The sequence below is a fragment of the Arcticibacterium sp. SM2516 genome, from assembly GCF_057914865.1.
In genome coordinates this window covers 4,209,037-4,266,707 of record NZ_CP195290.1, presented here as the reverse complement: position 1 = coordinate 4,266,707, position 57,671 = coordinate 4,209,037, and the positions used below count along the sequence as shown (strand labels likewise).

The 57,671-nt window shown below is 35.8% G+C and carries 46 protein-coding genes and 1 pseudogene (2 of these 47 only partly in view); 42 read left to right on the top strand and 5 right to left on the bottom strand.

Annotated elements, in window-relative coordinates; all coding sequences use genetic code 11:
* The 22 genes and pseudogenes from ACSBFT_RS17555 to ACSBFT_RS17450 all read left to right on the top strand — a co-directional run.
* On the top strand, window positions 1-1,687 hold the 3' portion of the coding sequence (locus ACSBFT_RS17555; protein ID WP_463045244.1) for a glycosyltransferase family protein. It extends 170 nt beyond the left edge of the window; the window shows 1,687 of its 1,857 coding nt (coding positions 171-1,857); its start codon lies off the left edge, out of view; the stop codon is at window positions 1,685-1,687.
* A gap of 131 nt (window positions 1,688-1,818) precedes the next feature.
* A complete protein-coding gene (gene plsY / locus ACSBFT_RS17550; protein WP_463045245.1) occupies window positions 1,819-2,415 on the top strand; it encodes a glycerol-3-phosphate 1-O-acyltransferase PlsY in 597 nt (198 codons plus the stop codon).
* A gap of 103 nt (window positions 2,416-2,518) precedes the next feature.
* Window positions 2,519-3,898, top strand: coding sequence for a dipeptidase (locus ACSBFT_RS17545; protein ID WP_489601772.1), 1,380 nt, complete (start codon window positions 2,519-2,521; stop codon window positions 3,896-3,898).
* A gap of 5 nt (window positions 3,899-3,903) precedes the next feature.
* Entirely contained in the window at window positions 3,904-4,722 is an 819-nt protein-coding gene (gene murQ / locus ACSBFT_RS17540; RefSeq protein WP_489601770.1) for an N-acetylmuramic acid 6-phosphate etherase, read from the top strand.
* Window positions 4,723-4,731: 9 nt separating this feature from the next.
* Window positions 4,732-5,721 carry a VWA domain-containing protein gene (locus ACSBFT_RS17535; protein ID WP_489601769.1) on the top strand — a complete coding sequence of 330 codons (990 nt, stop codon included), beginning with the start codon at window positions 4,732-4,734 and terminating at the stop codon, window positions 5,719-5,721.
* A gap of 349 nt (window positions 5,722-6,070) precedes the next feature.
* On the top strand, window positions 6,071-8,371 hold the full coding sequence (locus ACSBFT_RS17530) for an SLBB domain-containing protein (protein ID WP_489601767.1): 2,301 nt from the start codon (window positions 6,071-6,073) through the stop codon (window positions 8,369-8,371).
* A complete protein-coding gene (locus ACSBFT_RS17525; protein ID WP_489601765.1) occupies window positions 8,371-9,414 on the top strand; it encodes a Wzz/FepE/Etk N-terminal domain-containing protein in 1,044 nt (347 codons plus the stop codon). Before ACSBFT_RS17530 ends, ACSBFT_RS17525 begins: the two co-directional genes overlap by 1 nt.
* Complete coding sequence (locus ACSBFT_RS17520; RefSeq protein ID WP_489601763.1) at window positions 9,411-10,667, top strand: nucleotide sugar dehydrogenase; 1,257 nt, start codon at window positions 9,411-9,413, stop codon at window positions 10,665-10,667. The genes ACSBFT_RS17525 and ACSBFT_RS17520 overlap by 4 nt, the downstream gene beginning before the upstream one ends.
* On the top strand, window positions 10,667-11,641 hold the full coding sequence (locus ACSBFT_RS17515; RefSeq protein WP_489601761.1) for an SDR family oxidoreductase: 975 nt from the start codon (window positions 10,667-10,669) through the stop codon (window positions 11,639-11,641). The genes ACSBFT_RS17520 and ACSBFT_RS17515 overlap by 1 nt, the downstream gene beginning before the upstream one ends.
* Window positions 11,638-12,537, top strand: coding sequence for a WaaS/CpsH family glycosyltransferase (locus tag ACSBFT_RS17510; protein WP_489601760.1), 900 nt, complete (start codon window positions 11,638-11,640; stop codon window positions 12,535-12,537). The genes ACSBFT_RS17515 and ACSBFT_RS17510 overlap by 4 nt, the downstream gene beginning before the upstream one ends.
* Window positions 12,527-13,936, top strand: coding sequence for a lipopolysaccharide biosynthesis protein (locus ACSBFT_RS17505; protein WP_489601758.1), 1,410 nt, complete (start codon window positions 12,527-12,529; stop codon window positions 13,934-13,936). The genes ACSBFT_RS17510 and ACSBFT_RS17505 overlap by 11 nt, the downstream gene beginning before the upstream one ends.
* Window positions 13,936-15,108, top strand: a complete 1,173-nt coding sequence (locus ACSBFT_RS17500) for an EpsG family protein (RefSeq protein WP_489601756.1) — start codon at window positions 13,936-13,938, stop codon at window positions 15,106-15,108. The genes ACSBFT_RS17505 and ACSBFT_RS17500 overlap by 1 nt, the downstream gene beginning before the upstream one ends.
* Window positions 15,109-15,126: 18 nt before the next feature.
* The gene (locus ACSBFT_RS17495; protein WP_489601755.1) at window positions 15,127-16,254 is read left to right on the top strand and encodes a glycosyltransferase family 4 protein; all 1,128 of its coding nucleotides are present in this window, start codon (window positions 15,127-15,129) and stop codon (window positions 16,252-16,254) included.
* A gap of 6 nt (window positions 16,255-16,260) precedes the next feature.
* Window positions 16,261-17,274: a polysaccharide biosynthesis protein gene (locus tag ACSBFT_RS17490; protein ID WP_489601753.1), complete on the top strand. Its 1,014-nt coding sequence runs from the start codon at window positions 16,261-16,263 to the stop codon at window positions 17,272-17,274.
* A gap of 37 nt (window positions 17,275-17,311) precedes the next feature.
* Window positions 17,312-18,433: a non-hydrolyzing UDP-N-acetylglucosamine 2-epimerase gene (wecB, locus tag ACSBFT_RS17485; protein ID WP_489601751.1), complete on the top strand. Its 1,122-nt coding sequence runs from the start codon at window positions 17,312-17,314 to the stop codon at window positions 18,431-18,433.
* Complete coding sequence (locus ACSBFT_RS17480) at window positions 18,430-19,287, top strand: dTDP-4-dehydrorhamnose reductase family protein (RefSeq protein ID WP_489601750.1); 858 nt, start codon at window positions 18,430-18,432, stop codon at window positions 19,285-19,287. Before wecB ends, ACSBFT_RS17480 begins: the two co-directional genes overlap by 4 nt.
* A complete protein-coding gene (locus ACSBFT_RS17475) occupies window positions 19,284-20,489 on the top strand; it encodes a glycosyltransferase family 4 protein (protein WP_489601748.1) in 1,206 nt (401 codons plus the stop codon). The genes ACSBFT_RS17480 and ACSBFT_RS17475 overlap by 4 nt, the downstream gene beginning before the upstream one ends.
* A gap of 256 nt (window positions 20,490-20,745) precedes the next feature.
* A pseudogene (locus ACSBFT_RS17470) lies at window positions 20,746-22,113 on the top strand (IS5 family transposase); the annotation flags it as partial.
* Between the two features lie 231 nt (window positions 22,114-22,344).
* The gene (locus ACSBFT_RS17465; protein ID WP_489601746.1) at window positions 22,345-23,652 is read left to right on the top strand and encodes a hypothetical protein; all 1,308 of its coding nucleotides are present in this window, start codon (window positions 22,345-22,347) and stop codon (window positions 23,650-23,652) included.
* A 95-nt stretch (window positions 23,653-23,747) separates the two neighbouring features.
* Window positions 23,748-24,638, top strand: a complete 891-nt coding sequence (locus tag ACSBFT_RS17460; protein ID WP_489601745.1) for an NAD-dependent epimerase/dehydratase family protein — start codon at window positions 23,748-23,750, stop codon at window positions 24,636-24,638.
* A 3-nt stretch (window positions 24,639-24,641) separates the two neighbouring features.
* A complete protein-coding gene (locus tag ACSBFT_RS17455) occupies window positions 24,642-25,598 on the top strand; it encodes an MraY family glycosyltransferase (protein ID WP_489601743.1) in 957 nt (318 codons plus the stop codon).
* 162 nt (window positions 25,599-25,760) lie between these two features.
* Window positions 25,761-27,638 (top strand): polysaccharide biosynthesis protein, encoded by a 1,878-nt coding sequence (locus tag ACSBFT_RS17450; RefSeq protein ID WP_489601742.1) that lies wholly within the window; start codon window positions 25,761-25,763, stop codon window positions 27,636-27,638.
* Here the strand turns inward: ACSBFT_RS17450 and ACSBFT_RS17445 are convergent.
* The 3 genes from ACSBFT_RS17445 to ACSBFT_RS17435 form a co-directional block, all read right to left on the bottom strand.
* Entirely contained in the window at window positions 27,601-29,100 is a 1,500-nt protein-coding gene (locus ACSBFT_RS17445) for a capsule assembly Wzi family protein (protein ID WP_489601740.1), read from the bottom strand. The two genes, ACSBFT_RS17450 and ACSBFT_RS17445, sit on opposite strands and share 38 nt — an antisense overlap.
* Before the next feature lie 4 nt (window positions 29,101-29,104).
* Entirely contained in the window at window positions 29,105-31,162 is a 2,058-nt protein-coding gene (locus tag ACSBFT_RS17440; RefSeq protein ID WP_489601738.1) for a T9SS type B sorting domain-containing protein, read from the bottom strand.
* Window positions 31,163-31,268: 106 nt separating this feature from the next.
* On the bottom strand, window positions 31,269-32,684 hold the full coding sequence (locus ACSBFT_RS17435; RefSeq protein ID WP_489601736.1) for a capsule assembly Wzi family protein: 1,416 nt from the start codon (window positions 32,682-32,684) through the stop codon (window positions 31,269-31,271).
* A 229-nt stretch (window positions 32,685-32,913) separates the two neighbouring features.
* Here ACSBFT_RS17435 and ACSBFT_RS17430 point away from each other — a divergent pair, with 229 nt between their 5' ends.
* From ACSBFT_RS17430 to ACSBFT_RS17365, 14 genes are all read left to right on the top strand, one after another.
* The gene (locus ACSBFT_RS17430; RefSeq protein WP_489601734.1) at window positions 32,914-33,456 is read left to right on the top strand and encodes a hypothetical protein; all 543 of its coding nucleotides are present in this window, start codon (window positions 32,914-32,916) and stop codon (window positions 33,454-33,456) included.
* Window positions 33,457-33,462: 6 nt separating this feature from the next.
* Window positions 33,463-34,560, top strand: a complete 1,098-nt coding sequence (gene gmd / locus ACSBFT_RS17425; protein WP_489601733.1) for a GDP-mannose 4,6-dehydratase — start codon at window positions 33,463-33,465, stop codon at window positions 34,558-34,560.
* A gap of 182 nt (window positions 34,561-34,742) precedes the next feature.
* Window positions 34,743-35,762: a PorP/SprF family type IX secretion system membrane protein gene (locus ACSBFT_RS17420; RefSeq protein ID WP_463045278.1), complete on the top strand. Its 1,020-nt coding sequence runs from the start codon at window positions 34,743-34,745 to the stop codon at window positions 35,760-35,762.
* A gap of 109 nt (window positions 35,763-35,871) precedes the next feature.
* Window positions 35,872-37,338 (top strand): amino acid permease, encoded by a 1,467-nt coding sequence (locus ACSBFT_RS17415; RefSeq protein WP_489601731.1) that lies wholly within the window; start codon window positions 35,872-35,874, stop codon window positions 37,336-37,338.
* A gap of 89 nt (window positions 37,339-37,427) precedes the next feature.
* Entirely contained in the window at window positions 37,428-38,996 is a 1,569-nt protein-coding gene (locus tag ACSBFT_RS17410; RefSeq protein WP_463045280.1) for an alanine/glycine:cation symporter family protein, read from the top strand.
* A gap of 134 nt (window positions 38,997-39,130) precedes the next feature.
* Complete coding sequence (locus ACSBFT_RS17405) at window positions 39,131-40,408, top strand: DUF349 domain-containing protein (protein WP_463045281.1); 1,278 nt, start codon at window positions 39,131-39,133, stop codon at window positions 40,406-40,408.
* Between the two features lie 51 nt (window positions 40,409-40,459).
* A complete protein-coding gene (locus ACSBFT_RS17400; protein WP_489601729.1) occupies window positions 40,460-42,421 on the top strand; it encodes an ArnT family glycosyltransferase in 1,962 nt (653 codons plus the stop codon).
* A gap of 84 nt (window positions 42,422-42,505) precedes the next feature.
* Window positions 42,506-42,736, top strand: a complete 231-nt coding sequence (locus tag ACSBFT_RS17395) for an acyl carrier protein (RefSeq protein ID WP_463045283.1) — start codon at window positions 42,506-42,508, stop codon at window positions 42,734-42,736.
* A 6-nt stretch (window positions 42,737-42,742) separates the two neighbouring features.
* Window positions 42,743-43,795 (top strand): 3-oxoacyl-ACP synthase III family protein, encoded by a 1,053-nt coding sequence (locus ACSBFT_RS17390; RefSeq protein WP_489601728.1) that lies wholly within the window; start codon window positions 42,743-42,745, stop codon window positions 43,793-43,795.
* 6 nt (window positions 43,796-43,801) lie between these two features.
* Window positions 43,802-44,776: a ketoacyl-ACP synthase III gene (locus ACSBFT_RS17385; RefSeq protein WP_489601726.1), complete on the top strand. Its 975-nt coding sequence runs from the start codon at window positions 43,802-43,804 to the stop codon at window positions 44,774-44,776.
* Between the two features lie 12 nt (window positions 44,777-44,788).
* Window positions 44,789-45,421, top strand: coding sequence for a PglD-related sugar-binding protein (locus ACSBFT_RS17380; RefSeq protein WP_489601724.1), 633 nt, complete (start codon window positions 44,789-44,791; stop codon window positions 45,419-45,421).
* 6 nt (window positions 45,422-45,427) lie between these two features.
* Window positions 45,428-46,411 carry a glycosyltransferase family 2 protein gene (locus ACSBFT_RS17375; RefSeq protein ID WP_489601722.1) on the top strand — a complete coding sequence of 328 codons (984 nt, stop codon included), beginning with the start codon at window positions 45,428-45,430 and terminating at the stop codon, window positions 46,409-46,411.
* A gap of 32 nt (window positions 46,412-46,443) precedes the next feature.
* Window positions 46,444-47,556 carry an aromatic ring-hydroxylating oxygenase subunit alpha gene (locus ACSBFT_RS17370; protein WP_489601721.1) on the top strand — a complete coding sequence of 371 codons (1,113 nt, stop codon included), beginning with the start codon at window positions 46,444-46,446 and terminating at the stop codon, window positions 47,554-47,556.
* Window positions 47,557-47,558: 2 nt separating this feature from the next.
* The gene (locus ACSBFT_RS17365) at window positions 47,559-48,905 is read left to right on the top strand and encodes an NAD(P)/FAD-dependent oxidoreductase (protein WP_489601719.1); all 1,347 of its coding nucleotides are present in this window, start codon (window positions 47,559-47,561) and stop codon (window positions 48,903-48,905) included.
* 74 nt (window positions 48,906-48,979) lie between these two features.
* Here ACSBFT_RS17365 and lgt read toward each other — a convergent pair whose 3' ends face one another.
* A complete protein-coding gene (lgt, locus tag ACSBFT_RS17360) occupies window positions 48,980-49,816 on the bottom strand; it encodes a prolipoprotein diacylglyceryl transferase (RefSeq protein ID WP_463045290.1) in 837 nt (278 codons plus the stop codon).
* 217 nt (window positions 49,817-50,033) lie between these two features.
* On the opposite strand from lgt, the gene argC reads away from it, so the two are divergent.
* From argC to ACSBFT_RS17340, 4 genes are all read left to right on the top strand, one after another.
* On the top strand, window positions 50,034-51,002 hold the full coding sequence (gene argC / locus ACSBFT_RS17355; protein WP_489601717.1) for an N-acetyl-gamma-glutamyl-phosphate reductase: 969 nt from the start codon (window positions 50,034-50,036) through the stop codon (window positions 51,000-51,002).
* Window positions 51,003-51,042: 40 nt separating this feature from the next.
* Window positions 51,043-52,173 (top strand): aspartate aminotransferase family protein, encoded by a 1,131-nt coding sequence (locus ACSBFT_RS17350; RefSeq protein WP_463045292.1) that lies wholly within the window; start codon window positions 51,043-51,045, stop codon window positions 52,171-52,173.
* Window positions 52,174-52,359: 186 nt separating this feature from the next.
* Window positions 52,360-54,033: a carboxylesterase/lipase family protein gene (locus ACSBFT_RS17345; RefSeq protein WP_463045293.1), complete on the top strand. Its 1,674-nt coding sequence runs from the start codon at window positions 52,360-52,362 to the stop codon at window positions 54,031-54,033.
* Window positions 54,034-54,044: 11 nt separating this feature from the next.
* Window positions 54,045-54,791 (top strand): MBL fold metallo-hydrolase, encoded by a 747-nt coding sequence (locus ACSBFT_RS17340; protein ID WP_489601715.1) that lies wholly within the window; start codon window positions 54,045-54,047, stop codon window positions 54,789-54,791.
* Here the strand turns inward: ACSBFT_RS17340 and ACSBFT_RS17335 are convergent.
* A complete protein-coding gene (locus tag ACSBFT_RS17335) occupies window positions 54,788-55,702 on the bottom strand; it encodes an EamA family transporter (RefSeq protein ID WP_489601714.1) in 915 nt (304 codons plus the stop codon). The genes ACSBFT_RS17340 and ACSBFT_RS17335 overlap by 4 nt on opposite strands.
* 177 nt (window positions 55,703-55,879) lie before the next feature.
* Here ACSBFT_RS17335 and ACSBFT_RS17330 point away from each other — a divergent pair, with 177 nt between their 5' ends.
* Together ACSBFT_RS17330 and prpB are read left to right on the top strand one after the other, a co-directional pair.
* Complete coding sequence (locus tag ACSBFT_RS17330) at window positions 55,880-57,388, top strand: MmgE/PrpD family protein (protein WP_489601712.1); 1,509 nt, start codon at window positions 55,880-55,882, stop codon at window positions 57,386-57,388.
* Window positions 57,385-57,671: the start of a methylisocitrate lyase gene (gene prpB / locus ACSBFT_RS17325; RefSeq protein ID WP_489601711.1), read on the top strand. Its footprint extends 610 nt past the window's final position; the window shows 287 of its 897 coding nt (coding positions 1-287); it begins with the start codon at window positions 57,385-57,387; its stop codon lies beyond the right edge, outside the window. The genes ACSBFT_RS17330 and prpB overlap by 4 nt, the downstream gene beginning before the upstream one ends.

Sequence of the window (57,671 nt, the reverse complement as noted above, 5' to 3'; positions counted from 1 at the left end):
GGATTATTGTTTGATTGGACCTTATATAGAACAGACAGCCTCCATAGAATTTGAAGAGTACACAGACGACTCCCCATTTTGTAAAGCGGCAGAGGCTCTCCGTTCAAAGGGCATGGATGTATACTATGGTCACTGGCTAGTTACGGGTAGACCAAGGATGATCCTTGTGGATTTTGAGAAAACCTTAGAAAAAGTGGATAGCCTAAAGTTCGACTTATGGGAAAACCATAAAATAAGCACTATCAATGCCGAGCCTCTTGTAAATCAGGTGATCGCTTTTGGACACTGCATTGAAACGTTTTTGACTGAATTTTTACAAAACCATGCTAAAAAATTAAGTGTAATTGCTCATTTCCATGAGTGGATGTCGGCTATTCCTATTTTAGGGCTAACCAGAAAACGGATGGATTTGGCTACGGTATTTACTACGCATGCTACCATGCTAGGAAGATACATAGCAGGAAATGTGGAAGACTTTTATGAACACCTGCCAAGTTATGATTGGGAAGTAGAAGCAAAAAACTACGCCATAGAAGCTCAGGCAGGGATAGAGTATCATGCGGCTCAAAACTGCCATGTTTTAACCACAGTTAGTGACATTACCGCTAAGGAATGTGAGGTTTTCTTTAGAAGAAAATGTGATCTCATTTTACCTAATGGGCTTAATATTACAAGATATGCGGCTACCCACGAGTTTCAAAACTTACACATTAAATTCAAACAGAAGATTAATCAATTTGTGATGGGTCACTTTTTCCAGAGCTATAGCTGGGATCTAGACAACACCCTGTACTTTTTTACTTCTGGAAGGTATGAGTTTAAAAACAAGGGTTACGATTTAACTTTAGAAGCCTTAAAGCGTTTAAACTTCAAATTGGTCAAAAATAATATTGACACCACCGTGGTGATGTTCATTATTACAAGGAACCCCGTTTATTCTATAGATCCTGCAGTATTGCAGTCTAGAGCTGTTATGGAGGAAATAAAGCTTACCTGCGAATCTATTGAAGAGCAGATAGGAGAGCAATTATTTTTCGCGTCAGCGGCAAATGACGACACAACGCTTCCTGACTTAAATGCTTTTGTAGAGGATTATTGGAGGCTGAGATTACGCCGGACTATTCAAACTTGGAAAACCCATACACTTCCAGGAACCACGACGCATTTGCTCAAAGGACCTGATCAAATAACCGAGTTTTTTGATCAGTCTAACATGAAAAACTATAAGGAGGATAGAGTGAAATTTGTCTATCATCCAGACTTTATCTCACCGACCAATCCGCTATTTGGATTAGAATACGGTCAATTTGTGAGGGGCTGCCACTTAGGGGTGTTTCCAAGCTACTATGAGCCATGGGGTTATACACCATTAGAATGTGTTATTCGTGGTATTCCTACGGTCACTTCTGATTTATCTGGTTTTGGTGACTTTATGATTCAAATCATGAAGGACTACGAAAATGTGGGGGTATATGTGGTTAACAGAAAGAAAAGAGATTTTGATCAAGCTGCTGATCAGCTTGCGGAGCAACTTTTCAATTTCGTGACCATGAATAGAAGAGACAGAATAATGCAGCGAAATAGGGTAGAGAATTTTTCTGATATTTTTGACTGGGCTAATCTTCGTTCTTACTATGATACTGCTCACGATTTGGCGATCAAGAAAAAAGGTGTAAAATTAAAATAAGTAAATTTTTGATGTCGGAAAGGTGCAGTTACTATATTGATAATAAGAAACTTGTCGATTATTATATTTAAGAGCATCTTTAAATGATACAATTTATTTATTTTTGCATTTCAAAAAATCTACCTTATTAAATGCTATCAGTGGCTGGCTTTATTTTTCTGGCATATTTACTTGGATCTATACCTACGGCAGTGGTTTATGGAAAGATATTCCATAAAGTTGATGTAAGAGAATTTGGCTCTGGTAATGCAGGTGCCACTAATTCACTTCGTGTTTTAGGCAAGAAGGCTGGTTTGGCTGTCTTGGTGATTGATATGCTAAAGGGATTTTTAGCCATTAAGATTGCCCAGTATTTCTTGGGAGATCTTGATTCCATGCTTATTATCATAGGCTTTGCCTCAGTTATAGGTCACATTCTTCCGGTTTTCGCTGGCTTTAAGGGAGGGAAAGGTATTGCAACATCCTTTGGCGTTATCTTGGCCCTTAATCCTTTAGGTGCTCTTGTTTGCTTAATCGTTTTTGTAATCGTATTGAGCCTGTCTAAATATGTATCTTTAGCGTCATTAATGGGCTCACTTTCTTTTATTCCCTTTAATTTTTGGCTCAACCCAGAAAATTACTTTTTCCAGTTAATGGCGTTTGCCTTATTTCTTCTTCTATTGTTTACCCACCGAGAGAACGTTAAAAGACTTCTGGCGGGAAATGAAAACAAGTACCCTCCGAAATAGATTAATCTAAAATTTACGAGCGTTTAAAAGCTTTTGTCTGACCTTCGTTAAGCGAATTGTTTACTATCGCTATCTTTGCTTTAAATTAAAGTAAGCAATAGGAATGAAATCTTTCATTGACAAAAACAAACAACGATTTTTAGACGAACTTTTTGAGTTTCTAAGAATACCTTCCGTAAGTGCAGATCCTAAATTTAATGCTGATATGCAAACGGCATCTGAGTGGATTAAGAACAAGCTTTTAGACGCTGGAATGGATTCCGCAGAAATTTGCCCAACGGCTGGACATCCCATCGTTTTTTCTGAAAAAATAATTGATAAAGCCTTACCCACTATTTTGGTTTATGGACATTACGATGTGCAACCAGCAGATCCTTATGAACTTTGGGATTCACCTCCTTTTGAACCCGTCATAAAGAAAACTAAAGTACATCCTGATGGTGCCATATTCGCAAGAGGTGCATGTGACGATAAAGGTCAAATTTACATGCACGTCAAGGCCATTGAAGGTATGTTGGAAAACAACGCTTTGGTGTGTAATGTTAAAGTAATGTTTGAAGGAGAGGAAGAAGTAGGCTCAGAAAACCTAGAAACTTTTATCAGAGCGAATAAGGAGAAATTATCAGCAGATATTATTCTTATTTCCGATACTTCTATCATATCAAATGACATACCATCTGTAGAGACTGGCTTAAGAGGATTGGCTTATATGGAAGTAGAAGTTACTGGCCCAAACAGAGATTTGCACTCAGGGGTGTATGGTGGAGCTGTAGCAAATCCAGCAAATGTCTTGGCAAAAATGATAGCCTCTCTTCATGACGAGGATGGCAAAATTTTAGTAGAAGGTTTCTACGATAAAGTCTTAGAGCTAAATGCTGAGGAAAGAGATGCTTTAGAATCGGCACCATTTAATGAGGAAGAATATAAAGAAGATTTGGGTATCGCAGAAGTTAGCGGAGAAAAGGGCTATAGTACTAGAGAGCGGGCTGCCATCAGACCAACATTGGATGTAAATGGTATTTGGAGTGGATATACCGGAGAGGGCTCCAAGACAGTTCTTCCGTCAAAGGCTAATGCTAAAATCTCTATGAGATTAGTGCCAGACCAAGATTGGATAGAAATTTCGAGCTTATTTGAAAAACACTTTAAATCTATAGCTCCTGATACCGTAAAAGTAAAAGTTTCAAGACATCATGGAGGTCAGCCTTATGTAACGCCAACAGATTCGATAGGGTATCAGGCGGCATTTAATGCCATGCAAGAGTCTTTCGGAAAAATACCAGTTCCTACAAGAGGAGGGGGAAGCATTCCGATTGTGGCTCTGTTTGAAGAGGTGTTGGGTCTTAAGTCTATTTTGTTCGGTTTTGGTTTAGACTCCGATGCATTACATTCTCCAAATGAAAATTACGGTGTATTTAACTTCTTTAAAGGCATTGAAGCTATTCCTCTTTTTTATAAACACTTTGCAAAACTCAACAAATAATATTAATGGAAGATTTGCTTCAATTGTCAACAGAATCGAGTTCCAATCATCAAGATTTGGAAAAGAAGTCTGTAATGGAACTTTTGGTAGGAATAAATGAGGAGGATCAATCGGTACCTTTATCGGTCAAAAAAGTATTGCCGCAGATAGAAGTCCTGATTTCTGAGATCGTGAAAAGAATGAAAGAGGGTGGTAGGTTGTTTTATATTGGAGCAGGTACCAGCGGTAGATTGGGCGTTGTAGATGCTTCTGAATGCCCTCCTACTTTTGGAGTGTCGCATGAAATGGTAGTGGGAATCATTGCAGGAGGAGATTCCGCCATAAGAAAGGCAGTGGAGTTTGCAGAAGATGATGAAAATCAGGCATGGAAAGATTTGAAAGCCTATAATATTAACAGTCAAGATAGCTTGGTAGGCATAGCCGCTAGTGGAAGGACTCCATATGTCATTGGAGGATTAAAAAACGCTAATGAAGCAGGTGTTTTAACAGGATGTATTGTTTGTAATAGTGGAAGTGCGGTGGCAAAGGAAGCCACATTTCCAGTGGAGGTGGTGGTAGGTCCAGAGTATATTACTGGAAGTACAAGGTTGAAATCAGGCACTGCCCAAAAGCTTGTACTCAACATGATTTCCACAGCGGTCATGATACAACTAGGAAAGGTGAAAGGAAATAAAATGGTGGATATGCAGCTCTCTAATGATAAGCTGGTGGAAAGAGGAACCAGAATGGTAATGAATGAGTTGGAAATTGATCATGAAACGGCATTGGGTTTATTAATGAAATTTGGTAGCGTTAGAAAGGCCGTGGAAAATTATAGTAAATAATTATTCACTATGCCAGATTGGATATCCACAGATTGGTTTTTGCTTTCTACTTTACGAGATTTCGTTTGGGCAAATCCCTTTTATTTATATCTAATCCTTGGTGTACCTTTTGTCTTTGTTTTACGATGGTTTTTCGCGAGTAACAAAGGGCAAAATTTAAGTTTGTCTTTAAACCAAAGCAATGGAAGATATGCTTGGTTGACCTCATTAAGATTTGTTAATCCCTTACTATTTTTGCTAGGTTTGGTCTTGTTGCTTATTGCTTTGGCTCGCCCGCAAAGAGCCCTGAGATCGGAAGACGCCATAGGCGAAGGAATAAGTATTATCCTAGCTATTGATGTGTCTGAATCCATGAAAAGCACGGATTTGGTGCCTAATAGATTGGAAGCGGCGAAACAGGTGGCAAGCGACTTTCTTAGGAAAAGGTCGAATGATAAAGTTGGTTTGGTGGTTTTTGCTGGTGAATCCGTAACGGTATGTCCTTTAACATCCGATTATGGTTTACTAAACGATTATTTAAATAAGGTTTCGTGGGACATGATAAACAGCTCTGGAACTGCCATAGGTAATGCCATAGCCACTTCTGTGAATCGACTGAGGGATTCTCCCGGGAAAAGTAAAGCCATTATATTGTTGAGCGATGGTGATAACACAGCAGGGAATCTTTCCCCTTATTCCGCCTCTGATTTAGCGAAATCTTTCGGAATAAGAATTTATACTATCGCAGTCGGTAAAAGCAATGCTACAGAAATAGTAAATACAAAAATATTAAATGATGTAGCGGCTAATAGTAACGGGGAATTTTACTCAGCTATATCTAGGGAGTCGCTGATGGATATTTTTAGAAATATTGACGAAATTGAAAAGACCAGATTTAATGAGATAATTTTTAATGAAGTCACGGATTACTATTATGTTTATCTGAATTGGGCCTTATTAATTTTTTTAATTGTTTTTATGCTAAAAAATACCTTTTTGAGCAATGCCTTGGAAGATTAATTCCAATTTGAAAAAACAATACAAATGAAAACATGTCTTCTAGTTGACCATAATATTTTAATTACTAATTAAATGTTCTAGATTCAATAATGTTAAAGCTTTAGATTTGGAGGAAGAACCTTTTAGTGACGAGGGTATAGAGATATTTAGATTTGCCGAATTTAGACGGTAATATGGGAGTAACTGTTGCGGTAAATTATAAAGAATTTAAATTGTCAGGTTACTAAAGATACTCATTATTAAGGCTAGAGTAGCTCAATTAAATTTCCGAATAATAAGAAAATAGTTTGAAATTGTGCGAGGCTAATTAATTTCCTTTTATTTGTGAAAAAATCCAAAAGACCTCTAAATGAAGAAACGACATAACGTTTATTTTTTACTCTTCATATTTCTTTCGCTTTCCATTGAAACTTTCTCACAAAGTCCTGGTAATGTTGACGAGGTGACCGATGCTCAGGTGGAACAATTCATGAAGGAAATGCAACAGCGTGGATTGTCCGACATGGAGATAGAAGCAGCCGCTTTAGCAAACGGTTATACGCAGGAGGATGTTGCAAAACTCAGGGAAAGGATTAATAGACTTAAGACGGGAACGAATAAGGTGTCTCAGTCTGACAACAAGTCTACGCGTGATCAAATGGGGGAGCTGGCTGAAAGAACCCCGATTCAGGTGAATGAAAAAACTGAAGTCACCAAGAAAAAAGAAGTATTTGGAAGAGAAATTTTCAATAACAAAAATCTTTCTTTCGAGCCGAATTTAAGATTACCAACGCCTAAGGACTATATCTTGGGAACAGACGATCAGTTGAAAATTGATATTTCTGGTTACGCTTTTCAGCATTATGATGTAACTGTTTCACCAGAGGGAACTATCAAACTGGAAAGCCTCTCTCCAATTTATGTCAATGGCCTGACCATTGATGCGGCAAAAACTAAAATTATAGAACGTCTAAAGTTATTATTTGGTGGCTTAAGAAATGGCACATTAAATGCGGATGTAACATTGGGGAATGTAAGAAGTATTAAAGTTACCTTGGTGGGGGAAGTTGAAAACCCCGGAACTTATACTATTTCGGCGTTTGCTTCAGTCTTCAACGCACTTTATTTGGCCGGTGGTCCGAGTGCAAAAGGCTCCTTTAGAAGTATCAAACTTCTGAGAGGCAATAAAGAAAAGTCTCAAATAGATTTATATCCATTTCTAACAAAGGGCGAATTTGTAGGTAATGAAAGACTTCTAGATCAAGATGTAATCTTTGTTCCAATGGCGGAATCAAAGGTGGAATTAGAAGGTAAAGTAAAAAGAGAAGGGGTTTATGAATTAAAAGTAAATGAGACCTTAGAAGATGCTTTGTTTTTTGCTGGCGGGCCTTCTGATCAAGCATATTTGGAGAGTATAAACATCACTAGAAACACAAAAAAGGAAAGAAAGCTTTTGACTGTAGATGGTGATAAGTTGGGTATGTATGCCCTTCAGAATGGCGATAAGATTTATATAGGAGCGATTTTAGATAGGTATGAGAATAAAGTAGAAGTTTCTGGGGCTGTTTTTAGACCAGGGGAATATTCTTTAAGTGAATCTTTAAGTACAGTTAAAGAACTTATAAAGGCTTCAGAGGGGTTAAGAGAAGATGCGTTTTTGGAGCGAGTATTAATTATTAGGGAGCGAGAAAACTTGGATCCTGAAATTATCTCCATCAATCTAAAGGAAATACTGAATGGTACGGTAGGTGATTTGAAATTAAAAAAGAATGACCAATTAATCGTAAAGTCAGTTACGGAATTGAGAGAATTAAGAAGAGTAGAAATTAAAGGTTCGGTTAATCAACCTGGGCAATTTGATTTTGCAGAGGGTATGTCCGTGGAGGATTTGATTCTGCTGGCAGGAGGCTTTAAAGAGGGGGCATCAGAGAAGAGGATAGAAGTTGCTAAAAGGTTATATAATGACGAAAGCTCTAATGAGACCGTGGAGATTGTGGTAGTACAAAGCGACGACCTTTTTGTGAAAGAAAGGAAAGTGCTTTTAAGTCCATTTGATAAGGTTTTTGTGAGAGATCTTCCAAATTATGAAGAACAGAAACTGGTTAATATTTCTGGAGAGGTGAATTACCCAGGCTTATATACGATACTAAAAAGAGAGGAAAGAATTTCTGATTTGATAGAAAGAGCCGGTGGCTTGAGAATCGAAGCTTATTCAGAGGGAGCAAGGTTTTTTAGAAATGGTAGCTTAGTGGCATTAGATTTAAAAAGAGCTTTAGGAAATAATCAAGATTTGGGCAATTTGATTTTGTCGAAAGGTGACAGTTTGATGATTCCTAAAATTCAGGAGGTCGTCAAATTGAGCGGACAAGTCTTGAACCCGACTACAGTCGCTTATCAACCCGAATTGAGATTTTCTGATTATATTGCTCAAGCTGGTGGAGTAACAGACTCTGCTTTTGTAAGAAAAGCTTATGTTAGGTATGCCAATGGCCTAACAGACAGAACAAGATCATTTATGGGAATTAAAAACTATCCGGAAGTACAAAGAGGTATGGAGGTGATCATACCAACAAGAAATAAGTATAGATGGACACCTGCTGAAAGAATAGCAGTGAGTTCGGCATTTGTCTCTATTGCGACAATTTTAGTGACGATTATAAGGATATTATAATGGAAAACAGTTATCAAGATAATGAAGCAGTGACCATTGATTTCTTTGCTTTATTCAAAGTCCTTTGGAGCGGGAAATGGCTGATTATAGGAATAACCGCCTTGTTTATTCTTGGTGGATTGTGGTATGCCTTTACTTCAAGAGAGGAGTTTGTTTCGGAAGGTAAGATAATGCCTGAAATAAGTGGAAGTGGAGGAAACTCTTTGGGCGGTTTAGCTAATTTGGTAGGTATTGGAGGATTTGAGTTGGGCTTAAAAAACAATACGGATGCTATAAGACCAGATTTATATCCAGATGTACTCAGTAGTACGCCTTTTTTCCTAAATCTTTTTCAAGAAAGTTTTATTAATAAAAATGGTGATAGTTTGCGTTTTGAAGACTTTTATCATTTTGAAATTGAAGATAATAAAATTTTTAAGGAGGAGTATTTAAGTACTTTTAAAGGAAAACCAAAAGGTGTCCTTGTACTAAATAGATTGACTGAGGAAAGGATAAAGGATCTAAAGCAAAGAATTAATGGTTCTATAGATAAGAAAACTGGAGTTATTAGCATTTCTGTAAAAATGCCTGACCCTGTGGTTGCTGCAGGAATTGCGGCTTTTGCGATGAAGTATTTAACTATTTATGTTAGCGATTATAGAACCGAAAAAATTAAACAGGACGTGGATTTTTTGGGTAGAAAGGTTGCGGCCGCTAAAGGAGAGTTTTATCGGGATCAATATAAGAAGGCTTCATATGCTGATCGATTTGCCGCTCCAACAATTCGTTTGCAATCCGCAGATGTTCAAAGAGAACGATTGGAGTCTGAATATAAACTATCATCAACGGTTTATAATGAGCTTTTAAAAAAATATGAAGAAGCAAAGATTAAATTGCAGCAAGAAACACCAATTTTTCAGGTTTTGGAACCACCAGTAGTGCCAACATTAAAAAGTGAGCCGAAGAGGGCAATTATAATAATTCTCTCTTTCATTTTAGGTCTTCTAGTGGCTATTAGCTGTATATTGGTTATACGAAAGAACTATAAAGTTATATTTCATTGAAAGAAAAAGAAATCATAGTGATTGGTCTTGGGTATGTTGGATTACCTCTAGCAATAGAATTTGGTAAAAAGTACTCAACGATTGGTTTTGACATTAATTCTGGTCGTATCTCAGAGTTAAAGAATTATATTGATACTACTAAGGAAGTAAGTCCAGATGATTTTAAAAGTGCCAATCTGTTAACTTTTACTTCTGATTCTACTCAATTAAATTCTGAACGGCAGACAATATTTATTATTACAGTTCCAACTCCTATAGATAAATTCAAAAAACCAGATCTTAAACCGCTGATTTCTGCTAGTAAAACAGTAGGAAAAATAATAAAGAAGGGTGATGTGGTTATTTATGAATCAACGGTCTATCCGGGTTGTACCGAGGAAGATTGTGTACCTGTCTTGGAAAGAGAAAGTGGTTTAATATTTAATCAAGATTTTTTCTGTGGGTATTCACCTGAAAGGATAAATCCAGGGGACAAGGTGCATACTGTTACTAAAATTCGTAAAGTTACCTCTGGAAGTACACCTGAAATCGCAGAATTTGTGGACAATTTATATGCATCTATTATTGAAGCTGGCACATTTAAGGCAGCTTCAATTAAAATTGCAGAGGCTGCTAAGGTTATTGAGAATTGCCAGAGAGATATAAACATTGCTTTTGTAAATGAATTATCTCTTCTTTTTAATAAGATGAATATTGATACACAATCAGTATTGGAAGCTGCTCGAACTAAATGGAATTTTTTAGACTTTAGGCCTGGATTGGTTGGGGGGCACTGTATAGGGGTTGACCCTTATTATTTAACTTATAAAGCGGAATCTTTGGGCTATCACCCGGAAGTAATATTGGCAGGAAGAAGAATTAATGATTCTATGGGAAAACATGTTGCCTCGGAAACTATTAAGCTATTAATAAAGGATAATTATAATTTGAATGAATGCAGGATTTTGGTGTTAGGGATAACATTCAAGGAGAATTGTCCAGATATCAGAAACTCTAAAGTCATTGACATTATACGTGAGATTAAGGAATACAATATAGAGGTGGATATATTCGACCCTTGGGCGTCCTCTGTTGAGGTGAAAGAAGAGTACGATATTGACTTATGTAGGGAACTAAAGATAAAATTATATTCAGGAATTGTGATTGCTGTTAATCACCAAGAGTTTTACAATCTTGATTTAGAAAGTTTTGAGGGGGTGGTTTTTGATGTAAAAGGTCAATTTGCCAAGCAAAATAATAATAAAAGGTTATAATGTACGAAACGACGTATCATCTAATAGATTTATCAAAATCTGCAGTTTTACTTACGGGTGGAGCGGGCTTTATTGGCTCAAATTTAGTAGAGTATTTGGTGAAGTATAATGTAAAAAAGTTAAGAATTCTTGATAACTTATCTACAGGGAATCTCGATAATATTGAGGATTTTATTAAGCTTCCAAATGTAGAGTTTATTAAAGGTGATATTAGGGATATTGAAACTTGTCAAGCCGCCTGTAAAGGAATGGATTATATACTTCATCAAGCAGCCTTGGGTTCTGTTCCTCGTTCTATTAATGACCCTGTAACTACTAATGCTGTAAATATTTCAGGTTTTTTAAATATCCTAGTAGCGGCGAAAGATAATGGAATAAAAAAAATGGTTTATGCCGCATCTTCCTCGACTTATGGAGATAGTAAAGAGTTGCCGAAAGTGGAAGGGCGAATAGGAAAGCCTCTTTCGCCTTATGCTGTAACTAAATATGTAAATGAGTTATATGCGGATGTCTTTTTTACTACTTATGGGTTGGAAACGGTAGGGCTGAGATATTTTAATGTTTTTGGTCCAAAGCAAAACCCTAATGGGGCATATGCTGCGGTTATTCCGAAGTTTATGGATGCTGCATTAAATGGTGTAGGTCCAACTATAAATGGTGATGGTGAAACTAGCCGAGATTTTACTTTTGTTGATAATGTAGTTCAGTGTAATCTTAAGGCTTTATCTTCTTCGCACGGTGCTTCGGTAATGAACGTAGCTTGTGGTTCTAGTATAACATTAAATGAATTATGGGATTTAATAAAAAACCTAGCGAAAACGGATGCTGAAGCTTCATATTCAAAAGAGAGAGTTGGGGATATAAAACACAGTTTAGCTGATATTTCTAAGGCAGTAGAAGTTTTGGGTTATAATCCTAATTATTTAATTGAAGATGGTCTTAAGTTAAGCTTTGAATGGTTAAAAAGACGATGAGGGAGTACCTAATTGTTCTTGATTCAATGGATTTTTTTTTCCCTTATTTTAGAAACAAGGGAATTGATGTTTTTCGAACCTATAGAAATGGGGTTGGAATAAGAATTATAACGAAGTTTATGAGACGACTTGGAATTCCGCACAAGTTTCTTTACGCTAAATGGAAGTACTTACTATGTGATAAAACTCATGTTATATTATTTGCAAATAATAATACACATTTAGTGAAATATATCAGTAAAAAATTCCCTGAAATAAAAATCATTTATTGGTACTGGAATCCTTTCAAGCGGGTAAATAATGATTGGCTGGTAATCAAAAGACAAACGACTGTTTGGTCTTTTGATAGATTGGACTGTGTTAGATTTGGGATGAAGTATAATAGTACTTTTTATTTTAGAGAAATTGAATTACCAGTGCCAAAGAATGGCAATATGTATGATATGTTTTTTTTAGGTCTAGATAAAGGAAGAAAGAATGCGTTAAATATTTTCGAAAAAAAAACTCGCGAAATGGGATTGAAACCACTCATTTTAATTCCTAATAAAAGAGATGGCATAAAAGAGCTTAAGTATAGTGAGTATTTAGAATTTCTTTCGAAATCAAAATGTATCTTAGACTATTTGCAGGAGGGGCAAACGGGATTAACATTAAGAGTAATGGAATCAATTTTTTTTTCGAAGAAGTTAATTACGAATGATACGAATATTGTTAACGAGTCCTTTTACTGTGAGCAAAATATTTTTATTCTTGGTTCGAGACCAATGGAAGAAATGATCACTTTTCTCAATACTGCGTATGCAGAATTATCAATTGAACAAATAGGATTTTACGAGGTAGAATCTTGGATAAATAGGTTTTTAGATCCTTTAACATGTAAAGGAATTGAAAATTAGGTCTTTACTTGTTTCTTTTTTTGCTTTTGGTTTTGCAATCTCTATAGAGAAGGCCATAACTTTCTTATTGATACCTTATTTCTCTCAAATTTTTACTCCTTTTGAATTTGGGATAATGGAGACCATTAATACTTGTATTCTCTTTGTTGGAGCCTTTACCACACTACAATTAGAAACATCTTTGCAAAGATACTTTTATGATTTAAGAGAATCGGAAAGGTGGAATTTTGTATCATCGATATTATCGCTAGTGTTAATTATTTCATTATTGATTGCTATAATAGTTATAGTCTTTTCCTTTAAATTGTCAGTTTTACTTTTTAATGAAACAAAGTATGCCGAATTATTAATTTGGGGGCTTATTCAAATCCCGTTAATTAACTTTTCAATGATACTTTTAATTGTTTTAAGGTATAATAAAGAAAATGCCAAATTTAGTTTAGTGATAATCTTTAAGCTATTAATAATGCTTCTTGGAATTTTTTATTTTGTTCATTTAAAAGGAATGGGCTTAAGGGGAATATTTATTTCTGGGTTTTTGACTCAATTGATGACTAGTTTTGCTTTGGCAATTTTTTTCAGGAGACGCTTAAAATATGGTTTAAACTTTCCTATTCTAATGCAGGCGTTAGCCTATGGCCTACCTCAGTTCCCAGCTAGAGTTGGAAGTATTTTTCTCTCATACACAAATAGATTTTTTATTATTACAATCTTGTCCGTGGGTACTTTAGGTATTTTTTCGGCGTCTTTAAAGTTGGCGGCATTTATACAATTGATTTATGTTATATTTTCAATGGCTTGGTCCCAATTTATGTTTAGTGAACTTAAAAAAGATGGTCATAAAGTTCTTTTTGCAAATGTGTTGAGGCTAATAGTTCCATTGATAATGTATATCGTATGGATAGTAAATATTTTTTCTAAAAATATTGTCTCATCTATATTGGAACCTTCATTTGAAGAAGCAAGTATTTATTTAGGCTGTTTAGCCATGTCTTTTAGTGTTTTGATATTCAAGGAAGTGGTAGATGTTGGCCCGAAAGTCACAGGAAAAACTAAATATTTGTCGTATAATTTTCTTATTACACTCTTGGTCAATCTTATACTATTATATTTTTTGACGAAAAGGATGGAATTAAGGGGTGTGTGTATTGCCATGCTTATTTCAAACCTTACACTGATGTTTATTAGCATGTTTAATTCTAATAGGTTGTACTATATCCCGTTTAATCTAAAAAGTTTAATTTCACATATTACTATTGGCGGTTGCGGTGCTATTTTGTTAATGTTCATACAATTAAGTGGAGATCAACGCATGCTCCTTTTTGCATTAGTGACTCTTTGTTACGTGGCTATTTTTTACAATTTAAGTCTTATTTTATTTAATAAAACACAGGGTTAATGCCATATCTTGCCTTACTTGTTTTGCTACTTCTTTTGGCTTTGAGATATGATGTTCTTTGCTTAAGAACTAAAAAACGCCTCTTTAAGAATATTCTTTTATTATGTTTTATTTTATTAGCTGGATTAAGATATAAGGTTGGTGGTGATACTCATACCTATTTTAACCTTTTCGAAGACATTCCGACGCTAAAGGATCTTGTGTGGATTGAGTTTCAAACAGCGTCTTATGACCCCTTATGGATTGTCTTATCTTCTGTTTCAAAGTCGATAATAGGAGATTTCGTTTTTTTTCAATTAATCCATGCGACCCTTATTAATTTTATAATTTTTAAAGTTGCAAAAAAATATACGCCTTATTTTTTTGCATTTGCTTTAATTTATTTTATTTTTTTTTACACTCTGTTCAATATGGAGGTTTTAAGGGAGTCTCTAGCAGTTTGCTGCTTTTTAATAGGTTTTAAATATTATCATAGTAAAAAATGGTTTTTCTACTACCTTGTTGCGATAACAGGTTTTTTGTTCCATTCCTCAGCAATAATTTTGTTTATTTTACCCTTTTTTAGAAACTTCCGTATTACTGCAGTTTATATAATATTTTTATTTACTATTATAATAATTTCATTTGTTCATTCAGACTTGTCTCAGGTTTTAAATCTTTTTAGTTTCTTTTTTTTTAATGAAAGAATTGCAAATAGGTTTGTGGTTTATTCAGAGTTAAGACCGAGTTTAAATGGAACAATATTCTATGCTATGATTTATATTGTTTTTCCGTTATACATAATTTTTGAATCGAAAAGGCACAAGATTCAAGAAAATCGAGGACTTGAAAGTTTATTGGTGCCTTATCTATTTTTTGCGATGGTAACCGTATGTATTTCGGGATTCCATCGTTTTTTAAATTATTTTACACCGTTCATGGCGATTTATTTTACGAATGTTTTAATGTTTTACTTTCGAAGCGATTTTTTAACAACCAAAAGAGTGTTATTTCCAATTTTGTTGTTAATGATAGCTCTAATTCATCCATTTAGATATTATTATAGGGATACAGGAAGTATTGTAACTGGAACAAGAAAGTATAATGTATATATACCATATTATTCGGTTTTCACTAAAAAAGAGCTTGAATATAGGGAGAGTCTATATATAGGAACGTTATTTGAAAACTAGTTTTAAATAGAAATTCACATGAAAATTTTAATTGATGGAACTAATATAGTTAGGGGTGGTGGAGTATCGCATTTGGTGGAAATTTTGAATGCAACAACCTATGAGATGATGAAGGAACTTAAAGTATCTGAAGTTTTAATCGTAGGTATTCCAGAGGTTTTAAACAAAATTTCAGAAAAGGGGTATCTTTCAAAGATTTGTATTTCTAATAATAAATCGAATTTACTTTCACGTCAAATGTGGAAGGCGTTAAACTTTGCGAGAGTGATTAAAGTTTTTTCTCCAGATATTATTTTTAACCCAGGAGGTAACTATTTTGGGGGTAGAACTCCTTATGTAACAATGTGCAGGAATATGCTCGTTTTTGAAAAGGAAGAGGCAGACAGGTACGGCTTTAGTTTTTTCAGGTTAAGGTTTCTTATTTTAAAATATCTTCAAACAATCTCTATTAATGGAGCTAAGGGTGTTATATTTATTTCGCAATATGCACATTCTTATTTGGAGAAATTAACCGAGATAAATCTTCCAAAGTCAGCAGTAATTAATCACGGTTCCTCCCCTAGGTTTAAGGGGAAAGTAAAGAATCAACTGGACATTTCTCACTACACAAATGACGAACCGTTTAAACTGCTGTATATTTCTACAATTGATGTTTATAAGCATCACGATATGGTTGCATTGGGTGTCATTGAACTTAAGCGTCTTGGATACCCCGTGGAACTTACTATTGTAGGACACAAAGCAAAGGGTTATCGGTCTTTTGAAAGAATTTACCTAAAGAATAAAGAAATTATAAAATATTTGGGGGATGTGTCATATCTTGAAATAGATAGAATTTACCACAATGCTGACATGTTTGTTTTTGCTTCAACTTGTGAGAACATGCCTAATATCCTTATTGAAGCAATGTCTTCTGGCTTGCCAATTGTATCCAGTAGAAAACAGCCAATGCCAGAATTTCTTAAGGATTCAGGGGAATTCTTCAATCCATTGGACGTATCTTCAATTACCTCTACACTAAAAAAGATGATTGATTCTCCAACCTTAAGAACCACTTTAGCATTAAAATCACAAAAATACTCCTCCGACTATACTTGGGAGAAATGTGCTTTTGAAACGTTTAAATTTTTATCAAAAAAATATTAATATAAAATGAAGGATAAAATACTTCTGATAACTGGCGGAACAGGGTCTTTTGGAACTGCGGTTCTTGATCGTTTCTTAGATACTGAGTATTTCAAAGAAATTCGTGTTTTTTCAAGAGATGAGAAAAAACAGGATGATATGCGAAATACATATAAGAATGATAAAATCAAGTATTATATTGGTGATGTTAGGGAATATGCAAGTATAGAACCAGCAACAAGAGAAGTTGATTATATATTTCATTCTGCTGCTCTAAAACAGGTTCCTTCTTGCGAGTTTTTTCCAATACAAGCGGTTCAAACTAATGTTATAGGTACTCAAAATGTTATAGACGCAGCGGCTCATAATAAGGTTAAGAAAGTTATTTGTTTAAGCACGGACAAAGCAGCATACCCAATCAACGCCATGGGGATCTCAAAAGCAATGATGGAAAAAGTTGTTATTGCTGCTTCTAGAAATCTTCAGGAAACGTTAGTATGCCTTACTAGATATGGGAATGTTATGGCATCAAGAGGTTCTGTTATTCCATTGTTTGTTAATCAGATTAAAAATGGCCAAAACCTCACTATAACGGACCCCAAAATGACTAGATTTCTTATGACATTGGAGGAGGCGGTTGATTTGGTATTATTTGCGTTTGAAAATGGTTGCCAAGGTGACTTGTTTGTACATAAAGCTCCTTCAGGTACTGTAGGGGACTTGGCACAAGCTGTGCTGGAGTTGTACAATGTCAAAAATAAAATTAGAATTATAGGTACAAGGCATGGTGAAAAACTTTATGAAACGCTTTGTACAAGAGAAGAAATGTTGAAAGCCGAAGACCTAGGGGATTTTTATAGAATTCCTGCAGATAACAGAGACCTTAATTATTCAAAGTATTTTTCTGAAGGTAAGGATAATATTGATCAAGTTGAAGATTATAATTCTCATAATAGCGAACAAAAAAATGTTGAAGGAATTAAAGAGCTTTTATTAAAACTTCCGCAAATTAGGAAAGACGTTTTTGGCGAAATCTTTTGACTTTTTTTATATAGAACATTCAATTAACCTTCTACCAATGACAAAATTAAAAGTAGCTACTATTGTAGGGACTCGACCTGAAATAATTCGACTCTCGGAATGTATAAAAAAATGTGATATTTTTTTTAATCATATTTTAATACACACTGGTCAAAACTATGATTACGAGCTCAACGAAATCTTCTTTGATGACTTGGAAATAAGAAAGCCTAATTATTTTTTAAATGTTGCGGGAAAGCATTTAGGGGAAACTATTGGTAACATTATTTCCAAATCTTTTGAAGTTTTATTAGAAGAGGCCCCTGATGCAATTTTAGTTTTAGGAGACACGAATTCCGTATTATGTACTATTGCTGCAAAAAGATTAAAAATACCTATTTTTCATATGGAAGCAGGAAATAGATGTTTTGATCAAAATGTTCCTGAAGAAATAAATCGTAAAATATCTGATCATATTTCAGATGTCAACCTATCTTATACAGAAAATAGCAGAAGGTATTTATTAAGCGAAGGCTTTAGGAAAGATCATGTTTTTGTTACAGGATCTCCAATGAATGAGATTCTTATTAAATATGCTAGAAAAGTAGAAAACTCAACAATTCTAGCCAAATTTGGTTTAAAAAAGGATAATTATATTGTTGTAAGTGCACACAGAGAAGAAAATATAGATATTAAAAATAACTTTGAAATTCTGGTTGATTCTCTTAATAAAGTCGCAGAGGAGTACCAAATGCCAATTATTTTTTCGACTCACCCCCGCACAAAAAATAGGATAGAGACTAAAAAAATAAAATTTCATAAGCTAATTAGTAATGTTCCTCCAATGGGTTTTTATGATTATATAAATTTACAAAAGAATGCCTATGTGGTACTTTCGGATAGTGGTACAATTAGTGAAGAAGCGGCTATTTTGGGGTTTCCGGCGGTCAGCATTCGGACGAGTACAGAACGTCCCGAGGCCGTCGATTGGGGTACAATTGTTCTAGGGGGAATTTCTGAAAAAAGTATGCTCCATTCAATTAAAATAATTAAAGAGCTCAATGATAGTAATGGAAAAGAAATACCCTTGGAATACAAAATAGAAAATACCTCAGCACGAGTAATTAAAGTTATACAAAGTTATACTCCAATTATTAACAAAGTCATCTGGGACAAATGAAAAGAATATTAATATTAGGTATTAAGGGAATGGCAGGTCACGTACTGTTGCATGAACTAAAAAAAAATACAGAATTCGAAGTTTATGGGTTGGCTAGAAATGTTTTTGAAGATGAATTTGTATTTAATGTAGATGTCAATGATGTACATGAATTCCAAAAAATATACAACAATCACAAGTTTGATTATATTATTAACTGCATTGGGATTTTAAATAAAGATGCAGAGAATAACCCTGCAAAGGGAATTTGGCTTAACTCTTATTTTCCTCATTATCTGGAAGAAATCACTAAAATGGAGGATACCCAAGTGATACATATTAGCACTGATTGTGTATTCGATGGTAGAATAGGAGGTTATACAGAGTCATCAAAAAAAAATGGGATTGGTTATTACTCTGAATCGAAGGCTCTAGGTGAAATTATTAATAATAAAGACCTTACAATTAGGACCTCCATAATTGGCCCTGAAATTAACAAGAATGGAATTGGACTCTTTCACTGGTTTATGACACAATCACTTGATTCAAAGATAAATGGTTTTACAAATGCGTATTGGTCAGGAATTACGACTCTTGAATTGAGCAATATTATACAATATGTTATCGAAAACCCACTTTCTGGGCTAATTAATGTAGCACCTGTTGAAAAAATAGCGAAATACGAACTTTTATGTTTATTCAATGAGATTTTTAGGAGAAATAAAATGGAGATTGTTAAATTTGATGACTACTTCGTGGACAAAAGTTTAGAGAGTGTGAGATTTGATTTTGGATACCAAATTCCTAATTATCGAAGGATGCTTATTGATTTAAATGCTTGGATAGAAAAGAGGAAACTTTACAATTATTCATGAAAATACTAATTATTTCACAGTATTTTTATCCTGAGAGTTTTAAGATCAATGATATAGCTATTGGGCTAAAAGAAAAGGGTCTAGATGTTTCTGTACTAACTGGAATTCCTAATTATCCATTTGGTGTATTCTACGATGGGTATTCGTTTAAATCACACAAAGAAAATTGGAATGGGATTGAAATATATAGGTCTAAGTTACTCCCAAGAGCAAGTGGGGGTATTAGATTATTTCTTAATTATATTTCCTTTGCTTTATTCGCAAGTTTGAAAATTTTGAAAATTAATGATAATTTCGACCGTATTTTGGTTTATCAACCATCACCCATTACAGTTGGAATTCCTGCGTTGGTTGCAAAAATAAAGTTCAAAGCACCATATTATTTTTGGGTACAAGATTTATGGCCCGAAAGTTTGAAAGCCGCGGGAGGAATTAATAATAGAATTGTTCTCACCTTTTTTAATGTTTTAACGAAAGTTATTTATAGACATTCCCAAAAGATATTAGTACAGTCTCAAAGTTTTACGGAATACATAGTTAAACAAGGTGTTCGTAAAGATAAAATAGTTTTTTACCCAAATTCTTCAGAGCCTGAATTTAAAAGAAAGAATAGGAAGCAAGTAATAGGAAAATTGTTACCAAGTGGTTTTAGAATAATCTTTGCTGGCAATTTAGGAGAAGCACAAAGTTTAGAAACAATAGTTGAGGCAGCTTCAATTATAAAAGATTGCAACAAAAATAACAAAAAGGTTTCATGGATATTTTTAGGAGAAGGACGTCAAAGGGGAAAATTAGAAAAGTTGGTTTATGAAAGAAAGTTAGAAGATTGTATTTGGTTTTTAGGTCAATACCCGTCTGAATTAATGCCGGATTTTTTTGCATATGCAGATGTTTTAATTGCATCCTTAAAAAAAGACCCAATTTTTTCAGCTACTATCCCTTCGAAAATTCAATCTTATATGGCATGTGCAAAACCAATTTTAGCATCAATGGATGGGGAGGGTGCAAGAATAATAGAGGAAGCCGAATGTGGCTACTCTTCCCCAGCTGAAAATGCATCAGCTTTAGCCGGAAATGTTCTTAGAATAATGAATCATTCTGAGAGGGAGTGTCTGAAAATGGCTAACAATTCCGAGAAATACTTTAAAGAAAATTTCGAAATAAACATGCTTCTTGATAGACTTATATATATTCTGAGATAATCAAAATTAGACTAAGATAATTCATTTAATCCTAAATGTATATAAGCGATTACGGTTTCAAGGGGGTTAATTATCTTGCATTATTTATGGTCTGCTGAAAAACCCCCACTTGATTGATATTTAGGGATTAAGGGTTATTTTTATTCTATTATAATGCTAATAATATGCCCAAGGCTCTCAAATTTCGAGCATCGAAGGTTTCCTATGTTAGTCAGAATCAGCTTTCTATAGATGGATTTGACACTCATTTTCTACTAAACTCGATGCTAATAACAGATGGATTATTCTTGCCAATAAGATTCCATGGGATAAACTGGTGAGTATTTACAACGGTTCTTTAAAGAATTCTAAGTTTGGTGCCGATTCGATTAACCCTAGGGTGGCCATAGGTTCCATCATTATCAAACATATTTGTGATTTGAGTGACAGAGAGACGGTTCAACAAATCCGGGAGAATATGTACATGCAATACTTCATTGGATATACAGGCTTTACGCATGAAGAACCATTTGACCCATCTCTTTTTGTTGGATTCAGAAAGCGACTATCAATTGATAGAATTAAGGAGATCAATGAAATGATCCTTTCCTATTCTCAATCCGACATTATACCACTGGAATCATTAGAGTCGATTACACATAAAGGGAAATTGATAATTGATGCCACGGCTTGCCCTCAAGACATTGCCTATCCCACAGATTTAGATTTACTCAATGATGCTAGGCAGAAAACAGATGAACTGATTGGAAAGCTCTATTCGAAATCATTACATAAAATGATACCTAGAAGGGATTCTAAAAAGGCTCGAAAACACTATCTGAATGTTGCTCAGATGAAATCAAAGCCAAAAGGGAAATTAAAAAACGGGATAAAGTCACTGTTAACTAGCCTGAAAAGGAACCTTAAAGGGATAGATAGGCTTCTGGACGAATATCCAAAATTTCCTTTAGATAAAACAGACTTCAAATACATGTTGGTTTGTAGGGAATTGTTTCAGCAACAACATCAAATGTATAGCAATCAAACCCACAGTGTGGCTGATCGAATTGTAAGTATTCCTCAACCACATGTCAGGCCAATTGTGAGAGGGAAGGCAAGTGCCAAAGTAGAATTTGGAGCTAAAATACAAGTATCACTAATGAACGGATACGCTTTTTTAGACAAGTTTTCTTGGGATGCATTTAACGAAGGAGGATACTTAATCAGCAGTGTTGAAGACTTTAAGCAACGATTTAAACACTACCCAGAAAAGGTTTTAGTAGATAAAATATATTGTACCCGCAGTAATAGGAAGACGCTAAAAGAACTGGGCATACTACTTGCAGCCAAGCCACTTGGAAGACCAAAGGCGGGAGTTAAGAGCTCTGTAAGTCCAGGAGAAAGGAATCCGATTGAGGGTAAATTTGGTCAAGCTAAAAAAGCTTATGGATTAGGGAGAATAAATGCCCGAACCTCAAACACAAGTCAATCATGGATTGCTTCCATCCTAATGGTGCTCAACCTCGTCAAAATGATAGGGGATGCACCCCTATGCATTTTTATAATTGTTCAGAAGCAAATCCATTTATTCCGAAACCAATTGAGATTCTCCATAAATTTCCAATACTCCCAGTTATTGACTTAATCAGCAGACCCTAAATATTATGACTCCTTACATCGGTCTCATTTGAAGAATTATTATAATGGAGATAACTTGATACAAGGAACACCTAACCTCTATGTACAGTTTTTGGATAAAATTCAGTATTAGTAAAGAAATCCGTTTCAGTCGAAAATATCTTCTCTTGTATGAAAAAGCACTTTTTTAGTCAAAAGCTTAAAACCATTTAATAAAAATACATATCCAACCTTTTAAATGATAAAAATTGAGCATAGCTTTATATCTAAGAAATTTAAATTAATTAATGATATGAAACAACATTACAAAATACTGCTACTAATTGGTGCCGCATTGTGGATTAGTCCAGCAAAAGCACAAAATAATATTGGAATTGGAACTACAAGTCCTGATAATTCCGCTGTTTTGGATATTCAATCGGCTGAGAAGGGATTGTTAATACCTAGAATGACTTTAACTGAACGTAATTCAATTAATAATCCAGCAAATGGTTTGTTAATCTATCAAACAAATGAAATTAAAGGTTTTCACTTCTTTAATGGAGAGCAGTGGTCGCAACTTTCTCCGACCGAGGCTAAATCAGTGGCCACAGCTGATATTAATGGTTGGTCTCTTGATGGTAATACAACAGGGTCAGGGACAAAAGCGGCTGCAACTTCAAATAGTTATATTGGAACCCCTGCTGGTGTGCCAATTAATTTCAAGATATCAACTGAAAAATCTGGTTCAATTAGTCCAGACAATACTTTTTTGGGTTACTCTTCGGGAAAGTCTACCACAACGGGTTTAAATAATGTAGCCTATGGAAGACAATCCCTTGAGTTAAATACATCTGGTAGTAATAATTTTGCAATCGGTACTAGGGCTCTGAGGTATAATACAACTGGTCAGGTTAATGTTGGTTTAGGTATTCATGCTCTATATAGATTAACAAATGGAAGTTATAATATAGGTATAGGCGTAAATACGCTTCATGAAAATGTCACAGGATCGTCAAATCTTGCTATAGGTTATAATGCAGGTTATAATAACTCTTCAGGTTCGGGAAATACTTTTATTGGTTATAATGCGGCATATAATGAAACGGGATCTGATAAACTTTATATTGCGAACTCAAATACACCAACTCCACTTATCTATGGTGATTTTAATGCCAAGTATGTTACTATTGGAGATGTTCCGGTAGCAAAAAGATCTGCTGCGGGAGTTGCTGGAGGAGGATATAATTTATTAGTGAAAGGAGGAATATTAACAGAAAAGGTTAAAGTTGCCTTGGCATCTTCAGGAGATTGGGCCGATTATGTATTCGAACCTGCTTATGATTTAATGTCATTGGAAGAGGTTGAAACGTTTACATTAGAAAATAAGCATCTTCCGAATGTTCCTTCAGCTGAAGAAATGGCTGATCGTGGGTTGGATGTTGCCCAAACTTCTAAAATGTTTATGGAAAAAATAGAGGAATTGACGCTTTATATGATTGAATTGAATAAAGATGTTAAGGCTCTTAAAGCAGAGAATGAAACGCTAAAAGCACAATTGAAATAATTATTGCTGCTAGAAGTAAATTATTAGTAATATTTTTAATACAAAAAGCCCTTTGAAATTAGGGCTTTTTGTATTTGTCATGTTTTTTTTGGTAAATGAGTGTTTTAATAACAGGGGCTTCTGGATTTGTAGGACAAAACCTATTGGCTTTTTGCAAATCAAAGAATATTACGACTGAATCCGTTTCTTTAAGGAATAAGAAGTTAATTACCACATCAGATGATATTAAAGTATTCGTTCATCTGACGGGTAAGGCACATGACTTAAAGAAGACCAGCAATGAGTCCGAATATTATGAAGTTAATACGGAACTGACCAAATGGATTTATAAGGCGTTTTGTGAATCTAACGCAGATACCTTCATTTATATGAGTTCGGTGAAAGCAGTAGCAGATAAACCCTTAAGAGTTGTAGATGAAAAAACCATTCCTTTTCCAATAACGGCATATGGTAAATCGAAACTTGCTGCCGAAGAATATCTTATTCAAAACCAAAAGGCTGGAACAAGACTCTATATTTTGCGACCCTGTATGATCCATGGTCCAAAGAATAAGGGAAACCTAAACCTACTTTACGGTCTTGTAAAACTAGGGATTCCTTATCCACTTGGTAGTTTTTCAAACAAACGTTCTTTCCTTAGTGTTGGAAACTTAAGTTTTGTGATTAATGAATTAATCCAAAATGATAGAATTGAGTCTGGCATATATACACTGGCAGATAATGAGACTCTTTCTACTACAGAGGTAATAAAATTAATGGGAGAATCTTTAGGGAAAAATGCCAGAATACTCTCGGTTCCGACGAGTATAATCTGGTTTATTGCAAAAGTTGGTGATAAGTTAAAACTGCCGCTTACAACGGAAAGGTTACAAAAGCTAACCGAAAGCTATATGGTCTCTAATGAAAAGATAGTGAAAGCCATTGGCCAAGAATTGCCAATAAATTCGAAGGAAGGGCTTCTCTCTACATTTAACTCCTTTAATTAAGAAATGGATATTTTGTCAATGATCTTGTTGTTAGTTCTCTTTTTTGTCGTTGAATTGTTGTATTTTCAACTAGCTAGAAAATATAGTATTCTCGATATTCCCAATCATAGAAGTGCACATAATGACCATACGATTAAGGGTATTGGGTTTATATTTGGTTTTGCAGTGCTATTATATTTTGGAATGCACAGTTTTGAGTATCTCTATTTTACCATTGGGTTATTTATGGTTGGGGTGATAAGTTTCATTGATGATATAGAACCTTTACCTAATCTCTATCGCGTTGTTATCCAGTTTTTAGGTATCGGTCTATTAGGAATGGAATTGTATCAGAACGGTCTTAATATTTCTTTTTTGTGGGTACCCCTGTGCCTAATATTTTCTATTGGAATTCTTAATGCCTATAATTTCATGGACGGGATTAATGGTATTACTGGAGCTTACAGTTTATTGACTTTATTAACTTTTTATTTCGTCCTTAAAACAACCAGTAGTTTCATAAATGACGAGTTCTTAATTACTGTAGGCTTAAGTGTCGTTGTTTTTCTTTTCTTTAATTTCAGAAAAAGGGCTATTGGATTTTGTGGTGATGTAGGTAGTGTGAGTATGGCATATATTATAGTTTTTTGTTTAGCTCTTCTAATCATTGAAAGCGGCGAATGGAAGTATGTATTTTTTTTGGCTGTTTATGGAATAGATACTATTTATACTTTAGTCTATAGACTTCTAAAGGGGAAAAATATATTTGAAGCACATAAAGAGCATTTTTTCCAAATCTTAGTTCATGAGTATAAATGGACCCATTTGCAAGTCAGTTCCCTTTTTGTTACCGTTCAATTATGGATGAATATTTTTATCATAAATTTTGAGTTTGGGAATATTTTATTTTATCTGCCGCTGTTGATTTCTCTATTTGCAATGCATTATTTTAGAAAAAAAAGGATGGCTGGTATTTTTTGATTTTTAATGTTTAGTAGAATTGTTATACCGAATAATAAATTTCACTGATATTGGAACTGCTGTATTCAAATATTAGGTAAATTTAGATTCTTTAATATGCACATGAACAAATACTTACAATCGGTATCCGAAAAATTCGTTTCCAAATGGCTCATATTGCTGATGGACATTATTATTGTCTGTTGCTCTTTTGTATTGGCCTCTTTTATAGAATTTAATTTTGATTTTCGATACTTTGATGCCTCGGTTTTTAAGTACCAATTAATAATTGTAGTTGTTCTAAGAACAGCGGCATTTATTTATTTTAAGACTTATACTGGAATCATTAGGCATACAAGTATAGAAGATGCTGTTAATATTTTTAAAGCCACCTCTTTATCTAGTCTTGTATTAATTGTTCTCAATTATATAGATTTTGAGATCTTGTCTCCCTATTTTCATGTTCCAATTTCCATCATTATCATTGGTTTTTTTATCGTTTCAATGGGGCTGATTTTTAGCCGAATAATGGTAAAAAGTACTTATGAAAGATTATTGAATTCATTCAAAGTGGAAAAAAAGGTCTTTATATATGGAGCAGGTTATTTAGGCAGAATTAGTAAGAATACACTTCAACAAGATAAACGATTGAGATATGAGGTTTTGGCATTTATTGACGATAATCCTCAATTGATAGGTAAAACTATTGAAGGGGTTAGGGTAATAAGCAGAAAAGTTGCAATAACTTCCTATCTAAAAGGAGATATTAAAATGCTTAAATCCATAGAAGTAGTATTTGCTATACAAGGTATAAGCTCAACTAGGAAAAATGAAATCATTGATGAATTGTTAGAAACAGGAATAACCATTAAAATTATTCCACCGGTAAAACAGTGGATGAATGGGGAATTGAGTTCTAGTCAAATTAAAAGTATTAGAATTGAAGACCTTCTTGAACGTGATCCCATTACTTTAAATAATAGACTTGTAAGTTCTTTTTTAAGGGGTAAGGTGATTCTTGTAACGGGAGCAGCAGGCAGCATAGGAAGTGAAATTGTTAAACAAGTCATACGTTTTGAACCTAAAAAGGTTCTTATGTTAGATCAGGCAGAATCGGCATTATACGACTTAGAAACTGAGCTGAAAAGATTAGGAAAACAAACGAGTATTGAATGTATTTCCCTTGTAGGAAGTGTTTTGGACAAAGTGCAGTTAACGAATGTTTTTGAGAAGGAGCAACCAAATGTTGTCTTTCATGCAGCGGCATATAAACATGTACCCTTGATGGAAGCTTATCCTAATAAATCAATAGAAGTCAATGTTTTAGGTACTAGAAATATTGCAGACCTTTCTTTGAAACATAAAGTAGATAGATTTGTGTTTATTTCAACGGATAAGGCGGTAAATCCAACCAATGTGATGGGTGCAACTAAGAGATTAGCCGAAATGTATGTTCAAAGTCTCAATGTAAATCAAAATAAAACAAGGTTTATAACAACAAGGTTTGGTAATGTACTCGGCTCTAATGGTTCAGTCATCCCTTTGTTTAAAAGGCAGATTGAAGATGGAGGACCAATTACAGTTACTGATAAACGAATTATAAGATATTTTATGACTATACCTGAAGCATGCCAGCTTGTTTTGGAAGCAGGTACGATGGGTAAAGGCGGAGAGATTTTTGTTTTTGAAATGGGGGAGCCGGTTAGGATATATGATTTAGCCAAGAGGATGATAAAACTCTCCGGCCTTCAAATTGGTCAGGATATTGAGATAAAGATAACTGGGTTAAGGCCTGGAGAAAAGTTGTTTGAAGAGTTATTAAATGATGCAGAAGCAACTTTGCCTACCCATCATCCGAAAATAATGATATCGAAAGTCAAGTCATGCAATACCGAAGAACTAAGTACTGCAATAGAACGTTTAAGTAAAAGCTTAAATGAGGAAAAGATATCTTTGGTGTCTCAGTTGAAAACCTTGGTGCCAGAATATATAAGTCAAAATTCGGAGTATCAATCCCTTGATATTATTGATTTGAGTTCCAAGTTAGACCAAGGTTTATAGCTGTTCGGTTACCTAAAAAATCGCCCCAGTCACTTGCCACGGCAACATTTAACACATAGCTTTTAATTCTTGTATTCCAACCCAAAAATAAGGAATGTTGAACTAGTTCATTGAACGCAAACCCATAATTACCATAATTTTTACTTTCTGCATATTTTGCAACGAAGTTTTGATTATTATAGGATACCATACTGCTAAAGTTTAAAGCTAAAATTCGGTTGTTAAAAACCTGATAATCAATAGTTTTAGATGAGTAGGGTATTAAAAAAGAGTATTCGCTAATGGGTAGAAAAAAAGAGTTGGCCAAAGTTATCGATTGATATGTCCATCCGTCTTCATATAGAGAGTTGTTAAAGTAATTATCCCGTCCCCTTAGTTCTGGGATTATATTTCCACTTCCTCCTTTACCTCCTTGATTTCTAGAGTCTAAGTATTCAAAGTTAATTTTTCTAAGTTTGACTTTGGAGTTTGTTTTTAAAGAAGGACTTAAAGTTATACCTAATAAACCATCGCTAATATTACTTAAGTAAAACAAACTGCCATCTTCATAGATACTTTGACGATATATAAAAAGCTTTCCAATAAGCGTTTCGAATGCTAAGGCTACATCAATTGTTCCAAGGTGGTTACCCGCTCTATTAAATGCTTCGTTATAGGGAACGCCATCTTTGTCCAGTCCAGCGTCCAATTTTCTGTTTAGGCTTAAGCCAGAAACGACGTTGATATATGTCTTTAAATCAGAAGGGTATTTTGTTATAATTTGTTCTGTTTTACTATCATACCACGGAACGGTCGGTTGTCCTCCCCACTGTACTTGATGATTAAATCCTCCATAAAACTTAATCTTCCAAGTAGGTCTCCCAATTCGGGTGTAGAAAGTTTTTTGATGTAGGTAGTAGTTTTTTACCGAGTCTGTACTGCCAAACCAACCATGTGCATAGGAACCTTTGATTGAGACTAGACCGTTGTCAATGATAGGTACATAATTGGGTGTAGCGATTTGAACCTTTGGGATAGGCAAGGCATTGCCTGACCAAACAAATGAGCCACTAGTAAGTGTTGAGTCTACTAGGCCTAAAATCTCTTTTCTTCTTCCTGAGTATAGTTCGAAAGAGCGATAGCGGATTTTCATGTAAACTTCAGAAAAAGTAGCACGGTTAACTTTTCCAGCATTTAAAAAACCAGTAATTCCATACCCATAGCTGAACTTATTTAGGTCTTTATTTTTCGTGTAAAGGCTATCATATTCATGATGAGCGGAGGCTTTTAGTTGTACGAATTGCGATTCGTAAGGGACTTCTCCATATTGATTAGTTTGCAACCAAAAGGGCAGCTTCTCGGAGTTGGAGATGAACAATGAAGAGCTAAGTGCATATTTATTGTTCTTGATTAACTTCTGACCACTTAGAGGAATGGATAGGAATTGTACGGAAATTAATAATAGTAATATTTTAAACGTCATTAAATCAAAATATGTTAATCGCTCCACCAAGATTAGTGGTCTCTCCTTTTTTGCTTGTGTAACTTAATGTATATGGATAAACTCCCCGGCTTACAGTCTGTCCTTTAAATGTACCATCCCACTTAAAAGCAGGGGATGTACTATTGAAAACTAATACTCCCCATTTGTTGTAAATATTGATATTGAAAGATTGAAGAGTTCCAAAGTTACCAAATAGTCTGAAATCTTTAGTTTTTTCAAAGTTTCCATTAGGTGAGAAAGCATTTGGTATGAAAAGTTCGGTTTTGATAGGTATACTTACTGTGTTTGAAAAGGATTGCTGTCCAATGCTATTTGTAACTTTTATTAAAAACTTTGCTTCGTTTTCTACACCAACCAGATTGGGATTATAGCTGTTAGTGGTTAATTCAGTATCGTAAAAAACAGGTGTTTTAATTCCCGTAAATTCATCGATCTGATATATTTCGAAATTGTTTGTGATGTATGAAGAAAATGGATTCGCAGACTCCCAAAATAACTGTTCGGAAAAATCTGTTTCTAAGTAAATGGAGCAGACTTCTGGTGAAAGCAAGGATTGGAAACCACATACATCTTTAAAGCTGACTTTATAGCAATTGGAAGAGTTCTCATTAAAAAGATAGTCTGAAAAGTTAAGATTTATAGTGCTATCTATCAATTTATAGTTATCCCCATTTTCTCTATATAAATAGTAGGAATTACGTTCAAGTTTCCAGTTGCTATCATCTTCAAAATAAATATCTACTTTATTCTCTGTTTGAGAAACAGATGTATATAATTCGGTGATTTTTTCAGGGATGAAACTGCTGTCGTTGAAGCAAACTACATTTGATAAAATGATAGTCTCAAAATTCTTATTAGCAAAGAAGCCTTTGCTTGTGGTTTTTAGTTGATAACAGATGCTTTTTTCGCACTGGAATGGATGGGTTATTTGCCCTTTTGATGAATTTATTGTGGAGTCATTTTTGTTGCTAAGATCATCCCAATAAATTAGTTCTAGTTTGTTTTCTCTTTTCCCTAAGGAAGGATTGAGACTTATTATATCATAGAATTCATTTTTATGTGGGATAAATTCTAAATGATTGGTTATACCGTCAGTCTCTAAAGAAATAATAGGGGTTGTGCAAAAATCGGGGGATCTTTCGGTTCCTCCGCATTCTTCACTTCTTGAAAGAGTGATACAAAAGCTCTTAGATTCGTCTGGAAGACTAATTTGTACCTTTCCAGGTTGGAGTTTACTGAGGTGTGGTTTGTCTAAATTTACTAGACCTGAATTTTCGTTTAAAAAAAGAAAATATCCTGAGCTTGAATATGAACCATTAAATGAAAGTTCTACGGTTTTAGAATCCACTAATTCTAATTTGTCAATAGATAAGTAAGATTCTTTTTGTCCTGAATTTGAGCCAAGTTGAAATGAGGATTTAGATGAGCAAGAGCTTGGGTTTTCGTCATTAAATCCTTCCACAGAGAAAGTTTGACTTTCATCAACGGTTTTACTTTTAGTAAAAGGTAAGTCAGCTTTATTTACAGTTTGAATATTTGCGTTTCCCCAGTCGATTTCGTAGAAATCAAAATTATTTGTGGAATCTAAAGGAATACTAATTTCTAGGACATTGATATTACAAGTGCTGAAGCTGAACTTTGCTTTAGCGTTTGGGTAGATTTTAACATTTTTGCAGGAGTAAAAGTCTTTCCCCGAGTTATCTTGACCAAATTGAAGAATCGTATAATTGGAGGTTTTTTCGGGTTCAAAATAGGTGTTTTGTGAATTATTAATAGGTAAACTTGAATCAGCAGAAGTTAAGCGTTTTCCTTGGTAGTAATAGTTATATTTAATATTTGAACCTCCAGTTTTGTCCTTTAGTTTTACGGTATATTGTCCGCAGCCTACGTCTGGAGTTAATAGTTCAAATCCATCTGGAATCAACTTTAAGTTATTATTGCCATCGCATAGGTCTTGAGAAAATGATAACAGAGGCACCCATAGCAAAAGGTATATACCAAATGCAACGAAGTTAATTTTAGTAATATTTAACTTTGCCATTCCGTTTCATATTAAGGGACTATAAAGGTAATTAGAATACGGCAGTTTTGTCAACAAATATTATTTAATGGTTTGATAGAGCATGTTCGCCTTGAATAATAAAAAATTATTTAAATATATACCTCAATGAGCTTCTAGAGCCAAAAGAGGAAGAGTATAACGTGCCTTCATCTAAAGAAAATATTTGTTGTAAAAACCATCTGGGGCTTAATGTCTTTTGAAGAAGTATATTTGATGAATGTTGTTTTTTTAGCAATTCTTTGCCGTAAGTTCCATAATTAAGAGAATAGGCATGCCTAATTTCATACTTGGCAAATTTCAAATCCCCCTTAAATATGATAGAAAAGTACTTAACTCTATTGTTGTACCTAAGTGCCCCGTTTTCAGATTCATAAATGATAAAAGGGTTTCCAATTATTCTTTTCTTAAAGGACCAGCTTTGATAAACGCCATGGAAAAAATAGTTGTCGACCTCGCCGTAGTTGCTTTCATTTAGTTTTCCAAACCTTGTCCTTCCCTGACTTTTTGAATAGAAAAAATCAAAAGTAAGTTTATTTAGACTGTAATATGGTAAGGTGAAACTGGCTGTATAAAGTCCATCTTCTATATTATTCAAGTTTTTAACTGAGCGACCGAAATCATAAGGTTGCTGTTTGCCAACGTAAAGTTTCCAATTATTAATTCTTATTTCTGTGCCAATATCAATAGATCCTAATTGATTCCCGATGGCAAGACCTCCGTCATATCCTGTTACTTTTTGGGGATTAGGAGGTACAATTTTTTGTAAAAAAGGAAGGAGTAGGTACTGGTAAGAGTATAATGGATAAGGAGCCAAGTCTCCGTTTATGGTCGGTGGGATTGGTCCCCCAACGTCTTTCAAGATTTCAGAATATCCTCCCCACATAGCCTGATGATTGATGCCGGTGTAAAACTTAACCTTTGCGTTTTCTTTGCCGAGTTTTAGATACAGCCATTTTTGATGTAAAAAATGACCTGAAACGACACTGTCTTTGCCAAACCATCCATGTGATATTCCGGCTTTAATAGAGACCCTGCCTTTTTTTTCAATCGGAACATACCCTGGCGTATGCAATTGTACTTTAGGTATGGGTAGGGCGTTTCCAGACCAGATGTAAGAACCTGAGGTACTCAATGTATCGGTCAATCCGAAGATTTCCTTTCTTCGCCCAATATAAAGTTCTAATGATTTCCAGCGTGCTTTTAAAAAGGCTTCAGAAAGCAGAAATTCAGTGTTCTTATTGAAATTACTTAATGCTGTAATGCCATATGCCCAATCAACTGACTTTAATTTACCCACCGTATTTCTGGTGCTGTCATATTGGTTTTGAAGTGAGAATTTGAGCTGTAAAGAAGGTAAGGTTTTAGGTGTTTCTCCATAATTATTGGCATGAAGCCAAAATGGAGCCTTGTTTTCATTGGCCAAGAATAAACTTGACTCCAACCAAATCGATGTTTTCTTTGAAGATTGAGCATTCAATTCGAGCCCTCTTACCAAAAACATAATAAGGAAAAGTTGAATTATTCGTTTGAAAGATATCAAGGTCTAATGGCTTTAAGTTATTTATAATCAAGTTACGGAATAGAATTTAATTTTGGAGACATTGAAGCCTTTCGAACGCTTAAATTTATTATTAGGTAGGTCATTTTTACTGGTTTCCATAAAATGTTCAATATTTCATATAATTTTGTAAATTCAAAAGGCATGGATTTTAGATTTTAATTTCGTTTTCATGAAGTATATCATATACCTGATTCTTTCTTTTACAATACTGGTTTCCTGTGCAAGGAACATTACTTCTAATAAGTCGGAGGGCTCTTCTGAGGTTTCGAATTATGAAGAGTCTCTTGCAGGGGTTAGACCAAAGATGAAAATGATGAAAGAACCCGTGAACAATAAAGCGGAAGAAAAAGAGCTTGATAGAAATGCTTATGTGCCGGTGTCTTTAAAAAGCGATAATGAAAAAATTGATAAAGTTCTAGATGACATTTCAAAACATAATGCCTCTATTACAGAGCTTCCAGGTTATCGTTTGCAGATTTTTTCTGGTAATAGTAGAGAAGGTTTTGAGATAGCGAAATCGTATATCTTACAACATTATCCTGAGTTAGAAATTTATGAGTCGTACAGTCAACCAACTTACAGAGTTAAGGTTGGAGATTTTTTAAAGAAGATGGATGCAGACAAGTATTATGCATCAATAGTAGGGAGGTTTTCTTCTTCCAAAGTGGTAATGGACAATGTAGATGTCCAAAAAGGTTTAAAAATAAATTAATCGATTTTGAAAAAAGCACTTATTACTGGCGTAACAGGTCAGGACGGAGCCTATTTGGCTGAGTTTTTACTTGAGAAGGGATATGAAGTTCACGGAATTAAAAGAAGAGCTTCATTATTCAACACAGATAGAATAGATCATATTTATAAAGACCTTCATGAGGCAGATGTGAGGTTTGTGTTACATTATGGCGATCTAAGTGATTCTACAAACATCATTAGAATCATTCAAGATGTTCAGCCGGATGAAATTTATAACCTTGGAGCCATGTCTCATGTTCAGGTTAGTTTTGACTCACCTGAGTATACCGCGAACGTCGATGGCATAGGTACACTTAGAATTTTAGAAGCGGTTAGGATTTTAGGTTTGACAAAAAAAACAAGGATATATCAGGCTTCAACTTCTGAATTGTACGGCCTTGTTCAAGAGGTTCCTCAAAAAGAGACCACACCATTTTATCCACGTTCTCCTTATGCGGTGGCGAAAATGTATGCGTATTGGATTACAGTGAATTATAGGGAAGCTTATGATATGTTTGCTTGTAATGGTATTTTGTTTAACCACGAATCTCCGCTAAGAGGTGAAACGTTCGTTACAAGAAAGATTACAAGGGCAGTAGCACAGATAGCATTAGGCAAGAAGAATTGTCTTTATCTTGGAAACATGGATGCCAGAAGAGACTGGGGCCATGCTAAGGACTATATTGAAGCCATGTGGTTGATTTTACAACAAGAAAAGCCGGAGGACTTTGTAATTGCTACGGGTGTTACCACCACCGTTAGAGATTTTGTAAAGATGGCTTTCAAAGAAGTTGGGATTACCCTAGAATTTAAAGGCTCTGAAGAAAAGGAAGTTGCTGTAGTAGTAGCTTGTTCTAATCCAGAATTTCAAGTGGCCATAGGTGAAACTGTAGTGGCTGTTGACCCGAAATACTATAGACCAACGGAGGTAGAATTATTAATTGGAGATCCTACAAAATCCAAAACTCAACTTGGTTGGGAGCCTAAATATGACCTGCCAATGATGGTGAAAGAAATGGTGGCGGCCGATGTAAATCTGTTTCAGAATCAATCAGGCTTAAACAAAGCAGGTAAAGCCTTGTAATTTATTTTTCGTTAATGCGTTCTTTATAAGTCTTCTGATTAGTGAAGGTTAATTTTATCAAATTTTAGATAAACTTCACTGCTCAAGAGGCTTTATGTTTGAGATTCATGGGGAGCTTCATATAATTGGAATGAAAATTGTATATTAGACCTAATGTATCTTTAAATACAGAATGTGATTAAATGAAAAAAAGCATTTACATCTTATTGTTTTTGGTATCTGGGCTAGAAGCATTTCCTCAAGACCCTCAGTTTTCTCAGTTTTATGCTGCTCCCATGTATCATAATCCTGCCTTTACGGGTGGAGGCTATGCACCAAGGCTGATTTTCAATTATAGAAATCAATGGCCCTCATTAGCTGCTAATTATACTACTTCTGCCGTTTCTGTAGACCACTATATAGACAAATTCAATAGTGGCGTAGGTTTAATGGTCGTAAACGACCAGCAAGGATCTTCTAGATTAAAGAATACAGAGATATCGGGCTTTTATTCATATCAGTTAAATTTAATAGATGACCATTATTTAAGAATGGGTGTACAAGCTACCAGCTCAAACAGAACCTTCGACTCTAACGGTTTAACATTCCCAGATCAGTTTGATAATAATGGATATACTGGTGGAGTTTCTTCAGATCCTTTAGCTAATTCAGGGAGTACCGTTAAGTTTGTGGACTTTAGTGGAGGTATTTTGTATTATAATCCGTCGGCATATTTGGGGGTTTCGGTGCATCACCTTACACAACCGGATATGGCTTTTACTTCAACAGGTGACAATCTTCCCAGGAAAATAATGGTAAATGGAGGTTTGAATATTCCATTGGCAGACTTATCCACTACGGGAAACAAAGAATTTGTTTTAATACCAACCTTCCTATATAAACAACAAGGAAAATTTAACCAGTTGGATTTGGGAGCCTACGTTACATATAGCCCTTTGACTTTTGGTCTTTGGTATAGAGGAATCCCCATTAAGAAAAACGATACGAATGCATTGAATCATGATGCTTTAGTGGCTTTAGTTGGTTTTAGATTCGATAACTTTTCTTTCGGATATAGTTATGATTTGACCATTAGTGGATTAGGAGCATCATCAGGAGGTTCTCATGAAATATCAATAGCTTATCAATTTGACCCATTTGAGACTTCTAAAAGCCAAAGCCCGCGAAGGAGAAAAAAGTCATTGTCGTGCCCCAAGTTTTAGGAGGTGCGACGTGGAGGTAATAGTACTTATTTAGAGGTTTGTCTTTCAAACCTCTTTTTTTCGTTTATATTGCGGTAATCAACGACCTAACTACAAAGAAATATTTCTGATGGCATCAAATTTATGGGCTAAAAAGTCAATTGATAAGCTGGTACAGTCTGCTTCTGGAGAAAAGAATGAATTAAAGCGGACACTTAGTTCCACCAGTCTAGTAGCATTGGGAGTTGGGGCAATCATAGGAGCGGGACTATTTTCCTTAACCGGTATTGCTGCCGCGAATCATGCAGGCCCAGCAGTCACCATTTCATTTATACTTGCAGCAGTAGGTTGTGCATTTGCCGGACTATGTTACGCAGAGTTTGCTTCTATGATTCCAGTTGCAGGGAGTGCTTATACTTATTCTTATGCCACAATGGGAGAATTTGTAGCTTGGATTATTGGTTGGGATCTAGTTTTAGAATACGCATTAGGTGCTGCCACGGTGGCCGTTTCTTGGTCGAGATACTTGTTAGAACTTTTGAGCTCTTGGGGTATTCACTTACCCGTAAATTTTGTTTGTTCCCCTTATGAAGTGCTGGAGTTAGCAGATGGAACTATCGTCAATGGTGGTTACATTAACCTTCCCGCAGTGGTTATTGTGGTTTTATTATCCCTATTATTAATTAGAGGAACGCACGAATCGGCTAGAATGAATAATATTCTAGTAGTTTTAAAAATTGCGGTAGTCATTCTTTTTATAACACTTGGCTGGGGTCACATTGACCCACAAAACTATGTGCCTTATATTCCAGAAAATACAGGAGTAAGGAGTCAATTTGGTTGGACGGGAATTGCCACGGCAGCTGCCGTAGTATTTTTTGCATTTATTGGTTTTGATGCGGTATCCACCGCAGCTCAGGAAGCCAAAAATCCTCAAAAGGGTATGCCAATCGGGATATTGGGCTCCTTAATCATTTGTACCATACTTTATGTTTTATTCTCACATGTAATGACAGGCCTTGTCCATTATACAGAATTTGCCAATGACGCCAAACCTGCAGCTACGGCCTTTGCTAAGACTGGATATGGCTTCCTTCAAAATGGTTTAATCATTGCAATATTGGCGGGTTACACATCGGTTATGCTTGTGATGTTATTAGGACAAAGTCGGGTGTTTTATTCCATGAGCACAGATGGTCTATTACCAAAGTTCTTTGGAGCAGTCCATAAAAAGTTTCACTCGCCTTGGAAAACCAATTTGTTCTTTATGGTTTTTGTTTCACTTTTTGCCGGATTTGTACCCGTTAGTGATCTGGGGCATATGGTGAGTATAGGTACTCTGTTTGCCTTTAGTCTTGTTTGTGCTGGAGTATGGATTTTAAGGGTCAAAAGCCCAGAAATACCTAGGGCTTTTAAAACGCCACTGGTTCCATTAGTCCCAATTTTGGGTATCATTGTTTGTGTTTATCTTATGACCTCATTGCCAATAGAGGCATGGTATAGGCTTGGTATTTGGCTAGCTTTGGGCTTGGTGATATATTTTGTGTATGGGCAAAAAAACAGTAAAATAAATAAGGAAGAAGACGAAAATATGTAATTAGATATCGAAAATGCATTAATAGTGATACTATTTCGTTTATCTTGCGAGCCACTTTTGAATAAATAACCTATAACCCAAATAAAAGAATGATGCTTTTGAACCTCTTGGCTTTCCTAGACCCAGAAAAAGGAATTGACGAAATTATTAATGAATGGTTTACACCTATTGCAGACGCTTGGGGTAATATTGTTCTTTTTAAAGTTTTTGGAGTTCCATTCATTTTAGTTCTTTTGGTAGGTGGGGCTTTGATGTTTACCATCTATTTTACTTTAATAAACATTAGAAGATTTCCTTTGGCTATCAATATAGTAAGAGGGAAGTATGATCATATAGAACAAGGCGAAGATCCTGTAACGACCCAAAATTTAAATGTAGTAGACGGTGATATAGTAGATACCATCAGGATAGAAGGAAAGGATGGAGAGGTTAGTCATTTTCAAGCCTTAGCCACAGCGGTGTCAGGTACAGTAGGATTAGGGAATATAGCTGGAGTTGCTTTAGCTGTAGGTCTTGGAGGTCCAGGAGCAACTTTCTGGATGATTGTTTGTGGGGTACTTGGTATGTCAACGAAGTTTGTAGAGTGTACTTTAGGCGTAAAGTATAGAGACATAGGTAAAGATGGAACAGTATACGGAGGACCAATGTACTATTTGAAGAAAGGTTTCGCTGAAATAGGTCTTTCTGGAATCGGAAAAGTTCTGGCTGTTATTTTTGCCATATTATGTGTTGGTGCTTCTTTCGGTGGAGGTAATGCAGCACAGTCTAACCAAGCAGCTTCGCAATTGGCCTCTTTAATGGGATTGACGGGAGGAAGCTCTGGTACCATAATTGGTCTTTTTATTGCGGTTCTAGTGGGCATAGTGATTATTGGAGGGATTAAAAGAATTGCTTCAGTAACTGAAAAAATTGTTCCTTTTATGGCAGCCATTTATGTAATAGCTTGTCTTTTTATAATCTTATCTAATTACGATTTAATTGGTTATGCCTTTGGTGAAATATTTTCTCAGGCTTTTACAATGAAAGCAGGTTGGGGTGGATTTTTTGGTGTGATGATGGTAGGTTTTCAACGTGCTGCTTTTTCTAATGAAGCAGGAGCGGGTTCGGCATCTATTGCTCACTCGGCTGTGAAAACAATTTATCCCGCGTCGGAAGGCTTGGTGGCTTTATTAGAGCCGTTTATAGACACGGTTGTTATTTGTACCATGACCGCTTTAGTAATTATTATATATAACAGCACAGGTATTTTTGAGTATGGTGGTGCAACCGTTTTAATTAATGGACAAGAAGTGGAGGGTGCTGTTTTAACATCCATGGCATTTGAGTCCGAAATCTCATGGTTTCCGTATATTCTTACTATCGCTATTGTTCTGTTTGCTATTTCCACGATGATCTCTTGGTCTTACTATGGACTTCAAGCTTGGATGTATCTTTTTGGAAAAAGTAAGCTAGCAGACTTATCTTATAAGGTAATGTTTCTTATTTTTATAGTGATTGGTGCTGCTGCAAATATGTCGGCGGTTTGGGGATTTTCAGATGCCATGATTCTAGCTCTGGTTTTCCCAAATATGATAGGTCTTTTCTTCTTGTTTCCTAAGGTGAAGCAAGAATTGAATAGATATTTGGATGCTATTAATGTTAAAAAGTTCTTTAAATAAATGAAATAAAATATCTTGGTTTAGATGACCTTTATTTCGAATTAACCACAGCTATTTTGGATTGTAACTTAAAACTGCGAGTTTTGCATTTTAGATAAGTCTACAACCTTTAGCCTGAAATAAATAATAAACACATGAAAGGTGCTACTTTAGAAAATGAATACGCTTACATCAAAGACAGTAAGGTATTTTTAAAAGGGTTTTTAGAATTACCCGACAGACAAATTGGAGAAGTAAAAAGAACAGAAGAAGAAGCTTTTCAATACTTTATAAATCGCTATGATATTGCGGTTAAAAAAGTAGAACAGCTTGAGAAAGAAATTGATGGAGCCGCTAATAAAGGCTCATATCTTACTAAACTGCTTCAGCTTAGAAAGAGATTAGAAACCTTTGATGGAATTGGAAATTTTACACCACTTCTTACTAGGTTAGATCTTAAAGAGGCCTATCTGAATGGTCTCATTGAGCTTAATCAAAAGAATAATTTAAAGGTAAAGGAAGAATTGCTTTCTGAAACAAAAGCAATTGCAGACAGTGAAGACTGGGGGCCAGTTTCTGATACGCTACAAGATATTAGAACGAGATGGATAAGAACTGGACCAGTAGAGAAAAAGCTTAATGATGAAAAGGAGGAAGAGTTTAAAACACTTTTAGACTCCTTTTATCAAAGGAGGAAAATCTTCTTTGATGAGCAGAATAGGATTATAGACGAGCGTAAAGCCAAGTATGAGGCTTTGATAGAGACTTCTTATGATCTTCACAGAAGAAAAGACTGGGAAGAGGCGTTTGAAGACATGAAGAAAATGCAGCGGGAATGGAAAGATGTAGGTGAGCTGCCAGCAAAAATGATGAAGTTTCTTTATAGGAACTTCAAAAAGTCCAATACGGGCTTTTATGAAAAATACTGTAGGGTTAAAGGTATTCAGGTTCAGAGAAGAGTGGATCCTAGGGTGGATGCTCAAATGAGAATGATGAAGGAGGCGGAAAGGTTAGCTTCTGCTGAAAATGATGCTATTTTTGATTCAACAGTGAAGGCCAAAGTTCTTCTTAATGAGTGGAAAAACGTGAGGGTTCCTTCTCACGTGGCCGATAGAGGTGTGGCTGAAAGATTTAGAGCTGCATGTGATAAGATTTTTGAATTAAGTTATCTTATGAAAGTTGTTGGAAGAAAGAATCCAACGTTTAACTTTTTAGATGATGATCAAAAAAATCATACGAAATATCGTGAAATGGAGAGCATAGTTAGAAGAGCTCGCCATGATTTGCAAGAGTTAGAGCAAACCACAAAACAGGGTATGGGAGACAGTGGAGACATGGATAGTATGATGTTTAACAACCTAAAAACTCAAAAGAGAAAGCTTCTAATGAAGGAAATTATATTAGAAGAACTTAGACGAAGAGTAGATTCTTAATTGTAATAAATGGTTTTAATGAGTTTCGTGCTTTTCGCACTATTCTTTTTTTTGTTGCATAAGAGCAGCATATCCTTAGCTCAGGGTTTAGGTTCTTACCTTATTATTTTGTTTTTGGGTTTTGTAGCAGGAACCATACCCGCGGGTTATATATTGTCGTTTTTTGATGGTATTGGCTCTCCTTTTTTGTGGGCAATTACTACTTCTGTTTTAGCAGGACTTTTCTTTCTTGGTGTTTATCTTTTCGGTAGCCCGAAGGCAAAAAGGTTAGAAGAATTAATTGCTATTTCTATTAGGAATGGTAAATCGATGTGGGCTGGATGCTCCAAATGGGAAAAACTTACTTTTGGGATTTTGGGCTTAGGTCTTGTTATCTGTACCAGTATTAATTTACTTGTTTTGTTTATGAGTTATCCCAATGAATGGGATAGCATGACAGGACATTTGGTTAAATGTGCCTATTATATTCAAAATGGAAATATGGACAGGTTGGGAGGAACCACATGGTCCATTGATTTTTATCCTAATTCACTTCCCACACTCCAAATATTAGGATTTCATATTTTTGGAGAAAAGGGCTTTAAGCTTATTCATTTCTTATCTTATTGGGCTTTCGTTCTGACTTCTTATGAAATAACCAAAGAGATTTTTACCTCTAAAAAAGGTGCTGTCTTTGTAGGGTTAATGGCCGCTTTGCTGCCTACAGCCTTAATTCAGGCCGTTACTACTGAAACGGATATTGTACAATCAGCCTATTTGGGATTGGTTGTTTATTTTCTTTTAAAGGTGTACAGAAATGCTTCTTGGCAAAATATAATACTATTTGTATTGTCTACTTCTGTTTGGGTTTCTCATAAAGTGACATTTTTACTAATAGGTCCTGCTGTTGCCGTTTTAGTCCTATATATGTTTTGGAAAAGTGAAGCCATCAGGAAAAAGAGTATTGCTACCATTCTTTTAATGCTTGTCGGTTTCTCAATCTATGTTATACCTAATGGATACATTGCAAATGTTAAAGAGGTAGGGAAGTTTAGCTTAGGAGCTCTTTCTGCACCAGCAGAGGTCATGAAATGGCATGGTATTGAAGGTTATTCTACTGGAGAAAAACTAAAGAATTTTCAATTCAATGTTTTAAGGTATTCGTCAGATTTTCTTCAGTTGGACGGCATTAGAAATACAGACTTGGGTGCTGAAATTAATAATTCCTTTAGGTTTATTCCTAATAAAGTTTTTGACAAATTTGGTTTAGAGCGAGGCCTGTTTTGGGTGGTTTATCCCTTTGAAATGATGGGAGATAAACAAATGCATTTTTATAAGGAAAGACCATATTGGGGCATTATTAGCTTTATGATGGTTTTACCTGCTATATTTTTTGTATTCTTGTTTAGGAAAAGAAAAACCAACTCCGAAGAAGTTAACATGTCATTGATTTTTATAATCGCAGGTCTGTTACATTTTTTAAGTTTATGTTTTTCTGCCCCCTATGACCCTATTAAGGCTAGATATTTCATGAATATGTGTGTGTGGTTTTTACCACTTTTAGCCTGGTTTTTTCATTTGACCAAAGGGAGAATGTATTTAGCTTTTTGTTCTATTGTTATCGTCATTACTGGAATTTTAACATTAACGCATAGAGGTTTATATCCATTAGTGGGAGAAAATAATATTTTTGAACTTGACCGGATTGCTCAGCTTAATGTTACGAGGCCAGAAGGAACGGAGGCTTATCAGAAATTTGATGAGTTGGTACCTAAAGATGCAATAGTAGCTTTAGCTGCCCAGCAAGAACATGAAGATTATGTTTACCCACTCTGGGGAAAGGATTTTGAAAGGAAATTGATACCCATTCACCCATTTAGGGCAGCTTTAAAACCCATCCCTAAAGATGCCGAATACCTGTTTTATTCCGAAGGTGTGGTAGAATACCAAGAAGGGGATATACAGCTTAATGAAGGAGACATTCTTAAAGATTCTCCTGTGCCCGATAGTAAATTCTTCTTAAGAAAGCTTTAAGCTCTTTCATTTAGTATAAGAACTACCCAGTTTTTCATTAAATTTGTATGCTTAATTTAATTTAGATTTTAAGGAACATTTCAAATGGATATAGAAGAATTTATTCAACTTTTTGCAGAGCAATTTGACGAAACTGACGAGGGGGAATTTACACCAGAAACAGAATTTCGAAAATTGGACGAGTGGGATTCAATGGTGGCATTAATGGTTATTGCCATGGTTGATGAAGAATTTAATGTTAAAGTAAGCGGCGATGACATCAGAAACTCTACAACTATTCAAGATTTAATGGATGTAGTGGAATCAAAAAAATAAACGGTTATGTCTCATTTAAATATTCCGAATGTAAGCATAAGAGGTTTGGCAGCCACTGTTCCGGCTATGATGAAGGATAATTTGACGGATCCTTTGGTTCATGATGCCGAGAAGGTATTGAAAAACACGGGTATTCAAATAAGGCACCTTGCACCTAGTCATATATGTGCTTCCGATTTGTGTGAAGATGCGGCTAAAAGGTTAATAAGCGAATTGGGCTGGCATGCGGAGGAAATAGACTGCCTTATCTTTGTGAGACAAACGCCCGACTATATTCTACCAGCTTCGGCTACATTACTACAAGAAAAACTTGGTTTATCAGAAGGGTGCTATGCCTTAGATATTGCGATGGGATGTAGTGGTTTTGTTTTTGGCTTAAGTAATATAGCGGCCTTAATGCAAGGAGGCCTTTTCAAAAAAGGTTTGCTTTTAGTGGGAGATACCATTTCAAGAACGTGTTCAGTAAACGATAGAAGCACTTATCCATTATTTGGAGATGCGGGTACAGCTACGGCTTTAGAATTTGATAAGGATGCCGCTGAAATGAAGTTTTCTTTTGGCACCGATGGTTCGGGAAAAGATGCTATAATAATCAGAGACGGCGGCTTTAGGCATCCTTTTTCTGAGGAATCTTTAGTTCAAAAGGAAAAAGGAGAAGGTATATTTAGATCTGATTCGGATCTAGAACTAGAGGGGATGGATGTTTTCTCTTTTGGAATTAGCAAAGGCCCTAGCAGTGTAAGAGATTTAGTTGATTTTTTCGATCTTGATTTTGATGGGGTAGATAACTTCGTTTTTCATCAGGCTAATCTTTTTATGAACGAAAAGATTAGGAAAAAACTAAAAATTGAAGAATCTAAGGTACCTTATTCCTTGGGGAAATTTGGTAATACCAGTTCTGCCACCATTCCTTTAACGCTCGTTAGTGAAAGGAAGGAGGTTTTAGAGAACTCTTTACAAAAGCACATTGCTTGTGGTTTTGGTGTAGGTTTATCTTGGGGTTCAGTATATTTTGAAACCGAGAACATTGTAGTTCCTGAGATTGGATACTTGAATTGATATATTATGTCAGCATTTTTAAAGGCCATTTCTTATTATTTACCAGAAAGAATTTTGACCAACGATGAGTTGGTAGCGGAGTTCCCAGAATGGACTGTAGAGAAGGTAGCTAAGAAGGTTGGTATTAACAATAGGCACATAGCAGCAGAAGATGAGTTTGTGTCTGATATGGCAATAAAGGCTTCTGAAAAACTATTTAAGGAATATAAAATTGACCCTTCAGAAATAGATTTTATACTTCTGTGCACCCAGAGTCCAGATTATTTTTTGCCAGCAACGGCATGTATCGTTCAGGACAGATTAGGGATACCTCAGCATGCTGGAGCTTTAGACTTTAATCAAGGGTGTTCTGGTTATGTTTATGGTTTGGCTCTAGCAAAGGGCTTAATAAGTGCCAATATTGCTAAGAATGTTTTATTGATAACTTCAGAGGTTTATTCCAAGCATATTCAAAATTCTGATAAAGGAAATAGGACCATTTTTGGTGACGCAGCTTCGGCCAGTGTTATTAGTACGGAAGGTTTTGCAGAAATTGGGGAATTTGTGGTGGGTACAGACGGAAGCGGTTTTGACGATTTAATCGTGAAAAACGGTGGAATGAAATCTCCGAAGCAAGGGGATGGAAACGCAGAAGACTATCTCTATATGAACGGTTCTGGCGTTTTTAACTTTACCATTGCTGCAGTTCCAGGCTTAATTAAAGAAACACTTAAAAAGAACGGTTTAGAAGAAGTTTCAGAGGCCAACTGGTATGTGTTTCATCAAGCAAATTCATTTATGTTAAACCATTTAAGAAAGAAGGTTAACATTGAAAATGAACAATTTTTAATGCACATGGAGGATTGTGGAAACACAGTTTCTTCTACCTTGCCAATTGTATTAAAAGAGCATTTAGATCGTTTTAAAAGTGGTCATAAAATTATTTTAGCGGGCTTTGGCGTAGGTTACTCTTGGGGTGGAACCATGCTTACTGCAGTATAAAAGTTATTTGATATGAAGAATCTAATTATTATTGGGGCTAGGGGTTTTGGGCGAGAAGTCTATGATTTGGCCAAGAATACACAGGCTTTTAAAGATTCAGAGTATGAAATAAAGGGTTTTTTGGATGATAAAGCCGACGCGTTAGATGGCTATAAAAATTATCCGCCTATTTTAGGAGGCGTGGAGAGTTACGAAATTCAATCAAATGATGTGTTTGTTTGTGCTTTAGGCACCGTACAACCTAAGAAACATTATGCAGAGCTTATTTTAAGTAAAGGAGGCTCGTTTATAAATTTGGTGGATTTACAAGCCAATGTTAGATCCGATATCAGTCATTTAAAAGGTGTTCTTATTTTCTCTTTTGTCTTTGTTTCGGTAGATGTTACACTGTCTGACTTTGTATCTCTTCAGCATTTTTCATGCTTAGGTCATGATGCCAAAGTGGGAGCGTGGTCACATATGAGCTCTTATAGCACCATTACGGGTTATACTATTTTAGAAGATGAAGTAATGCTTCAAACTGCAGCAAAGGTGGTTCCGAAGAAAACGGTTGGTAAGGGGGCCATGGTAGGTGCCAACTCTTTGGTTGTTAAAAATGTTAAACCCGGAGATTCCGTTTTTGGTAGCCCTGCCAGAAAAATGTAAGAAAATATGGTTGTGAATCCTTTGGTAAGTGTCGTGATGATTACTTACAATCATGAGTTATTCATTGAAGAATCTCTCTTTTCTATTTTAAATCAAGAAACCAGTTTTGAATACGAGGTCATTGTCGGAAACGACCATTCTACGGATAGGACAGACGAGATAATAAGAAATATTATTGAGACGCATCCTAAAGGTTATAGGATTAGATACTATAATAATAATCCGAACTTGGGTGTTACCACCAACTCCAAGAAGGCTTTGGATATGGTAAGGGGTAAATATATGGCCCTTTGTGAAGGCGATGATTTCTGGATTGATAACAAGAAACTTCAAAAACAGGCTGATTTTTTAGAACGTAATGAAGACTACGTTCTTTGTTTTCATAACACCAGGATAGATTACTTTGACAATCAAGGAGAGTCTTATCTTCTCAATGACGGTATTCAAAAGAATATTTTTACCCTAGATGATATGATAGGGGAAGATGAAATTTGGTTTATGGCAACAGCCAGTTTGTTTATTAGAACTTCGGCCTACGGCAAAACACCCGATTGGTTCCTGAAGTCTAAAAGTGGGGATATACCTATTATTATCCTTACAGCTAGATTTGGTAAGATGAGATATTTGCCTGACGTGATGGCGGTTTATAGAAAGAACTTAGCCAGTTATAGTCATACCGACAGCCATGAGGATAAATACTTCCTTTGGAATCGAATATTCATGTATAATAAGCTGAACGAAGAAACTGCGTTTAAATATAATGATCGTTTTAAAAGGAATATTGCTAGATATTACTTCATGCTTTTAAATTCTAAGCAGTATAAAGACAGGTATGTCAAAAATTTTGGAATAGTTTTTAAATACATTCAGCTTACCTTTCCAAGGATTCCAAATTTGAAATTGATTTTAAGGGATCATTTAATGCCGCCATTCGTAATGGATATTATAAGGAAAGTAAAGAGGGCGTTAGGGCTTATACCGCCTCAATAATTTTTTATTTAGTCACAAAAGAATAATTCTTGATGTCTCAATTTCTTTCAGCTGTAATTCCGAATCAAAAGTATTTCGATAAAGATGCTTTTAAGGAGGAGAATATTAAGGTATTTCAAAATTGTTGGTATTACATAGGCTTAAGTTCAAGTTTAAATGCACACAATGATTTTTTAACAACTGATATTGGGGGTAAATCTGTAGTGATTCAAAACATTAAAGGAGTAATTAAGGCTTTTCATAATGTTTGTACACATAGGTTTAATAAGCTTAAAGCAGAAAGAGCGGGTAATGGGTCTTTGACCTGCCCTTATCATGGTTGGTCTTATAATCAAGATGGCATTCCTTTCGGTATTCCATTGAAAAAGGAGTTTCAGGGACTTGACAAAGCGTCTTTACAAACCCTCTGTTTACCAGAATTCAATGTTGATGTTTGTGGCAAATTTGTATTTGTTAATGTTTCTAATTCAGGTATTTCACTGGAAGAATTTCTCGGCGAAAGTGCTGAAAAGCTTAAGGAAATTAGCAAAATGATAGGCAGGAAGGTGGAATACCATGAAATACCAAACAAGGCCAATTGGAAGATAGTAGTAGAAAATACCTTAGAAGGTTACCATATCAGTAACGTTCATCCTACTACGTTTTTTAAGCAAGGTTTTAATCTAAAATCAGAGGTTGAGTTTGAGGTTCAAGGATATCACACCAATATGATGCTACACTTAGCAGATAGCCATAAGGACGATAAAAGGAGAGCTAAATTTCACAAACTATTAGGCAATAGACCTTTTCAACCAGAGGGCTTTTTTCATCAATTGATTTTTCCAAACCTTTCCATAGGCTCTTTATTTGGCATCACGGTATATATAGGAAGTATACAATCTGTTTCGCCAGATGAGTCTGTTTTTGCTTATGAGCTTTATGAAACAAACTTGGGAGAAGGAGAGTTGTTGTCGGACGCGATATCTGAAGTGGTCAAATTTTCTTCTATAGAGTTTACTAGAACCACGCTGGAAGAGGATAAAGAAATTTGTGAAAATGTACAGAAGGGGATGGAGCAGTCTAATTCGGTTAAGGGAGTTCTTAATTCTTCAGAAATCAGAATTTGGGAGTTTCAAAAATCATATATGAATCTAATTAATAACTAAAAGTGGCAGACAAACTAACGATTATAGGTGGAGGAATGACTGGCCTTACGGCAGCTTATTTGGCGGCAAAAAAGGGTCAGAAGGTTCAGATACTAGAAGGAAGCGATAAAATAGGTGGTTTGCTAAATACTTTTGAAATAGGAGGAAACCAATTAGAACACTATTACCACCATTTCTTTACCCAAGATGCTGAGCTTCATTGGTTATTGAAGGAACTTAATATCTCTGACCAAACCGGTTACTATAATACCTCTATGGGGGTTTTTAGAAATGGGAAACTCTATGGTTTTAATGGTATTCTTGATTTGCTAAAGTTTAAACCAGCCAATCTTTTTGATAAGTTTAGATGGGGTTTAACCACGCTTTACTTAGGAAAGGTAGCAAACCCTACTAAAAGCGAAAATGTATCAACATTAGAGTGGTTTTATAAGTGGGCGGGCAAAGGTATGACCAATGCTCTATGGAAACCGATGCTGGACATTAAGTTTGGTCCATATGCAGACAAAGTGCCGCTTACATGGATGATTGGCAGACTGGCTCAAAGACTTAATTCTAGAAAAGGTGGAGACGAGCGACTGGCTTACATTAAAGGAAGCTGGAAAACGCTTTTAGATACCATGAAGGCCGAATTGGAAAAGTTGGGCGTAGAAATTATTACGAATGAACCAGTTCAAGAGATTGTGGTAGAGCATAATCGGATCAAAGGTATTAAAACCAAATCGCTAGAAATTAATGATGGTAAATACTTGGTGACCATTCCATCCATTTTCTTTGATAAAGTAAAAGGGTTGCCTGTAGATTTTGGAGGTAAGAATATTGAGTATTTTGGGGCAGTTTGCACCATTTTAGAGCTTAAAAAATCTTTAAGTAATATTTACTGGATGAATGTAGCCGATGATGGTTTCCCTTTTGGTGGAATTATAGAGCACACTAACATGATTCCAAAAGAAGAATATAATGGCTCGCATATAGTTTATTTATCTAGATACTTTGCGATGAGCGAAGACCTAGCAAGTATGAACGAAGAGGAGATTAAGAAAGTGATGATACCACCATTGAAGAAAATTAACCCTGAGTTTTCAGAAGATTGGATTAAAAATGTTTTTGTTTTCAAAACGAATACAGCAGCTACCGTTTGCGACTTAAACTTTTCAGACAAAGTACCTTCTTGTAAAACGGATATTGAAGGATTATATGTGGCCAATATGACCCATATTTATCCAGACGAAAGAAGTACGAATAATTCTATTCGTGTGGCTGCAGAAGCTTGTAAAGTGATGGGTATTGATACCTCAGACGTTCCTTATGGAGCTTCACTATCTGGTAAAATTGGCTTTACCGAAAAGTAATTCGTTTTACTGTATTGAACAAAAAAAATAGGTCTATTTCCTTTCGGGAGATAGACCTATTTTAGTTTTATGAGTTACGTATAAGAAATGTTGCTCAACTTCTTTTTGGCGTTTTGATTTGCCGTATAGAGTAGAAATATTCCAAATAGTACCATTGGAATACTGAGTATTTGACCCATGTTTAAGGACATGCCTTCTTCAAAAGCTTCTTGGTTTTCCTTAAGATATTCGTAGAAGAATCGTAGTACAAAAATCCAAACGAAGAAAATCCCTGAAAGTAGGCCATCTGGCAAATCGGCTTTGTACTTATTCCAAAGGCTGTACATAATCACAAATAATATTAGACAAGATATTGCTTCATATAATTGAGACGGATGTCTAGGTACCTGAGCAAACTCAAAGTTTCTTAAAAAGTTAAAAGCCCAAGGTACATCTGTTGGTTTACCTACTATTTCAGAATTCATTAGGTTTCCAAATCGTATGAAAAATCCAACGAGTGCTACGGTAACCGCCACTCTATCTACAATCCAAAGAAAAGATTGGTCAGCTCTTTTTCTGGAATAAAGCCATAAGGCGAGAACAATTCCAAAGCCCGCACCATGGCTAGCAAGACCGGCGTATGGTGGGATAAGCATATCTTTCATGAACTTGATGGGATTTTCACCAAAATGTTGCCATTCATAGAATACATAATGACCTATTCTGGCACCCAGAACGGTAGCCAAAATCATGGTGAGTAAAAGGGCGTCCAAATCTTTTTCTGGCTTACCTTCTTCTTTGAAAATTTTGGTAATAACCTGATAACCTAAAAGGAAGCCTCCGGCAAACATAAGACCGTACCATCGAAGCTCAAATTCTCCGATTTTAACAATAGTTGGGTTGATATCCCAGATGATTTCAGCTAGTAACATATTGAAGTTTTGATTGATGTAAAATTAGCCCTTTATTAACAAATTGAACAAAATTCTTGTGAATCTTGACTGCTTTATGGAATTTTGGATCATAATGACAGCTAAAAGTCAATTACATATCGCATCAGCTACAAATTACGTTTTTATACGACGTACATACCGTGTCTAATTTAAAGGATACGGCAATTTTCATTTTTTTTGAACTTAAATTATTCTAATGCAAGCCATCAAAGTAGGTATCATTGGTGGGGCAGGTTATACTGGAGGAGAACTTTTAAGAATCCTTCTAAACCACCCAAACGTAAAAATCGTTTTTAGTAATTCCGAAAGCCAATCTGGTAAGTTGGTTTCAGAAACGCATAAAGATCTTTTTGGAGAAACAGATTTACGCTTCTCTAACGAGAAGAATTTTGAAAATGTAGATGTGATTTTCTTATGTTCTGGTCATGGCCAGTCTGCAAAATTCTTAGAGGCGAATGATGTGCCCATTGATGTAAGAATAATAGACTTGAGTACGGACTTTCGTGATGAAAGTAATGGCTTTACTTACGGACTTCCTGAGTTACAGAAAGAGAAAATAGAAGCAAGTCATAAGATTGCCAATCCAGGCTGTTTTGCTACTTCTATTCAGTTGGCCATATTGCCTTTGGCAAAAGAAGGCTTGTTGAAAGATGAGGTTCATGTGAGTGCGGTGACGGGTTCTACAGGTGCTGGTCAATCTCCAAGTGCTACAGGTCATTTTAGCTGGAGAGATAGTAACATTTCGGTTTACAAAGCTTTTACACATCAGCATTTGCAGGAAATAACCCAGAGTTTGAAGTCGCTTCAAAACGATTTTGAATCTGAAATAAGCTTTATTCCGTATCGAGGAAATTTTACTAGAGGAATAATGGCTAATGTTTATACCACATTTGATGGCTCCTTAGAAGAGGCGGTTAGTCTTTACAAGGGATTTTATAAGGACGCTCCATTTGTGCATATATCAGAAGGTACTATTGATCTTAAAATGGTAGTCAATACCAATAAGTGCGTTTTACAGTTGCAAAAGCACGGTTCCAAACTGCTGATAACAAGTATTATCGACAATCTTGTTAAAGGAGCTTCTGGTCAGGCTGTTCAAAACATGAACATCACTTTTGGTTTAGAGGAGACAACAGGTTTAAACCTGAAGCCATCAGGTTTTTAGATAAAGAGTAAGAAAATCACTTATAAGTAAGAATTTAACAATGAATACATTTAATGTATACCCAGTATATGACATAACTCCTGTAAAAGCAGAAGGGTCTAAGCTTTGGGATGATAAGGGAATAGAGTATTTGGATCTATATGGAGGTCATGCGGTTATTTCTATTGGGCATTCGCATCCACATTATGTAAAGTCAATTCAAGATCAGGTAGCTAGATTGGGGTTTTACTCTAATTCCGTAAAAATGCCTCTTCAAGACGAGCTGGCAAGCAAACTTGGTGAGCTGTCTGGGTTAACGGATTATAGTTTGTTTTTAGCAAATTCAGGTGCAGAGGCCAACGAGAATGCTTTAAAATTGGCTTCTTTTCATAACGGCAGAAAAAAGATTATCGCCTTTTCTAAAGGTTTTCATGGGAGAACGTCGGCAGCGGTAGCCGTTACAGATAATCCTGGCATTCAAGCGGCCATAAATTTTGCAGAGCATGTGGTTATTTTACCTTTCAATGATGCGGAAGCCGTTAGAGCTGCAGTTGACAATGAAACGTGTGCGGTAATTATGGAGGGAATTCAAGGTGTAGGAGGCGTTAATGTTGCCACAGCAGAGTTTCAAAAAGCGATTAGGGAGGCTTGTGATAAAACCGGAGCTATTTATATTCATGACAGTGTCCAATGTGGTTATGGTAGGTCAGGTCATTTTTTTAGTTTTCAAGATACAGATATTAAGCCAGACATTATTTCTATGGCTAAAGGAATGGGTAATGGCTTTCCGGTAGGGGGAATTCTAATTTCGCCAAAATTTGAAGCTAAATTTGGAATGCTAGGAACGACATTTGGTGGAAACCATTTGGCATGTGCTGCGGCTATTGCGGTATTGGATGTATTAAAGTCCGAGAATTTGATTTCAAAAGCACAGGAGCTTGGAGAATACGTGGTAAATGCACTGAAACCCTTGGTAGAAAGTGGTAAAATAAAAGAAGTAAGAGGAAAGGGGCTGATGATAGGTATAGAACTAGATGGTCCAATAAAGTCGATAAGAGAAAAGCTGATTTTTGAAGACAAGATATTTGTAGGAGCTTCGGGAGCAAATATACTTAGGTTACTACCTAGTCTAAATGTAAAGAAAAGTGAATTAGATAGGTTTTTAGTAGCTTTGGAGGGATATTTAGGATAATTCTGAGTTGTTCAAAATACTTACTATAATCTTGATGTTTGGTCAATTTAATTTCTTTTCTCATCGACTACCATTAATAAATGTCTCTCCACTTACACGTTTGGTCTTAATTTTAGGCAAAATTCAACGGTGTAGGGGTATGGATTTATTAGGTTTTTGTAGATTTCGTTCACTTTACAATATATAATGAAATCTAACAGACGTATATTTTTTAAACAGGCGGCCGGTGGAGCAGCAGGGTTGGGAGTTGCGGTTTCTAGCTTTTCGTTGGCATCTTGTGATAATAATAAGCACAACGCGGCATGTGAGGCTGCCACCAGTGAAGAACCCATTTTGAAAATAGGGGATGGTATTGCTATTGTAAATACCGAATATGGTGATGTTCAGGGTTTTAAATTAAGAGGAATAAACACTTTTTTAGGAATACCTTATGGGGCAGACACTTCTGGAGCAAATCGCTTTATGCCTCCTAAACCTCCAGAAAAATGGACTGATATAAAACCGGTATGGTGGTGGGGAAACTCAGCTCCACAACAAATGGCAGGTAGATATAGTAACCCAGGTTCCACCTTTGTGGATCATTGGAATTATGATGATGTTAGTGAAGATTGCTTAAAACTTAATATTTGGACTTCTGCCATAAATGATAAGGTGAAAAGACCTGTTATTGTTTGGCTTCATGGCGGTGGTTTTAAAAATGGAAACGGCATTGAGCAAGACGGTTATAATGGAGAGAATATTAGCCGGAAAGGAGATATTGTATTTTGTTCGCTAAATCACAGGCTAGGAGCTTTAGGTTTTACAAACTTGGCTGCGGTAGGAGGAAAGGATTTTGAATCCTCTGGAAATGTGGGGATGTTGGATATTGTTTTGGCATTGAAATGGGTGAAAAACAACATTGAAAACTTTGGTGGAGATCCGGATAATGTCACTATTATGGGACAGTCTGGTGGTGGTGCTAAGGTTTGTACCTTAATGGCGATGCCTTCTGCTAAAGGTCTTTTTCATAAAGCCATTCCATTAAGTGGTTCAAGGATAAATGCCCAAGAAAAGGCGGATTCTGAAAAATTAGGCTCCAACGTATTGAATGCGTCTGGATTAAGCATAAAAGAACTTCAAGCGTTGCCTTGGCAAGAGTTCATTGATATTGCCAATTCGGTAGAAGCTAAATTTAAAGAGACGAGACTAGAAAGTGATGGTAGAAGAATTGGTTTTGTGCCAGTAGAGAACGCTATTGACATTCCAATAGGGGATTTTTTCTCTGACCCTGAAGGCCTTTCTTCGGATATACCTATGATGTTATGTACTACGTTTCATGAGTGGTCGCCTAGTAAAAGTAATCCAAGTTTAGAAAGAATTGGCTTTAATGATGTTATAGCTGAAATGAAAGAGAGTTTTGGAGATAATGCCGTTAAGGTGATGCAATCTTTCAGAAGCAATTTTCCAGAGGCAAGTCCTATTGAGATTTACGCTTTAATAGTAAGTTCACGACAAGACGTTATTAAAACGGCGAATACAAAATTAAATCAAACAGCACCTGTTTACTTAGCATGGTTTGGATGGGAGCCGCCCCACTTTGACGGGAGGTTAAGAGCATTTCATTGTTTAGATATATGCTTTTGGTTTTTTAATACGGATTTGATGTATACCCATACCGGCGGAGGATCGAGGCCTCGAGAATTGGCCGAGAAAATGTCGGATGCCTTATTGTATTTTATTAGAACCGGAAATCCTAATGGTTCTAGGTTGCCGATTTGGCCGAAGTATTCATTAAAAAACGGTGAAACAATGATTTTAAAGGATATTCCAGAAATGAAAAATAATCCAGATAAAGAGGCAAGAGCTTCTTTGGTATCTTAGCTAATATGAATATGAAAAGGATTGTTTTCGCGTTTTGTTTTTTTGCCGCTTCTCTTGGAAGCTGGGCTCAGACAGATGTTTTACCAGCTGAAGTGTCAGATGTAAAAATGACACCAATTTTCCATGCTTCTGTGGTTTTGGAATGGAATGGTAAGACTATATATGTTGACCCTTATAATGGAGCGGAAGGGTTTAAGGGTTTTGCAAATGCTGATGTTATTGTTATTACACATGCTCATGGAGATCATATGAGTTTGGAAACGCTCGGTGGTTTTAATCTGGCGAATACAATCGTTTTGGCTCCTGAATCTGTCGCGTCTAAACTTGGGGGATTACCTTTTAAAGAAATAATTTCCATTAAAAATGGCCAAATAGATGCTAGAAATGGAATAGGGGTTGAGGCTGTCCCAATGTACAATTTACCGGATGATGAATCTTCCAGACATAAAAAAGGATGGGGGAATGGCTATATCATAACGCTTGGCGGTCAGCGATTCTATTTTTCTGGAGATACCGAGGACATTGCAGAGATGAGAAACCTTCAAAACATTGACTATGCATTTGTTTGCATGAACTTACCCTATACCATGACGGTTGAGGCTGCGGCTTCAGCAGTTCTTGATTTTAGACCTAAGCATGTTTACCCATTTCACTATCGCGGTGGTGACGGTGAGTTTTCTGATATCGAGAAATTTAGGGATATCGTGAATAAGACAAACCCAAATATTGACGTAAGGCTCAGAGAGTGGTATAATTAAAAACTTCCCTTTTTCTTTCTCCCAACGGTCATAAATACAATGCCCACCAGAATAATCAAACTGGCGATAATAGAATTATTGCTCAGGGTTTCATTGGCTATATAATATCCAAGAATCATAGCTACTACAGGGTTAACAAACGCGTAGGATGATGTTAAAATAGGCGGGGCATTATTAATGAGCCAAACATAAGCGGTATAGCCAATATAAGAACCAATAAATATTAGGTATGCTAAAGCACTAAAGCTTTCGAGCGATATGTTTGCAATAGAGCTTACTTGATTTTTTTCCAGAATAAATGAGGCCAATAAAGCGATTAGACCCCCAGAGAGCATTTGGATACTCACACCTTGTGAACCCTTTGATTGCTTGGTTTTCAAGCTTATTAAAGAACCATATGCCCAAGCTATTGAACCAAGAAAAACTATTGAAATGGGAAATATCTGAGCAATGCCTATTTCTCCTTTTAGGCTAAAGGGGTTAAAGATGAAAAGTACCCCAATAACGCCGAGAATCATTCCAATGCCCGAAATCTTAGAAGGACTGGTTTTACTAATGAAGAAATAATCTATGGCGAAAACCCAAATGGGTAGTAAGGCTACCAAAAGTGCTACCAAACCAGAAGGTATATGCAGGATGCCAAAGGAAACGGAACTGGTGCCTATTCCAGTCAAAAGAATACCAATAGTAGCACTTCCCTTCACTTCTTTTTTGGATTTTGGAAGTCCGTGCCTTATTACTGAAAATATAAAAAGTAAAAATCCGCCAAGGGTAAACCTGATTCCCGTTAGTAATAAAGGAGGTAAATCTCTTATCCCAATTTTGACACCCAAGTAAGTGCTTCCCCAGATAATGTATACCAGTAAAAGGTTGAGGAATAATTTGCTTTTGTAACTTTCTAAAAAGAGCATTTAACCATGTTTAATATGGCATATAACCTTTGCAAATGTAGTCTGAATATTAATATTTCATGTTTTGTATTAATGAATTATTTCTTAAGTGCGGTTGATTTGCCATACTAATTTTAGAAAATAGGATGATTCCGTCTTAAATTGCTAAACTTCAAAGAACAAACTAAATCTAGTCCTATGAAAAATCACGAGGTAAAAGTATACCCCTCAAAATATAACCTTAGAAAAGAAGACCAGTTAGCTTGGAAGCTAGCGGCCATGGTGACAGATAATGTAACTATCTCTAAAGAGGTAGAAGACATGGTAATCAATAGAATTATTGATAACGCCTCGGTGGCGGTAGCCTCATTAAACAGAGAACCCATTATAAATGCCAGAGCTCAGGCATTAGCTCATGTTAGATTAGAAAACGGTGCTTCCGTATTTGGTTTGCCTAACAATATTAAAGTACATGCCGAGTGGGCTGCATGGGCAAACTGCGTGGCGGTAAGAGAGCTAGATTATCATGATACTTTTCTTGCCGCAGATTATTCGCACCCTGGTGATAGTATTCCGGCAGTTTTGGCGGTAGCACAGCAGCTTGGATTAGGCGGGGAAGCTTTATTGAGGGGGATAGTGGCGTCTTATGAAGTTCACGTAAACCTTGTAAAGGGAATCTGTTTGCATGAGCATAAAATTGACCACGTAGCTCATCTTTGTCCTGCTCAGGCAGCAGGTGTTTGTGCCCTTCTAGGTTTAGATACCGAAACCACTTATCAGGCTATTCAGCAAGCATTACATGTGAGTATTAGCACGCGTCAGTCTCGTAAAGGAGAAATCTCTAGTTGGAAAGCCTATGTACCTGCCCATGGAGCAAAACTGGCGATAGAAGCGGTGGATAGAGCCATGAGAGGGGAAGGAAGCCCTTCGCCGATTTATGAGGGAGAAGATTCTGTTATCGCTTGGATTTTAGATGGTCCAGACGCTAATTATACCGTTCCCTTGCCTGAAAAAGGGGAAGAGAAAAGGGCAATATTAGAAACATATACCAAAGAGCATTCTGCCGAGTATCAATCGCAGGCTTTGATAGATTTGGCTTTTAAGATGCGAAAAAGCATCAAAGACTTCTCTGAAATAAAGAGTATCTTGATAGAAACATCGCATCATACACATTATGTGATAGGAACAGGGGCAAACGACCCTCAGAAAATGGATCCTAATAGTTCTAGAGAGACATTAGACCACAGTATTATGTACATTTTTACGGTAGCTCTAGAAGATGGTTTTTGGCATCATGAAAAATCATATAACAAAGAAAGAGCTAACAAGCCAGAAACGGTTAAACTTTGGCATAAGGTAGAAACCTTTGAAAAGGAAAGATGGACAAAACTTTACCACCATAAAGACCCAGACAAAAAGGCTTTTGGCGGTAGTGTAATTATCACGATGAATAATGGCGAAGTCATTTCGGATGAGCTGGAAAGAGCGAATGCTCACCCTGCAGGTGCCATTCCTTTTGTGAGAGAAAATTATATCAAGAAATTTGATATGCTAACGGAAAACATCATTACCAAAGAAGAGCGTGATAGGTTTATTGGTTTAGCCGAAGAGCTGTCCAAACTGACTTCAGAAGAGGTTATGCAATTGAATGTCCTAGCTCCTGAAGGCTATGTAGTTGAATCAAAAATTAAAGGAATTTTCGGATGATAACGAATCAATTAAGTCCTTATACCAAAAGAGAGAATTTTGTTGCCGCTCTTAAATCGGGCAAATTATTACGTTTCCCGGGGGCTTATAATCCCATGGTGGGCATGCTGATTGAGCAAAAGGGTTTTGAAGGGGTTTATGTTTCCGGTGCGGTCATGGCAAATTCCATGGGTTTGCCAGATATTGGCTTTACTACAATGACAGAAGTGTGTCTTTTTGCTTCGCAAATTGCCAGAATTACGGCTTTGCCAACCTTGATGGACATTGACACGGGATTTGGTGA

Bases quoted from the DNA above. Each gene is read 5' to 3' on its own strand.
- plsY (WP_463045245.1), top strand. From the start codon at position 1,819: ATGCTATCAGTGGCTGGCTTTATTTTTCTGGCATATTTACTTGGATCT.
- ACSBFT_RS17545 (WP_489601772.1), top strand. From the start codon at position 2,519: ATGAAATCTTTCATTGACAAAAACAAACAACGATTTTTAGACGAACTT.
- murQ (WP_489601770.1), top strand. From the start codon at position 3,904: ATGGAAGATTTGCTTCAATTGTCAACAGAATCGAGTTCCAATCATCAA.
- ACSBFT_RS17535 (WP_489601769.1), top strand. From the start codon at position 4,732: ATGCCAGATTGGATATCCACAGATTGGTTTTTGCTTTCTACTTTACGA.
- ACSBFT_RS17530 (WP_489601767.1), top strand. From the start codon at position 6,071: ATGAAGAAACGACATAACGTTTATTTTTTACTCTTCATATTTCTTTCG.
- ACSBFT_RS17525 (WP_489601765.1), top strand. From the start codon at position 8,371: ATGGAAAACAGTTATCAAGATAATGAAGCAGTGACCATTGATTTCTTT.
- ACSBFT_RS17515 (WP_489601761.1), top strand. From the start codon at position 10,667: ATGTACGAAACGACGTATCATCTAATAGATTTATCAAAATCTGCAGTT.
- ACSBFT_RS17510 (WP_489601760.1), top strand. From the start codon at position 11,638: ATGAGGGAGTACCTAATTGTTCTTGATTCAATGGATTTTTTTTTCCCT.
- ACSBFT_RS17500 (WP_489601756.1), top strand. From the start codon at position 13,936: ATGCCATATCTTGCCTTACTTGTTTTGCTACTTCTTTTGGCTTTGAGA.
- ACSBFT_RS17495 (WP_489601755.1), top strand. From the start codon at position 15,127: ATGAAAATTTTAATTGATGGAACTAATATAGTTAGGGGTGGTGGAGTA.
- ACSBFT_RS17490 (WP_489601753.1), top strand. From the start codon at position 16,261: ATGAAGGATAAAATACTTCTGATAACTGGCGGAACAGGGTCTTTTGGA.
- wecB (WP_489601751.1), top strand. From the start codon at position 17,312: ATGACAAAATTAAAAGTAGCTACTATTGTAGGGACTCGACCTGAAATA.
- ACSBFT_RS17480 (WP_489601750.1), top strand. From the start codon at position 18,430: ATGAAAAGAATATTAATATTAGGTATTAAGGGAATGGCAGGTCACGTA.
- ACSBFT_RS17475 (WP_489601748.1), top strand. From the start codon at position 19,284: ATGAAAATACTAATTATTTCACAGTATTTTTATCCTGAGAGTTTTAAG.
- ACSBFT_RS17465 (WP_489601746.1), top strand. From the start codon at position 22,345: ATGATAAAAATTGAGCATAGCTTTATATCTAAGAAATTTAAATTAATT.
- ACSBFT_RS17460 (WP_489601745.1), top strand. From the start codon at position 23,748: ATGAGTGTTTTAATAACAGGGGCTTCTGGATTTGTAGGACAAAACCTA.
- ACSBFT_RS17455 (WP_489601743.1), top strand. From the start codon at position 24,642: ATGGATATTTTGTCAATGATCTTGTTGTTAGTTCTCTTTTTTGTCGTT.
- ACSBFT_RS17450 (WP_489601742.1), top strand. From the start codon at position 25,761: ATGGACATTATTATTGTCTGTTGCTCTTTTGTATTGGCCTCTTTTATA.
- ACSBFT_RS17445 (WP_489601740.1), bottom strand. From the start codon at position 29,100: ATGACGTTTAAAATATTACTATTATTAATTTCCGTACAATTCCTATCC.
- ACSBFT_RS17440 (WP_489601738.1), bottom strand. From the start codon at position 31,162: ATGGCAAAGTTAAATATTACTAAAATTAACTTCGTTGCATTTGGTATA.
- ACSBFT_RS17435 (WP_489601736.1), bottom strand. From the start codon at position 32,684: ATGTTTTTGGTAAGAGGGCTCGAATTGAATGCTCAATCTTCAAAGAAA.
- ACSBFT_RS17430 (WP_489601734.1), top strand. From the start codon at position 32,914: ATGAAGTATATCATATACCTGATTCTTTCTTTTACAATACTGGTTTCC.
- ACSBFT_RS17420 (WP_463045278.1), top strand. From the start codon at position 34,743: ATGAAAAAAAGCATTTACATCTTATTGTTTTTGGTATCTGGGCTAGAA.
- ACSBFT_RS17415 (WP_489601731.1), top strand. From the start codon at position 35,872: ATGGCATCAAATTTATGGGCTAAAAAGTCAATTGATAAGCTGGTACAG.
- ACSBFT_RS17410 (WP_463045280.1), top strand. From the start codon at position 37,428: ATGATGCTTTTGAACCTCTTGGCTTTCCTAGACCCAGAAAAAGGAATT.
- ACSBFT_RS17405 (WP_463045281.1), top strand. From the start codon at position 39,131: ATGAAAGGTGCTACTTTAGAAAATGAATACGCTTACATCAAAGACAGT.
- ACSBFT_RS17395 (WP_463045283.1), top strand. From the start codon at position 42,506: ATGGATATAGAAGAATTTATTCAACTTTTTGCAGAGCAATTTGACGAA.
- ACSBFT_RS17390 (WP_489601728.1), top strand. From the start codon at position 42,743: ATGTCTCATTTAAATATTCCGAATGTAAGCATAAGAGGTTTGGCAGCC.
- ACSBFT_RS17385 (WP_489601726.1), top strand. From the start codon at position 43,802: ATGTCAGCATTTTTAAAGGCCATTTCTTATTATTTACCAGAAAGAATT.
- ACSBFT_RS17380 (WP_489601724.1), top strand. From the start codon at position 44,789: ATGAAGAATCTAATTATTATTGGGGCTAGGGGTTTTGGGCGAGAAGTC.
- ACSBFT_RS17375 (WP_489601722.1), top strand. From the start codon at position 45,428: ATGGTTGTGAATCCTTTGGTAAGTGTCGTGATGATTACTTACAATCAT.
- ACSBFT_RS17370 (WP_489601721.1), top strand. From the start codon at position 46,444: ATGTCTCAATTTCTTTCAGCTGTAATTCCGAATCAAAAGTATTTCGAT.
- lgt (WP_463045290.1), bottom strand. From the start codon at position 49,816: ATGTTACTAGCTGAAATCATCTGGGATATCAACCCAACTATTGTTAAA.
- argC (WP_489601717.1), top strand. From the start codon at position 50,034: ATGCAAGCCATCAAAGTAGGTATCATTGGTGGGGCAGGTTATACTGGA.
- ACSBFT_RS17350 (WP_463045292.1), top strand. From the start codon at position 51,043: ATGAATACATTTAATGTATACCCAGTATATGACATAACTCCTGTAAAA.
- ACSBFT_RS17345 (WP_463045293.1), top strand. From the start codon at position 52,360: ATGAAATCTAACAGACGTATATTTTTTAAACAGGCGGCCGGTGGAGCA.
- ACSBFT_RS17340 (WP_489601715.1), top strand. From the start codon at position 54,045: ATGAAAAGGATTGTTTTCGCGTTTTGTTTTTTTGCCGCTTCTCTTGGA.
- ACSBFT_RS17335 (WP_489601714.1), bottom strand. From the start codon at position 55,702: ATGCTCTTTTTAGAAAGTTACAAAAGCAAATTATTCCTCAACCTTTTA.
- ACSBFT_RS17330 (WP_489601712.1), top strand. From the start codon at position 55,880: ATGAAAAATCACGAGGTAAAAGTATACCCCTCAAAATATAACCTTAGA.